A 56,969-nucleotide genomic window follows, 5' to 3' on the forward strand; every position below is an offset into this window, starting at 1 on the left:
TTCTCCTGCGTGAGCCAGCGCAGACACCAGAAATATTCCATGCGCCGCTGATGATCGGCGTACGCGGTATAGGTGTCGTCGAAACCTTGCACGACGGCGAACAGATCGGCGTCCTTCGGCTTGAACGGCGACGCGAGCTTGGCCGTCACGCCGTGCTGCACGCACGCGATCAGCTGCCACTGGTTCACGAGGTCGACATAGCGGCGCAGCGGCGACGTGCTCCACGCGTACTGCGCGACGCCGAGTCCTTCGTGCGGCGCAGCCGTCGTCTGCATGCGCGTGCGCTTCGGGCCCGTCGGCGCGCCGAACGCGCGCTGCGAGCGGTAGATGCCCGGCACGCCGTGATCGTGCAGGAACGCGCCCCACGTCGAGTTCGCGAGAATCGCCAGCTCGGCGACGATCGTATCGAGCGGCGAACCGCGGCGGCGCGGCGTGATCGTCACGTGCTCGCCTTCGACGTAGAAGTTGAAATCGGTATTGCGCTGCACTTCGCGCTTCAGACCGTAGCCCGCGCGCGCGACCTGGCGCTTCTCGAACAGCGACTGCGCGAACGGCCACAGCACCGCGATGTCTTCCTTGTGCGGATAGTCACCCGTGCCGTTGGCGAGCGCATCTTCAGTCACGAGTTCATCGAGCGTGTTGTGGCGCAGATTGTTCTTCACGTACACGAGTTCCGCGCGCGTTTCGCTCGCGACGATTTCCTGCGTCTCGCGCTTCACGATGCTGTACAGCGACAGCGCCGGCCGCAGACCGCCTTCGGCCAGCGTGAATTTTTCGACGACGGAATCGGGCAACATCGTGATCTTGTCGCCCGGCATGTACACCGTCGACAGACGGCCGCGCGCGATCGCATCGACGGTATCGCCGCGCGCGATGCCGAGCGCGGGCGCCGCGATGTGAATGCCGATCCGCACGCGCCCATCGGCCAGATGCTCGACAGAGAACGCGTCGTCGATTTCCGTCGTGGTCACGTCGTCGATGGAGAAGGCTTCGACTTCGGCTTGCGGCAAATCCTCCGGCAACTCGCCGACCGTCACGGGCGGGAAACCGGTGCCGTGCGGGAAATATTCGGACAGGAAACGGGCTTCGTGCAGCGCGCGCGCCGACGGAATGCCGCCGCATTCGAGCATCAGACGCGCCGCCGAAATGCCGCGCGCCGCTGCGGCCGCTTCGAGCGCCTTGTATTCGATCGCGTTCTTGTCCGGCTTTGTCAGCAGTCCGAGCGCCTTGCTCTGGAAGCCGTCGGGCAGACGGCCCGCCTTCAGTTCCTCTTCGTAGCTCTGCTGGACGAGCGCCTGCTGGCGCTTGCGCTCGAGCGACGCGAGCGCCATCTTCAGCTGCTCTTCCGGCGCGCGCTGATACTGCCCGCGCCCCTTGCGGCGGAAATAGACGGGCGAGCCGTGCATGCGCAGGATCAGCGCCGCGCGCTCGACGGGTCCGAACGACTCGCCGAAATACTCGGCGCCGAGCGTCGCAAACGGAAACTCTTCTTCCGGCGCGCATTCCCACAGAAAGTCGAGATCGATGTCCTGCGCGACGGCATCGGCCTGCTCCATCAGCTCGCCCGCCGTCGGCTTCTCGAACTCGATCAGCACGTCTTTCGCGCGCACTTTCGCGCGACGTCCGCCAGGCAGCTCGACCTGGAACGCGTCGCCCTGACGCGACAGCACGCTGCCCGCCTTGAAACTGCCCGATTCCTCAAAGAAAACGTTCACTCGATACTCTCGTTCTGGCTTGCGTCGGCCGGCGCGCGGTGCTGCGTGATTGCGCGTCGGCGTCGTGTTCGGTGTGGTGCTCCGCAACGCGCGTGCCGGTCGGCGCGCGCGGTTTGCGGATCATCGGATCATGCCGCCTTGCTTGGTGCGGGCGGCTCGGCGTCGGCAGCGTCGCAAAACGCGAGCACGTCGTCGACATAATCGGGAAACTCGCTGATCGCGTGGTCGCTGCCTTCGATCAGTTTCGTCCGCACGCCGGGATAGTGCGCGAGCATTTCGCGGTAATCGAGCACTTCGTCGCCGGTGGCGGCAATCAGATAATAGCGTTCGGGGCGCGTGATCGACGCAACGCCGAGCGCGCGCAATTCGTCCAGATGGTGCGGCTCGACAACGATGCTGCCGCCGCCGTGCCACAACGGCTGTTCGCCGAGATAGTGGCTCAGGTCGCGCTGCGGAACGACGGCGGGGTTCAGCAGCACCGCGCGCCAACCGTGCTTTTCGGCGAGGTGCGTCGCGAAGTAGCCGCCGAGCGAGCTGCCGATCACCGTCACGTGCGATGGCTTCGCCGCGGCGACCAGTCCTTCGACGAGCGCCACGGTTTCGAGCGGCGACACGGGCAGCATCGGACAGCACCATTCTGCGCCGCGGCCGAGCGCAGCAAGCCGCCCGGCCATCACGCGCGCCTTGAACGAATTGGGCGACGAGCGGAAACCGTGCAGATAGAGAATCACGCGACGCCTCGGGCCTGCTCGGCCGGGCGCACCGACAGCGCATCGAGCAGCTTCTGGTGCACGCCGCCGAAGCCGCCGTTGCTCATCACGAGCACGTGATCGCCGGGTTGCGCCGCCGCGACGATGGCTTTGACCAGCGCGTCGATGTCGTTGAACGCCTGCGCCTTGCCGCCCATCGGCGCGAGCGCTTCGGTGAGATTCCAGCCGAGCGCGTCCTTGCCCGCCGGCGCGCCGTAGCCGAATACGAGGTCGGCGTCGGCGAGGCTCGACGGCAGCTGCGCCTTCATCACGCCGAGCTTCATCGTGTTCGAGCGCGGCTCCAGCACGGCGAGAATGCGCGTGCGTTTTCCGCTTTCGTCGCGGCCCACGCGCGTGCGCAGGCCGGCGATCGTCGTCTCGATCGCCGTCGGATGATGCGCGAAATCGTCGTAGACGGTCACGCCGTCGACGCTGCCGCGCACTTCCATCCGGCGCTTCACGTTGCGGAAGGTCGACAGCGACTTCGCGGCTTGCGCGGGCGGCACGCCGATGTGGCGCGCGGCAGCGATCGCGGCGATCGCGTTCATCCGGTTGTGCTCGCCCTGCACCTGCCAGTCGACCACGCCGACGCGCTCACCGCCGTGATAGACGGCGAAGCGCTCGTCGACGGCGACACCGTCTTCAGCCGGCAGCGCCTGCCAGCCGCCGTCGACGCCGAAGCGTTCCACTTCGCTCCAGCAGCCGCGCGTCAGCACGCGTTCGAGCGCGTCTTCGCGGCCGTTCGACACGATCCGCCCGATGCCCGGCACCGTGCGCACGAGATGGTGGAATTGCGTTTCGATCGCGGCGAGATCCGGGAAGATGTCCGCGTGATCGAATTCCAGATTGTTCAGGATCGCCGTGCGCGGCCGGTAATGGACGAACTTCGAGCGCTTGTCGAAGAACGCCGTGTCGTATTCGTCGGCTTCGATCACGAAGAAGCTCGAATCGGTCAGCCGCGCGGACACGCCGAAATTCAACGGCACGCCGCCGATCAGAAAGCCCGGATTCATGCCCGCGTCTTCGAGCAGCCACGTCAGCATCGACGTCGTGGTCGTCTTGCCGTGCGTGCCGGCTACGGCCAGCACCCATTTGCCGTTCAGCACATGCTCGCCGAGCCACTGCGGACCGGACGTGTACGGCAGACCGCGATTCAGGATTTCTTCCATCAACGGATTGCCGCGCGTCACGACGTTGCCGACCACGAAGAGATCCGGCTTCAGGTCGAGTTGCTCGACGCCCCAGCCCTCGATCAGCGTGATGCCTTGCGCCTCGAGCTGTGTGCTCATCGGCGGGTAGACACCAGCGTCGCAACCCGTCACCGTGTGCCCGGCGTTGCGCGCGAGAACCGCGAGACCGCCCATGAACGTGCCGCAGATGCCGAGGATGTGAATGTGCATAAAAACTGTCGCGCCGCAGCGCGTGTTTTGCGTGGAAGAAGATGCGCGCAAAGGGCCGGAAAGCCCTCGCGGCAAAGGACGCCTATTGTAACCGACAGGCTCGCCCGTTCCTCGTGGCGCGCCTGGCAAAGCGCCGCCGAACACGGCTTCGAACCTTTGCGCAGCGCAGGCGCGCGCAAAAAGGCTACCGGGTTTTCTCTAGTATCATTGACGGATGGTTCGCAAATCACATTTCGATCCGCAGCGCGTGCGTGAGGAAATCGCGATCGCGGCTGCGAGAATGATCGCCGAAGATGGTCTCGATTACTCGACGGCCAAGCGCAAGGCTGCGCGGCAGGTCGTCGGGGAGACGCGCGTCGCGGGCGAATGGCTGCCGGATAACGACCAGATCGAGGAAGAAATCCGCGAATACCAGTCGCTGTTTCAGGGTGACAGCCAGCCGGCCGTGCTGCGCCGCCTGAGAGAAATCGCGCTGGACTGGATGCAGCGGCTCGCGCCATTCAATCCTTATCTGACGGGCGCCGTGCTGGGCGGAACGGCCGGCGAGCATTCCGACATACATCTGCAGGCGTTCTGCGATAACCCGAAGGAAGTCGCCATCTACCTGCTGAATACGAATATGCAGTACGACGTTTCCGAAACGCGGCACTTTGCGGGGCGTGGATACGTCGAAACATTGAGCTTTCTCTGGCGCCCGACCGATGAAGGACGGGATGCCGAACCCGTGGGCATCCACGTCGCGCTGTACAGCACCGACGACCTGCGCGGCGCGGTGCGAGCCGACGCGCGCGGCCGGCTCGCAAGGGCCGACGTTCGCGCAGTGCAGGCACTGATCGACGAGAGCGACGGCTCGCCCTTCTTCTAACTGACACCCTCTCTATATATGAAGCGCATTCTGGCAATCGCGGCGGTGGCCGTCGTCGCAACGGTGGGAGGAGCGGTGGCGAGCCACTGGTTCCTCGGCAGCAACGACCTTGCGGGCGTCGCGAACGCCGCGCCCGCCGACAGCAGCAATGCCGTCAACCAGCTGTGGTCGGCGAACGTCACGAACGCGGACGGCAAGCCGCAGTCGCTCGCCGGGTTCAAGGGCCATCCCGTCGTCGTCAACTTCTGGGCGTCGTGGTGCGGACCGTGCGTCGAGGAAATGCCGTCGCTGTCGCAGCTGCATAAGGAATACGCGAAGAAAGGCATCGAGTTCGTCGGACTCGGCGTCGACTCCGACAAGAACGTGAAGGCGTTCCTTCAGAAAGTGCCCGTCGACTACCCGATTTTCGTCGCCGGCTTCGGAGGCGCCGACCTCGCCCGCGCATTCGGCAACAACGCGGGCGGTTTGCCTTACACCGTCGTAATTGACGCAAAAGGGGTCGTACGGTCGACAAAATTAGGACAGGTCAAGCCCGACGAGCTGAAACGGACGCTCGACGCGCTGTGATGTCGACAACTTATTGACGTTTAATTGAGAACGTTTGGCTCCAGGTTGCCCGACATTCCGACGGAATTGTCAGAAGTTCGGCTAGTTGCGCCTATCGCGGAAAGGTGCCGGATCGTCGCGGGTGCTCGAGAAACTAGACAAATTTCTCTAATCAGCGCTAAAGTGCGGCCAATTCCACGGAAAACGAAGCGACCATGACGCGACTGCTGGTTCTGCACGGCCCCAACCTCAACCTTCTCGGCACCCGGGAACCTGAGGTGTACGGCCGCGTCACGCTCCCGCAGATCGATCAGGCGCTCGCCGACCGCGCAGCGGACGCCGGCGTCGAACTGGCCACCTTCCAGAGCAATCACGAAGGCGCGCTCGTCGATCGCATCCAGGCCGCCCGGACCGAGAAGACCGATTTCATCCTGATCAATCCCGCCGCGTACACGCATACGAGCGTGGCGATCCGGGACGCACTAGCGGGCGTCGGCATCCCGTTCGTCGAGATTCATCTATCGAACGTGCATCGTCGAGAACCGTTCAGGCATCACTCGTATTTCTCCGACCAGGCAGAGGGCGCGATTTGCGGCCTCGGCTGGAAGGGTTATCTGTACGCACTCGAATACGCGCTCGACCGGTTGTCCGTTCAGACAGCCGGGACGTCGCGCGACTGACAACCCAAAACACGAATTCAGCGCCGGCGGCATCCCGCCGGCGCTTCACGCATTGAAAGGGGAAGCCCATGGATCTACGTAAACTGAAGACTCTGATCGACCTCGTCTCCGAGTCCGGCATTTCCGAACTCGAAGTGACCGAGGGCGAAGGCAAGGTGCGCATCGTCAAGAACGCGCCGCCGGTTTACGTCCAGCAACCCGGCAACTTCGCGCCGCAATTCTCGGCGACGGCCTCAGTGCCTGGCGTTCACCCGGAAGCACCCGCCGTCGCCGGGCCGGCCACGCCGGCCGCCGCTGCGCCGCAGGGTCACGTCGTGACTTCGCCGATGGTCGGCACGTTCTATCGCGCGCCGTCGCCGGGCGCAGATCCGTTCGTGCAGGTGGGCGACGCCGTCAAGGAAGGCCAGACGATCTGCATCATCGAAGCGATGAAGCTGCTCAACGAAATTGAGTCGGATCAGGCTGGCGTCATCAAGGAAATCCTCGTCGAGAACGGGCAGGCAGTCGAATACGGCCAGCCGCTCTTCGTGATCGGCTGACGCGGCGCTTTTTAGCCATACGCCATCCGCGCGCCCTCCTTCTTCGGGCGCGCCACCGATCCTCTGTGGCAGCCGCGCTACTGGAAGCAACTGCGCAACCGGCACGCGGCGCCCATTGATGAGTCGAATATCCGCTATGTTTGAAAAAATCCTCATTGCCAATCGCGGCGAAATCGCGCTCCGTATTCAGCGCGCGTGCCGCGAACTCGGCGTCAAGACGGTCGTCGTCTATTCCGAAGCCGACAAGGAAGCCAAATACGTGAAGCTCGCCGACGAGGCGGTCTGCATCGGACCGGCGCCGTCGAACCTGAGCTACCTGAACATGCCCGCACTGATCAGCGCGGCGGAAGTCACGGACGCCGAAGCGATTCACCCCGGCTACGGCTTCCTCTCCGAGAACGCGGACTTCGCCGAGCGCGTCGAGCAATCGGGCTTCGTGTTCATCGGCCCGCGCCCCGACACGATTCGCATGATGGGCGACAAGGTCACCGCGAAGCAGACGATGATCAAGACGGGCGTGCCATGCGTGCCCGGATCGGAAGGCGCATTGCCGGATGATCCGAAGGAAATCGTGAAGATTGCGCGCGCGATCGGCTATCCGGTGATCATCAAGGCGGCGGGCGGCGGCGGCGGCCGCGGCATGCGCGTCGTGCACACGGAAGCAGCGCTCGTCAACGCCGTCAACATGACGCGCGAAGAAGCCGGCCGTGCGTTCGGCAATCCGCAGGTCTACATGGAGAAATACCTGGAGAACCCGCGCCACATCGAAATCCAGGTGCTCGCCGATTCGTTCAAGAACGCACTCTGGCTCGGCGAGCGCGACTGCTCGATGCAGCGCCGTCACCAGAAGGTGATCGAAGAAGCGCCGGCGCCCGGCATCGCGCGACGCCTGATCGAGCGCATCGGCGACCGCTGCGCGGACGCGTGCAAGAAGATGGGCTATCTCGGCGCGGGCACGTTCGAATTCCTGTACGAGAACGGCGAGTTCTACTTCATCGAAATGAACACGCGCGTGCAGGTCGAGCATCCCGTCACCGAACTGATCACGGGCATCGACATCGTTCAGGAACAGATCCGCATCGCTGCCGGCGAGAAGCTCGCGCTCCGCCAGCGCGACATCCAGTTCCGCGGACATGCCATCGAGTGCCGTATCAACGCCGAAGATCCGTTCAAGTTCACTCCGTCGCCGGGACGTCTTACGTCGTGGCATATGCCGGGCGGCCCCGGTATTCGCGTCGATTCGCATGCGTACAACGGCTATTTCGTTCCGCCGAACTATGATTCGATGATCGGCAAGCTGATCGCTTACGGCGCGACGCGCGAGCAGGCGATCAGCCGGATGCGCATCGCGCTGTCGGAAATGGTGGTCGAAGGCATTCAGACCAACATTCCGCTGCATCGCGAGCTGATGCTCGACGCGAAGTTCGTCGAGGGCGGCACGAGCATCCATTACCTCGAAAACCGGCTGGCCGCGAAGCTGCAGGCCGCACCGGAAGAAGCGTAAGCAATGAGCTACCGGGAACTGATCGTCGAACTCGCGCGCGAACACGCGGAAGCGTTGTCGGATGCGCTGCTCGAACTGGGCGCGCTGTCGGTGTCCGTCGAAGACGCGGATGCCGACACGCCCGACGAACAGCCGCTTTTCGGCGAGCCCGGTCTCACGCCGGAGCGCACCGCGTGGACGCATTCGCGCGTGATCGCGCTGCTCGCGCCCGAACACGAGCCGGCGGTGCTGCTCGCGGCCGCCGCGAACGAACTTGGTCTCGCCGATACGCCGTCGTTCAGCGTGCGCGAAGTCGAGGAACAGGACTGGGTGCGTCTCACGCAATCGCAGTTCGATCCGATTCCAATCGGCGAGCGCATCTGGGTCGTGCCGTCGTGGCACGCTGCACCCGATCCCGATGCGCTCGTGCTCGAACTCGATCCGGGCCTCGCATTCGGCACGGGAAGCCACCCGACGACGCGTCTGTGCATGGAATGGCTCGAGCAGTCGGTGAAGAAAGGCGAGTCGGTGCTCGACTATGGCTGCGGCTCGGGCATTCTCGCGATTCTCGCGAAGAAATGCGGCGCGGACCCGGTGATCGGCATCGACATCGATCCTCAGGCGGTGGAGTCGGCGCGCCATAACAGCGAGCGCAATCACGCCGACGTCACGTACGGTCTACCCGACGATTGCCCCGCAGGCGAGTTCGATATCGTCGTGGCGAATATTTTGTCGAACCCGCTGAAACTGATGGCGTCGATGCTGTCGTCGAAAGTGAAGCCGGGCGGACGCATTGCTCTGTCGGGCATTCTCGCGCGCCAGGCTGAAGAGGTCGCGCAGATCTATCGGCAATGGATCGACATCGACGTATGGCGTGAACACGAGGGCTGGGTCTGCCTTGCAGGTACTCGCCGCGAAAGCCATTAGAATAAGGCATATCTGTCTGCTTCCGGCCCCTTAACGGCTAACCGGTCAATCGGCTCAATATGCTTCTAGCGACACGCTGTCCCTTCTGTAAAACTGCCTTCAAACTCCAGCCGGAGCAGCTCACGCTGCGCCGCGGTCTCGTTCGTTGTGGCCATTGCCACGAAGTATTCGACGCATCGAACAACCTCTTTGATGTGACCAACGGCACGAGCGTCGATAGGGCGAAGCGCGTGTCGATCGACGATGTCACCGCGTACACGCTCGATAAACTCGCGAATGGCGGGCAAGCGCCCGCGCGTGAAGCAACCGCTTCTGCTGTCGAACCCGCTTCTGCTGTCGAACCCGCTCCTGCTGTCGAACCCGCTCCTGCTGTCGAACCCGCTCCTGCTGTCGAACCCGCTCCTGCTGTCGAACCCGCTCCTGCTGTCGAACCCGCTTCTGCTGTCGAACCCGCTGCGCCTGTCGATACCGATACGCATCGCATCGAGCAGTCGGCCAAAGATGCCGGTATGCACGCCGTGGAATCCGCTTCGCCGCACGTCGCGGAAGCCACGATAGAACGCGCCACTGCGCATCCCGCAGAAGCCATGGGCGAACATGCTGCACAGCCGCTCGCGAGCAACGAGGCAGTACGACACGAAGAAGCGCCGGCCGGTCACGCCGCGACGCAAGCGCAAGTCGATGAAGCGCCCGTCGAAGCCAAAGGCTCGACGCCGGAGCACGGCACAGCGTCCGCTGGCTCGCCCGATTTTCGCGCCGAAGCATGGAACCCGTGGGCACCGGCGCCCGATGCGTCGATCGACGGACGCATTCGCCACAACGCATCGACGATTCCGCTCAAGCCCGTCACGATTCCGAGTTCAGCTCAGCCGCCGCTGACGCTCGAACTGACCGACTCGAAGCCGCCGAATGCGGAAAAGGCGACCGCGCGCAAACCGGTCGAGCCGCACGTCGAAGCGCCCATCGAGCAGAAGGCCGCGCCGACTGCTGAAGCGCGAGCCGAGCCGAAGGCCGAGCCATCAGCCGCCGCGCAAGCTCAGCCGAGGGTCGAGCCGTCAGGCGCCACGCAAGCTCAGCCGAAGGTCGAACCGTCAGGCGCCACGCAAGCTCAGCCGAGCGTCGCGCAATCTGCCGAATCATCATCTGCTACGCCGAAGACAGAACCGACCTTCGAAGCCTCGCCCGAGCGCGTGCTCGAACAGGAAATCGCAGAGCCACCGCCGCATACGTGGCGCGCAGCGGAGCCCGCGCGCGAATCGGCGCACGCACCCGATGCCGAAACAGCGGCCCAAGCAAAGGCCGAAGCCGACGCATCGTTACACGAACCATTGCACGAGCCGCTGCACGGAACCTTGCACGAAGGGCTGTACGAGCCGCTTCGCGACAAGCGCCACAAACCCTTCTTCGACCCCGATGACAGCGCGGCCGCGCCGTCCGCCGACGATCGCCGGGATCGCGAGCCCCACTTCGGCTCGCCTGCGGAAGAACACGATTACGAACCGCGCTTCGGCGGAGGCGCACACCAGCCGTTCGCCGCCGCGCCCGACGATGACGACGATGCATTCGCTGTCCGACGCGAGCCGCTCGGACAAGACTCACGCCGCGTCGTGTGGCAGGCAGCCGGCGGAGTCGTGATCGGCGTGTTGGCCGTCTTGCTGCTCGCGCAGCTCGCATGGTGGCAACGCGAATCGGTGATGGTCGCGTGGCCCGGTTCACAGTCGCTCTTCATGAAGGCTTGCGCGAATCTCGGCTGCAAGGTCGGACCGCCGCGCGATATCGACGGCCTGCTGGTCGAGCCGTCCGATCTGCGCCAGATCGACGGACCACACAAGCTCGAACTGAGGATGCCGCTGCGCAACCGCTTCGACATCGCGCTCGCCTATCCCGCTGTCGAACTGACGCTGCTCGACGAGAACAACAACGTCGCCGTGCGGCGCGTGCTGTGGCCGCAAGACTATGTGAAGCCCGGCACGCCGATTGCGGCGGGCCTGCCCGCCCGCACGACGCAGACGATGATCGTGCGCCTCGACACCGGCAGTACCGTCGCCTCGAATTTCCGCGTGCAGATCTTCTATCCGTAACGGGTATCTCTGCGGCGCGAGCAGGTTACACCCGCGCGTCCGGCACGAACCGGGCGCGCATCCCGTCAATCCCTGACGAATCTTTGGAGCACTACATGAGTCAAGTCACGCTGGGTGGCAACCCGATCGAAGTCGCTGGCACGTTCCCGTCCGTCGGCCAGAAGGCGCCCGCCTTCACGCTCGTCGGCAAGGATCTGAAGCCGCTCTCGCTCGCCGACTTCGCCGGCAAGCGCAAGGTGCTGAACATCGTCCCGAGTCTCGACACGCCGACCTGCGCAACCTCGACGCGCAAGTTCAACGAAGCAGCCGCCAAGCTGAACAACACGGCCGTGATCGTCGTGTCGGGCGACCTGCCCTTCGCCGCTTCGCGCTTCTGCACGACGGAAGGGATCGAAAACGTCGTGACGGCCTCGACGTTCCGCGGCCACGAGTTCGCGCAAGCGTACGGTGTCGACGTGACGAGCGGCCCGCTGACGGGCCTGACCGCGCGCGCGGTCGTCGTCCTCGATGAAAACGACAAGGTCGTGCACGCCGAGCTCGTCGGCGAAATCAAGAACGAACCGAACTACGACGCAGCGCTCGCCGCGCTGAAGTAAGCTTCACGCTTGCGTCGACACAGCGCCGCTCCCGCATCGTCCGGGCGCGGCGCTGTCACATCGTCGCGCCCATTTTCTTCCGACACCGATACTTCTTATAGGAACGCTCGCCTTGGCTACGCTGATTTGCGGCTCGCTCGCCTACGACAACATCATGACCTTCGAAGGGCGCTTTCGCGAGCACATCCTGCCGGAACAGGTCCATATCCTGAACGTCAGCTTCCTCGTGCCGACGATGCGTCGCGAATTCGGCGGCTGCGCGGGCAATATCGCGTACTCGCTGCATCTGCTCGGTGGCGACGCACGCATCATGGCGACGCTCGGCGCCGTCGACGCGCAGTTGTACATCGATCGCCTCGACACGCTCGGCCTCTCGAAAGAGCACGTGCGCGTGCTGCCCGAAACGTACTCGGCGCAGGCGATGATCACGACCGACCTCGAGAACAATCAGATCACCGCGTTCCACCCGGGCGCGATGATGCAGTCGCATCTGAACCGCGCCGACCAGCCAGGCGTGAAGCTCGGCATCGTCGCGCCGGACGGCTTCGACGGCATGATCCAGCACTCCGAACAGTTCGCGGCGGCGAGTATTCCGTTCATCTTCGATCCGGGCCAGGGGCTGCCGCTGTTCGACGGCGCGTCGCTGCGCCGCATGATTGAACTTGCCACCTACGTGGCAGTCAATGACTACGAAGCCGCGCTCGTGAGCAACAAGACGGGCTGGTCGATCGAAGAGATTGCAAGCCGTGTCGATGCGCTGATCGTGACGCGCGGCGAGCACGGCGCGCAGATTCACCATTCGGGCGGCATCGAAGAGATTCCGGCCGTCAAGGCAAAGCAGGTGCTGGACCCTACGGGTTGCGGCGATGCCTTCCGGGGCGGCCTGCTGCATGGCATCGAGAAGGGTCTCGGCTGGGCAACCACGGGCCGTCTCGCGAGCCTGATGGGCGCGCTCAAGATCGAACATCAAGGGCCGCAAAACTATGCGCCTTCGCGCGCGGAGATCAACGACCGGTTCAAGCAGGCATTCGGGTACGAACTGCCCGAAGGCGCGTGACGCGCATACGCCGCGCCTGACCGGTCGCGTTTGAGGGCTCGAAGAAGCGAGCCCGTTTGGAGTCAAGGGAATGAAAACAACAAATCGTACTGTGGGCCGCCTGGTATTGGGCGCGGTGATCGTCAGTTCGCTCGCCGTGACAGGCTGCGCGTACAACAGCAGTTCCGCCGACGTCTACACATCATCGCAGGCACAACGTGAAGAGACCGTACGCATGGGCACCGTCGACAGCGTGCGTGCCGTGAAGATCAGCACGAACAACGGTCAGCCGAGCGGCATCGGCGCAGTGGGCGGCGGCGCGCTCGGCGCGGTGGCGGGCAGCGCGATCGGCGGCGGCCGTGGCTCGATCCTGACGGGCATCGTCGGCGGGCTGGCGGGCGCCGTGGCAGGCAACACGATCGAGAACAGCACCGCGATGCGCGACGGCGTCGAGATCACGGTGCGCCTCGACAACGGCGATATGCGCGCGATCACGCAAAGCGCGACAGGCGAAATCTTCAGCGCCGGCGAGCGCGTGCGTCTGCTGTCGAGCGGCGGCGTGACCCGCGTGACCCACTGACGCGTTCCCGCAGACGCAATCCATTTCCCTGCCGGCGGCGCGCTCTCGCGCCGTGACGGCAACCTCACACGCATGCGCTCCCCTGTGCATGCGTTTTTTTTCGCATCACGTTTGCGCATCGCCGCATGAGTCGTGAGCAACGCATCCTTCCTCGACAGACGCCCCGCGCGAGCCCATCGCGTCGTCACCGGCGCGAAACGCACGACGAATCCGGACGAACAGCAGACGAAAAAATCCCGCCGCCAGTTGCCCGGCGGCGGGATCGGATTGATTGAGTAGCCCTACTCAATCGCCGGACGCATGCTGGATGCGTCCGTTGCGGCATCAGCTCTTACGGACGGCTGCCCGTCGGAAACGGCCATGCTGCAGCCGGATTCAACGCGGTCTTGACCGTAGCAGCCGGCGCCGTCGAAGCAGCGGGCGCAGCCGGAGCAGGTGCTGCCTTCTTCGCAACGGCCTTCTTCGCAGGGGCAGCCTTCTTCGCAGGCGCAGCGGCCTTTTTCGCGGCAGCCTTCTTGGCGGGCGCAGCCTTTTTGGCGGCAGCCTTTTTAGCAGGCGCCTTCTTTGCAGCGGCCTTCTTCGCCGGTGCTGCCTTCTTCGCAGCAACCTTCTTCACGGCGACTTTCTTCGCTGCAACCTTCTTCGCTGCAACCTTCTTCGTCGCGACCTTCTTTGCAGCGGCCTTCTTCGCCGGTGCTGCCTTCTTCGCAGCAACCTTCTTCACGGCGACTTTCTTCGCTGCGACCTTCTTCGCTGCGACCTTCTTTGCAGCCGCCTTCTTCGCCGGTGCTGCCTTCTTCGCAGCAACCTTCTTCACGGCGACTTTCTTCGCTGCAACCTTCTTCACAGCGGCCTTCTTCGCCGGTGCTGCCTTCTTGGCGGGAGCCGCCTTCTTCGCGACGACCTTCTTTGCTGCAGCCTTCTTGGCTGCCGGCTTCTTCTTGGCGAGTGCCATCATTTTCTCCTTCAGGTTTCAGATGAGAGTCAGTTCAAACTACACCCTTCGTCAAAACCCGCTTCCCGCGGACGCTTCTCACGGCGGCCACTGCGAAGCGGGCTATTCATCGGCGTACGCAGCTCCAGCGCGCTTACGCTAATGAATACGGTAAGGCGCGCCGTGCCATCGGGCACAGCGCGCCAAGTCCAGTCGGCATCGGATGTCGATGCCGGCAATCGTTTGATCGAGCCGCTCGCTTTCGCGCGGACGGCTTTTTCCGGGGGGAAGTTTGCCCATCCCACTGAAGGGTTCGCAAAGTGCCTGTGATCTTTATGGGCCGCGGCATTCCGCGGCGCACCGGGCACGCTCTGCATCAGGCGGTCATGCTCCTCATCAAACTTGCCGCGGCACGGCCGGCGGCAACCCCATCAAATGCATACGCGACGCGTCGGGTTACTCCCAGGACAGCGCGCCGCCGGTCTGATATTCGATAACCCGAGTCTCGAAGAAATTGCGTTCCTTCTTCAGGTCGATCATCTCGCTCATCCACGGGAACGGGTTTTCCTCGTTCGGGAACAGTGGATCGATGCCGATCTGCTGGCAACGGCGGTTGCAGATGAAGCGCAGATAGCTCTTGAACATCGACGCGTTGAGGCCAAGCACCCCACGCGGCATCGTGTCTTCTGCGTAGCGATATTCGAGGTCGACCGCATGCCTGAAGATCTCGCGGATCTCCGCGCGGAACTCCGGCGTCCACAGATGCGGGTTTTCGAGTTTGATCTGGTTGATCAGGTCGATGCCGAAATTGCAGTGCATCGACTCGTCGCGCAGGATGTATTGGTACTGTTCCGCCGCGCCCGTCATCTTGTTCTGGCGGCCAAGCGCCAGGATCTGGGTAAAGCCGACGTAGAAGAACAGCCCTTCCATCACGCACGCGAACACGATCAGCGACTTGAGCAGCTTCTGGTCTGCTTCGAGCGTGCCCGTCTTGAAGGCCGGGTCGGTCAGCGTGTGGATGAACGGAATCAGGAATTCGTCTTTGTCGCGGATTGCGGCAACTTCGTGATACGCGTTGAAGATCTCGCCCTCGTCGAGACCGAGCGACTCGACGATGTACTGATAGGCGTGCGTGTGGATCGCCTCTTCGAACGCCTGGCGCAGCAGGAACTGGCGGCATTCGGGCGCCGTGATGTGACGGTACGTGCCGAGGACGATGTTGTTCGCCGCGAGCGAGTCGGCCGTCACGAAGAAGCCGAGGTTGCGCTTGACGATGCGGCGCTCGTCTTCCGTCAGCCCGTTCGGGTCTTTCCAGAGCGCGATGTCGCGGGACATGTTGATTTCCTGCGGCATCCAGTGGTTCGCGCAGCCGGACAGATACTTCTCCCACGCCCACTTGTACTTGAACGGCACCAGCTGATTGACGTCAGTCTTGCCGTTGATGATGCGCTTGTCGGCGACATTCACGCGAGCTTCGGGAGCGACGGCCGGCGCATTCGTTTGTGCCGGCGGAGCGATTGCGATGTCGTTCGCGAAGACTTGTTGAGCCGAGGGAGCTTGATGAGCGGAACGCGTTTGCACTTGCGAACCGACGGCCGTTCCCTCAGCGTTGCGCGACACGTTCGGTTGCGTAGCACTCGAGGGAGTTACGGCAGTGATCTCGTCATCCCAGTTGAGCATAAATGTCACCATCAATTTAGATCGGTTTGTACCATCTTTTCACGAGCGTTAAAAGGGTCCGCTCATGAAAAATCCTGTTTTCGAATCGCGTTGCGACCTTCATACAACACTTTGTTCACGAGTCAGTGAAGGTCACTCGATGCGAGTCGATCGAAACGTGTGTCGATGTAGCGCGATGCACGATCGAAAGAGCGTTGCCTCAGCGAGGCGTGTGCGTTGCTTCGGCTTCGAAACGATTGCGTCTTCGTACACGTCGCGATGTTCCGTCGAAGCATGTCCGGCATGTGATGCATCGCCTGCTCGTCCACTGCTTCGCGTGCTGCATTCAGCTTGAGGCTTCGTGTTTCCTCGCAGTCATCGACTGACGTGTAGCACGTGATGTTCCTCGCTGCTTCGCCTGACTGACTGCCCCGGTACATCGCCGGACAAACCGCGCGATGAATCGCCCAATCGAAGTGCCGCGCGAGCATCGACTCTCGCACGTCATGCCCGCTCGAAGTGCATCGGCTTCTACTTTCGCGGCGCGTCATTAAGTCTTGCCCGGAGTCTGGCTCGACGTCTTCCGTGCGTGCTGCTTCGACTTCGCTTCGCAATGGGCGGCGCGTTGTGCACGCGCCGCCTATCTCTTTCTCTTTCTGCGCGCCGCCGGCGCGGACCAGCGGCGGGTTACTGCTTGCTGCCGCTCGCTGCTGACAGCTGTACTGCCTGCTGACTGCGCGCGCTTACTGGCAGGCTTCGCACTCTTCGAAGCCAGGGTCGCCCGGACGCATCATGCAGACGGGACCATCGGCTTCGGGTGCTGCCTCGGCTACCGCTGCAGGCACCGGCGTTGCTGCCGCGGCCGATGCCTGGAAGCCGCCCGTCACGCCCGACGAAGCCGCACCGCCACCGACACCGAAGCCACCCGCTGCGCCGCCTTCGCCACCGTCGCCCGACGGCACTGCGTTCAGCGCGCCGTGCGCGACCGTCGACTTCTCGACGTGCGTGGCCGCCATCGTGCGCAGGTAGTACGTCGTCTTCAGGCCGCGCAGCCATGCGAGCTTGTAGACCTCGTCGAGCTTCTTGCCCGACGCGCCCGCCATATAGATGTTCAGCGACTGCGCCTGGTCGATCCACTTCTGACGGCGCGACGCCGCTTCGACCAGCCACGTTGCGTCGACTTCGAACGCGGTCGCGTAGATCGCGCGCAGGTCGCCCGGCACGCGGTCGATGCGCGACAGCGAGCCGTCGAAGTACTTCAGGTCCGCGACCATCACTTCATCCCACAGGCCGCGTGCCTTCAAGTCACGCACGAGGTAGTCGTTCACGACCGTGAATTCGCCCGAGAGGTTCGACTTCACGTACAGGTTCTGGAACGTCGGCTCGATACATGCAGACACGCCGATGATGTTCGAGATCGTCGCCGTCGGCGCGATCGCGACGCAGTTCGAGTTACGCATGCCGTGCGTGGCGATGCGCGAACGCAGCGACGCCCAGTCCATCGATTCGCTCGAATCCACTTCGACGTAGCCGCCGCGTGCGTCGGCGAGCAGCTTCAGCGTGTCCTGCGGGAGGATGCCGCGATCCCACAGCGAGCCGCGATAGGTCGAGTAGCGGCCGCGCTCTTCCGCCAGTTCCGTCGACGCCCAGTACGCGTAGTAGCAGACGGCCTCCATCGAACGGTCGGCGAACTCGACGGCTTCCTGCGATGCATACGGCGTGCGCAGCACGTGCAGGCAGTCCTGGAAGCCCATGATGCCCATGCCGACGGGGCGATGCTTCAGGTTCGAGTTACGCGCCTTCGCGACCGCGTAGTAGTTGATGTCGATGACGTTGTCGAGCATGCGCATCGCGACGCTGATCGTGCGCTTGAGCTTGTCGTGGTCGAGAGCGTGCGTGCCGTCGGCCTGCTCCTTCAGGTGCGCGACCAGGTTCACCGAGCCCAGGTTGCAGACGGCGATTTCGGCGTCGCTCGTGTTCAGCGTGATTTCCGTGCACAGGTTCGACGAGTGGACGACACCGACGTGCTGTTGCGGCGAGCGCACGTTGCATGGGTCCTTGAACGTGATCCACGGATGGCCCGTTTCGAACAGCATGCCGAGCATCTTGCGCCACAGCTGCGCCGCCGGAATCTTCTTGAACAGCTTGATCTCGCCGCGCGCGACCTTGTCTTCGTAAGCCGTGTAAGCCGTTTCGAATTCGGCGCCGAATTTGTCGTGCAGGTCCGGGCAGGTCGACGGCGAGAACAGCGTCCAGTCGCCGCCTTCGAGCACGCGCTTCATGAACAGGTCGGGAATCCAGTTCGCCGTGTTCATGTCGTGCGTGCGGCGACGATCGTCACCCGTGTTCTTGCGCAGTTCGAGGAATTCTTCGATGTCGAGGTGCCACGATTCCAGGTACGCGCACACCGCGCCCTTACGCTTGCCGCCCTGGTTCACCGCGACAGCCGTGTCGTTGACGACCTTCAGGAACGGCACGACGCCTTGCGACTTGCCGTTGGTGCCCTTGATGTGCGAGCCGAGCGCGCGCACGCGCGTCCAGTCGTTGCCGAGACCACCCGCGAACTTCGACAGCAGCGCGTTTTCCTTCAGCGCTTCGTAGATGCCGTCGAGGTCGTCGTCGACCGTCGTCAGATAGCACGACGACAGTTGCGAGCGGCGCGTGCCCGAGTTGAACAGCGTCGGCGTCGACGACATGAAGTCGAAGCTCGACAGCACGTTGTAGAACTCGATCGCGCGCGCTTCGCGGTCGATCTCGTTCAGCGAGAGGCCCATCGCGACACGCATAAAGAATGCCTGGGGCATTTCGATGCGCGTGCCGTCGATGTGCAGGAAGTAGCGGTCATACAGCGTCTGCAGGCCGAGGTAGCCGAACTGCAGGTCGCGGTCTGCGTCGAGCGCGGCGCCGAGACGCTTCAGGTCGAACTGCAACAGCTTGTCGTCGAGCAGTTCGGCTTGCACGCCGCGCTTGATGAAGAGCGGGAAGTACTCGGCATAGCGGCCGGCCATTTCGGCTTGCGTGACTTCCTCTTCGAGGATCTCGCGGCGGATCGTGTGCAGCAGGATGCGAGACGTGACCTGGCTGTACGCCGGATCCTTCTCGATCATCGTGCGCGCAGCGAGGATGGCCGAGTCGTAGACCTGGCTCATCGGCACGCCGTCGTACAGGTTCTTCACCGTCTCGGCGACGATCGGCTCCGCGTTCACCGCATCGCCCAGGTTCGCGCACGCCGATTCGATCAGGCCGCGAAGCGCCGGCAGATCGAGCGGGCGCGTGATGCCGTTGTCGGTCACGTTCAGGCCCGACGTGCCCGCCGGCGCCTCGGCTTCATGGCCGCGCTCCTGGGTGCGCTTCTCGCGATACAGCACGTAGGCGCGCGCAACGTTGTGCTCGCCCGTGCGCATCAGCGCGAGTTCGACCTGATCCTGAATGTCTTCGATATGGAACGTGCCGCCATTCGGACGGCTGCGCACGAGCGCGCGCACGACGTTCTGCGTGAGCTGCTCGACCAGCTCGCGAACCCGCGCCGACGCCGCGCCCTGACCACCGTTGACGGCCAGAAACGCCTTCGTCACTGCGATGGCGATTTTCGACGGCTCGAACGACACCACGCTGCCGTTGCGACGGATCACCTTGTAGTCGGCATAGCCCGTCTGCGGCGCGAGCGCCTGGGCGCCCTGTGCGAGCCCTTCGACGGGGCGGCCAGTGGGTGCGCCCTCGAACCGGGTCGTCACGTTGTCGGTCGTTTGCATGTGCAAAGCTCCTGGTCTTGGAATGGTGCGGAGTGATCCGCGGTTAGTACAAACGCTGCGCCACCCCGGACGCATGCGATAGGGCAAAAGAAAAGAGGTAGCGGGAACCGTAAAACAGAGTGGCCGGATGCGACAGATCCGTTGGGACGTACGTCTTCATCATGTGTGTCGCGATCACTGACTGCGCCCTTTTCTTCGAAGCTGCGAGCGCCGGCTCTCTCAACCGACTGCGCCGCATCAAGTTTTTTCAATGCCGGGAATGCCGACGGCGCCATGCTCATGGAGCGGGGCGCCGCCTGATCAACACAAGATATAGTGCATCGACTGCATTACGGCACGAAGTATAGTGTACTGAGCGGCTATCGCAAATTGTTTTATTTGGTCAGACGGTATTGACTTTTGGGTAGTCCGCGCCGGATGAAGGCGACGGCGGAACACGGTGATCTCGCGCTGTCGGTGCCGCATCGTACAAACACGAAGTGACGTGCTTACGGCGTTATCGGCGCGCGCGACGACGGATGCAGATAGGGGAAATACGGATCGGCGAGCGCCGCGTCGCGTTGCAGACGCGGCCAGTCGAAATGCGGACCGGGATCGGTCTTGCGGCCAGGCGCGATGTCGGCGTGACCGGCGAGCGCGTTGATCGCATAGTGCGCGGCGAGCGCCTGCACGAGCGGCGCGAGCGTTTCGTATTGGGACGCTTCGAACGGCGTCGTATCGCTGCCTTCGAGCTCGATGCCGATCGAGAAGTCGTTGCAGCGCTCGCGGCCAAAGAAGTTCGACGCGCCCGCATGCCACGCGCGCTCGTCGCATGACACGTATTGCTCGAGCGCGCCGTCGCGACGGATCACGAAATGCGCGGACACGCGCACGTCGCGCAGATGCGCGTCGTAGTACGGATGCGCGTCGCAGTCGAGCCGGTTGAGGAAGAGATCGGTGATGCCCGTGCCGCCGAATTCGTTCGGCGGCAGGCTGATGTTGTGAACGACGATCAGCGTGGGACGCGCGCCGTTCGGACGTGCCTCGAAATTCGGCGACGCCAGCTGGTGCGCTTCGTTGACCCAGCCGTTCGCATCGACGGTGAAACGCGCGGCAGTGCCTGCCGTCATCGCGCGTTGCGGCCCGCAGGGCGCGCGGCGTAGCGCTTCGCGTGATCGTGCGAGCAGAAAGTCTGCCCTTCGACCATGACGGAATCGCTCTTCGGCGCATGCACGCCGCATTCGACGCAGCGGATCATCGGCTCGGCGAGCTGGCCCGCAGCCTTGCCGCTCGCGTGACCATGGCTGCGCGCGCCCGCGTGCGCATCGGCACCCGCATGACCGCCCGCGCCCGTGCGCGCCGTGCGCGACGCATCGGCGCGGCGCAGCGCCTTCACGAGCCACTGGCCGACGATGAACAACAGGATCAGCAGAAAAATTTGTCGCATGACACTCAGACCACAGGGCGGTGCAACAGCACCTCAAAGACAAAACGGCTGCCGACATACGCGAGCAGCAGCGCGACGAACGACGCGAGCACCCAGCGCAACGCTGCGCGCCCACGCCAGCCGGACACTTTGCGCGCTGTCAGCAACGCACCGAACATGATCCACGAGAGAATCGCGAACACGGTCTTGTGGTCGAGCTGCAATGCGCGGTCGGCGAGCTGTTCGTTGAACAGGATGCCGGAGAGCAGCGTCAGCGTAAGCAACACAAAACCCGCGCCGATCAGGCGGAACAGCAGCGTCTCCAGCGTGAGCAGCGGCGGCAGCGTATCGAGCCAGCTCGACAGCCAGCCGTTCGCGGCTGCGGCGCCTTGCCGCGCGAGCGTGCCGCCGCGCATCGCGTGCAGCCGGCGCTCGACGAGCAGCATCAGCACCGCGTGCAGCGCCGCGATCACGAAGAGACCATACGCGACGTTCGCGATCAGGAAGTGCAGCTTGAAGAGCGGATCGGCCGCGTACGACAGCACGTGCACGCCGCTGAACAGCAGCGGCAGCAGCGACGCGACGCAAGCCAGTGGCAGGACGAGCAGGCGCAGGCCGTCGAGTGGAAAGAAGAAACTCTCGATCCAGTAAATGCCCGCGCCGAGCCAGAACATCGCGGAAAGCGCGAACGCGAAACCGAACACCATCGCGTCGTGCGGGAAGATCGTCGTGTGCAGCAGCACGCCGTGTGCGAGCAGCGCGGCGAGCAGCACGATGCGCGTGGTCATCGACATGCCCGCGGATGCTTCCGACGACAGCCCTCGCCCGCCGCCCGCCGGCAGCGGCGCTGCGGACGAAACGGGTGACACGCTTTCGAGCATGGGGCGCACGGCCGCCTGGCGGTGCGCGCGCCAGCCCGCGACGGCGAGACCGCCGTACAGGAGCGCAGTGAGGGCATACAGTACAATATCCATATTGGAAGTTTACACTAGGCCCCTTCTCCATGACGTTTGCGACGCTGCGCTAGCGGCGTCGGCCGCTCTGGCGCGGTGACGGAACGGGCCGTACTGCTCATCGCTCCCCATGCTCGACAATCTCACTCAACGGATGGCGCGCGTCGTCAAGACGCTGCGCGGCGAAGCCCGCCTCACCGAGGCGAACACCCAGGAGATGCTGCGCGAAGTGCGCCTCGCGCTCCTCGAAGCGGACGTGGCGCTGCCCGTCGTGCGCGACTTCATCGCGAAGGTGAAGGAGAAGGCGCTCGGCGAGGAAGTGATCGCCAGCCTGTCGCCGGGTCAGGCGCTCGTCGGCGTCGTGCAGCGCGAGCTGACGGCCGTGATCGGCGGCGACTACGAAGGCAAGGCCGCCGAACTGGACCTCGCCGTCACGCCGCCTGCAATCATTCTGATGGCGGGTCTGCAGGGCGCGGGTAAGACGACCACCGTCGGCAAGCTCGCGAAGCTGCTGCGCGAGAAGTACAAGAAGAAAGTGCTGACCGTGTCGTGCGACGTGTATCGCCCCGCCGCTATCGCTCAGTTGAAGACCGTGACCGAGCAGGTCGGCGCCGATTTCTTCCCATCGCAACCGGACCAGAAGCCCGTCGACATCGCGCGTGCCGCCGTCGACTGGGCGAAGCGTCACTATCACGATGTGCTGCTCGTCGACACGGCCGGCCGTCTCGGTATCGACGAAGCGATGATGAACGAGATCACGGCGCTGCATAAGGCGCTCGATCCGGCGGAAACGCTCTTCGTCGTCGATGCGATGCTCGGTCAGGATGCCGTGAACACCGCGAAGGCGTTCAACGACGCACTGCCGCTCACGGGCGTCGTGCTGACGAAGCTCGACGGCGACTCGCGCGGTGGCGCGGCGCTGTCCGTGCGTCATGTGACGGGCAAGCCGATCAAGTTCGTCGGCGTCGCGGAAAAGCTCGATGGCCTCGAGATCTTCTATCCGGACCGGATGGCGAACCGGATTCTCGGCATGGGCGACATTCTCGCGCTCGTCGAGGAAGCGCAGCGCGGCGTCGACGTGCAGGCTGCGCAGAAGCTCGCCGACAAGGTCAAGAAAGGCGGCGACTTCGATCTGAACGATTTCCGCGCGCAGCTTTCACAGATGAAGAAGATGGGCGGCCTGTCGTCGCTGATGGACAAGCTGCCCGCGCAGTTCCAGCAGGCCGCGTCGAACGCCGACATGGGTCAGGCCGAGAAGCAGATGCGCCGCATGGAAGGCATCATCAACTCGATGACGCCCGCCGAGCGCGCAAAGCCCGAGCTGATCAAGGCGACGCGCAAGCGACGCATCGCGGCGGGCGCGGGCGTGCAGGTGCAGGAAGTCAACCGTCTACTGAACCAGTACGACCAGATGCGCACGATGATGAAGAAGCTCAAGGGCGGCAACCTGCAGAAGATGATGCGCGGCATGAAGGGCATGATGCCGGGCATGCGCTGATCCCTCTCGGCCGCATGCGCTCCTTCGCAGATGCGAGCGCGCGGCGGCCATCTCGACCCGATGCGTATGCCGAACGAAGGCGCGGGTATATGCTGTAGCGCACCGGGTCGTTGTCTCTCACACTATGTATACAGTTACCGCCCGCCAGACGTCATGAATCGCGAAGAAGCTCTCCACATTTTCCGCCACTCCGAAGAAATCGTTTCGGCCAGCGACGTCCACGCCTCCATCGGCCGCATGGCGGACGCCATCCGCGCCGAGATGGCCGAAGACTTTCCGCTCGTGCTGTCGGTGATGGGTGGCGCGGCGGTGTTCACGGGCATGTTGCTGCCGCACCTGGATTTCCCGCTCGAGTTCGACTACATCCACCTCACCCGCTATCGCAACGCGATCAAGGGCAGCGCGGAAATGCAATGGCGCGTTGCGCCCGCCGAGTCGGTGAAGGACCGCGTCGTGCTGGTGCTCGACGACATCCTCGACGAAGGCGAGACGATGGCCGCGATCCGTGACCGCATCATGGCGATGGGCGCGAAGCGCTTCATGAGCGCGGTGCTGTGCGAGAAGATCATTCCGAAGGCGAAGCCGCTGCGCCCGGACTTTTGCGGCTTCGAAGTGCCGGACCGTTACGTGTTCGGTTGCGGGATGGACGCGAGGGGATACTGGCGCAATCTGCCCACTATTCGCGCGTTGACGGAAGGCGCGTGACGCTTTTCTGCTGATGCCCAAACGAAAAAGCGACCTCATGGGTCGCTTTTTTATTGCTTCATTGATTCAGTTTCAAAGCTGATGCACGAAGGAGCGAATGCCGCCCAGCATCATTTCGACTGAAATCGCGACGAGCACGAGACCCATCAACCGCTCGAAGGCCATCACGGTACGTTCACCGAGCCATTGCTGGATACGCTCGGCCAGCACCAGCACGATCGCGCAGACGATCATCGTCACCGTCAGCGCCGCCACCCATTCGGCCATTTTGCTCGGTGCCTGAGACGTCAGCAGCATCACCGTCGCGAGCGCCGACGGACCGGCGAGCGCCGGAATCGCGAGCGGCACGATCAGCGGCTCGGCGGCGCGCGAATCGGCGCCGAACGGGCCATCGGGATGCGGGAAGATCATCCGCAGCGCGATCAGAAACAGCACGATCCCGCCGCCGATGCGCAACGACAGATCGGTCAGGCTCATCATCCGCAGAAAGCGGTCGCCGACGAGCATGAAGACCAGCAGGATCACGAACGCGGTGGCGACTTCGCGCAGAATCACGCGGATGCGCCGGTGAGGCGCAACACCCCGCAAGCAGTTGATGAAGAGCGGGATGTTGCCGAGTGGATCAGTGATGAGAATGAGCAGGACGGTCGCAGACAGGAAGTTGTACTCCACTGTCCGCTCCCGTCAGTGCGCGAGTGCCGCTTTGATCTTGTCGGTCACGAACCGCGCCGCGCCATCGACAGGCAGCAGCGTGGCTTCCACATCGCGGCGCCCCTGGTACTCGATCTTGCCGTCCTTCAGGCCACGGTCGCCGATCACCAGACGATGCGGCACGCCGATCAGTTCCCAGTCCGCGAACATCACGCCCGGACGCTCGCCGCGATCGTCGAGGATCACGTCGATGCCCGCTGCGACGAGTTCCGCGTACAGCTTGTCGGCGTGTTCGCGCACGGCGTCGCTGCGGTCATAGCCCATCGGGCACAGCACGACTTCGAACGGCGCGATCGATTCCGGCCAGATGATGCCCTTCTCGTCGAAGTTCTGTTCGATCGCGGCGCCGAGGATACGCGTGATGCCGATGCCGTAGCAGCCCATCTGCATCGATTGCGGCTTGCCCGACTCGTCCAGATACTTCGCGTTCATCGCATCCGAATACTTGGTGCCAAGTTGAAACACGTGGCCGACTTCGATGCCGCGGCAGATCTCGATGACGCCCTTGCCGTCCGGCGACGGGTCGCCCCTCTTCACGTTGCGGATATCCGCGACGACGGGCTCAGGCAGATCACGCCCCCAGTTGACGCCCGTCGTGTGGAAATCCACTTCGTTCGTGCCGACGACGAAATCGCTCATGTTCGCGACCGTGCGGTCCGCGATCACCTTGACCGGCTTTTTCGTGTTGAGCGGCCCCAGGTAGCCCGGCGGCGTGCCGAACCACTCGACGATTTCTTCTTCCGTCGCGAAGCGGTACTCGGCGAGGCCCGGCAGCTTGTTCGTCTTGATCTCGTTCAGATCGTGATCGCCGCGCAGCATCAGCAGCCAGATGGTCGGCTCGGCGCCTGCGTTTTCCGCTTTGTTGTCGGTAGCGAGAACGATCGACTTGATCGTGCGCTCGAGCGGGATGTCCAGGTACTCGGCCACGGCTTCGCACTTTGCCTTGCCCGGCGTCGGCGTCTTCTTCAGCTCTTCCTTCGGCGCTGCGCGTTCGGCGATCAGCGGCAGCGCTTCAGCCGCTTCGACGTTCGCCGCGAAGTCGGAGGTCGGGCAATACGCGATGTCGTCCTCGCCCGTCTCCGCGATCACGTGGAACTCGTGCGAACCACTGCCGCCGATCGAGCCGTTGTCCGCCGCGACCGCGCGAAAATCGAGACCGAGGCGCGTGAAGATGCGCACGTAAGCTTCGTACATCTTGCGATACGTCTCTTTCAGGCCGTCGAGGTCCTTATCGAATGAGTACGCGTCCTTCATGATGAACTCGCGGCCGCGCATCACGCCGAAGCGCGGGCGGATCTCGTCGCGGAACTTCGTCTGGATCTGATAGAAGTTCACGGGCATCTGCCGGTAGCTCTTGATCTGGTTGCGCGCGATGTCGGTGACCACCTCTTCGTGCGTCGGTCCCATCACGAAGTCGCTCTCCTTGCGGTCCTTGAAGCGCAGCAGCTCGGGGCCGTACTTTTCCCAGCGGCCCGATTCCTGCCACAGCTCCGCCGGCTGTACGGCCGGCATCAGCAGTTCGAGCGCGCCTGCCCGGTTCATTTCTTCGCGCACGATCGCTTCCACCTTGCGGATCGAGCGCAGGCCGATTGGCAGGTAGTTATAAATGCCGCCAGCGACGCGACGGATCATCCCGGCGCGAACCATGAGCTTGTGACTGACGATTTCCGCGTCAGAAGGCGCTTCCTTCAGGGTGCCGATAAAGAAACGGGAGGCTTTCATTCAGAATTTTCCAAAAGCGGCGGACCAAAAGGGCCGCCCGAAGAGGTAAGACGATGGGTTCGCGCGCCTGAGCGCCGGCCACACCAACACACGCCGAATAGCGATTGTCGCATGCGCCGGCATTTGTCCAGCGGCGTTGGGAAGCGGCTCTCGCGGCGGCGGGCGCAGCCTGTTACGTCCAATCGCGCCAATCTGGTGCGAAGCGGTGCGTCGGACCCGTTATCTGTTTATAATCAAAGCAATTTTAAAGGATTCGAAGGTGGTTGTATGCTGGATCGTGAAGGCTTTCGCCCGAACGTCGGCATCATCCTCTTGAACGCTCGCAACGAGGTGTTTTGGGGCAAACGGCTCCGTGAACATTCCTGGCAGTTTCCGCAAGGGGGCATCAAATACGGTGAAACCCCCGTGCAAGCGATGTATCGGGAGTTACACGAAGAAACCGGCCTGCTTCCGGAGCATGTCAAGGTTATCGGTCGCACGCGCGACTGGTTGCGTTACGAGGTGCCGGACAAGTTCATCAAGCGCGAGGTTCGCGGTCACTACCGCGGCCAGAAGCAGATCTGGTTCCTGCTCCGGATGATTGGACGCGATTGCGACATCTGTTTGCGCGCGACCGATCACCCGGAGTTCGATGCCTGGCGCTGGAATGAGTACTGGGTGCCGCTCGACTGCGTGATCGAGTTCAAGCGGGATGTGTATCAGCTGGCGTTAACAGAGTTGTCCCGCTTCCTGCGGCGGCCTCAGCCGCGCACGGAACGGCCCGGCGGACATCATCACGGGCAACGCTATCCGCGGATGGCGTCGTCGGTGAATACGCCGCCCGGAGCGTCGATGGCGTCCGCGTCATCCGTGGCCGCGGTCACGACGACGATCGTCGTCGAAACGACGCTGCGTGCGACAATCGGGTCGGACTGTTCGTCGACGGAAGACCCGGTCGTTCAGGCGCCGGGACTGCGCGACTGACTCTGTGCGGCAATCCATGCCGCATCTGCCGATGCAGCGTGCCGCTGTGGGGTACGACACGCTGCGCCGGCGTTTCGAGGAAACCATATTGAAAGTATCTGCTTTCGCCGTGGCGTGCGTCGCCACTGGCGTTCTGCTGTCTGCCTGTTCGAGCACCAAAAGCTCCAACTCCAACGCGTCCGACGGACCGAAGAGCGACTTTCAGTACCTGCTCGACCGGCCTTCGACCTGGACCGAAAAAAAGGTCGATACGCTCCCGCCAATGCCGCAACCAGGCAATCTGCTCCCGTTCACCGTTTCGCAGAACACGACGCTTCAGTTCGCGCTCGATGCGAAATCGCTGACCGTCGATGACGACGGCGTCGTTCGCTACACGGTGGTGATCACGAGCCCGAGCGGTGCGCGCAACGTCAACTACGAGGGCATCCGCTGCCAGGACTACTCGTGGAAGCTGTATGCGGGCCTTAACGCAGACCACGACGACTGGGACCGCACGGTCGAAAACGACTGGACGCGTATCGAAAACGGCGATCTGAACGCGTACCACGCGTCGCTCTATCAGGATTACTTCTGCTCGAGCAAAATGCCGACCGGCAAGGCGGATGCGATCCTGACCAACATCAGATACAAGCGCGCGAACAGCACATTGATTCGCGGCAATTGATTCGGGCTCGATCCGCCTGCGGAAAGCGCGGAACCTCGATGACGCCGCAACAAAAAAAGCCGTCCCATCTTGCGATGGGACGGCTTTTTGTTTTCGGAGCGACGTTGCGTGACTGACTTCTAGACGAGCACCAGATTGTCCCGGTGGATCAATTCCGGCTCGAGCATATAGCCGAGCACCGTTTCGATCTCGCCGCTCGGACGACGCTGGATCAGCTTCGCCTCCGCGCTGCTGTAGTTCGTCAGTCCGCGCGCGACCTCACGCCCGGACGCGTTCAGACACGCAATCACCTCGCCGCGCGCAAACGCGCCCTGCACGCCGACGACGCCGATCGGCAGCAGGCTCTTGCCGCCCTCGGTGAGCTTTTCGACCGCGCCGTCGTCGATCACGACATGTCCGCGCACCTGCAGGTGATCCGCCATCCACTGCTTGCGCGCCGCCATCCGAGCGGTACGCGCGATGAGTTGTGTGCCGATCGCCTCGCCCGCTGCGAGCCGCGCGAGCACATCCGCCTCGCGGCCGCTTGCGATCACCGTGTTCGCACCGCTATGCGCCGCACGTTTCGCCGCGAGAATCTTCGTCAGCATGCCGCCGCGGCCGATGCTCGACCCGGCGCCGCCTGCCATCGCTTCCAGTTCCGGTGTACCGGCGTCGGCCTGCTGGACGAGAGTCGCGCTCGGATCCTTGCGCGGATCGGCGGTGAACAAGCCTTGCTGGTCGGTGAGGATGATCAACGCGTCGCCTTCGATCAGGTTCGCGACCAGCGCACCGAGCGTATCGTTGTCGCCGAACTTGATCTCGTCGGTGACGACCGTGTCGTTCTCGTTGATGATCGGCACGACGCCAAGACGCAGCAGCGTCAGCAGTGTCGATCGCGCGTTCAGATAGCGTTCGCGATCGGCCATATCGGCGTGCGTCAAAAGGATCTGCGCAGTGCGGATCGAATGCTCAGCGAAGCGGCTTTCGTAGACCTGCGCGAGCCCCATCTGCCCGACGGCGGCGGCCGCCTGCAGCTCGTCGATTTCGCGCGGGCGCTTCGTCCAGCCAAGGCGTTGCATGCCCTCGGCGATCGCGCCGGAGCTGACGAGCACAACTTCCTTGCCCTGTTCGCGCAGCGCGGCAATCTGAGCGGCCCAGAGACCGATTGCTGCATGATCGAGCCCGCGCCCGTCGTTCGTGACGAGGCTCGACCCGACTTTCACCACCAATCGCCTGGAATCTGCGATAACGGAACGCATTGTGCGCGGTCTCCAAGATGATTCGTAAGGCCGGCGCGTGCTGGGAGTACGCCGGCATCCGGGTTACGGCTGCTTACTCCTGCGGCTCCGCCGATGCTCCCGCGCTGCCCGCCTGCTGCTCGCGAAAACGCACGTCGGCGGCCAGATCTTCCGCTTCGGCGGCACGATGCGCATCGGAGTGCGCGGCGAGGTAGTCGTAGACCGCGTAGCAGAGATTCTCACAGCCTTGGCCCGTCAGCGCCGAAATTTCGAAAACGGGACCGTCCCATTCGAAGTCTTTGATAAAGCGGGCGACGCGCGCTTCCCGCTCTTCTTCCGAGATCATGTCGAGCTTGTTCAGCACGAGCCAGCGCGGCTTGCCGTACAACTCCTCGTCGTACTTGCGCAGTTCGTTGACGATCGCCTTCGCTTCGGCGACGGGATCGACGCTTTCGTCGAACGGCGCGAGATCGATGATGTGCAGCAGCAGGCCCGTGCGCTGCAAGTGCCGCAGAAACTGGTGGCCCAGGCCCGCGCCTTCCGCCGCGCCTTCTATCAGACCGGGAATGTCGGCGATCACGAAGCTGCGGCTCGGCCCGACTCGAACGACGCCGAGATTCGGCGCGAGCGTCGTGAACGGATAATCGGCGATTTTCGGCTTCGCGTTCGACACCGACGAAATGAACGTCGACTTGCCCGCGTTCGGCATGCCCAGCAAGCCAACGTCCGCGAGCACCTTCAATTCGAGACGCAGCATGCGGCGCTCGCCCGGCTTGCCGTCCGTCTTCTGCCGCGGCGCGCGGTTTGTGCTGGACTTGAAGTGCAAATTGCCAAGACCGCCCGCGCCGCCTTGCGCGACCAGCACGGTCTGGTTGTGCTCGGTGAGGTCGGCGATCATCTCGCCCGTGTCCATGTCCGCGATGATCGTGCCGACGGGCATGCGCAGCGTGATGTCGTCGCCGCCCTTGCCGTAGCAGTCCGATCCGCGGCCGTTCTCGCCGTTGCGCGCCTGATGCTTTTTCGCGTAGCGGTAGTCGATCAACGTGTTGATGTTGCGATCTGCGACTGCATAGACGCTGCCGCCGCGGCCGCCGTCGCCGCCGTCCGGACCGCCGAACGGGACGAATTTCTCGCGGCGCATCGACGCGCTGCCATCTCCTCCGTCGCCGGCGATGACTTCGATCCTCGCTTCGTCAATGAACTTCATGCGTTACTCCGTCCCGTGTGTATTGCTATTTTGCCGCGCGTTGCGCGCGTGCACCATTGGCCGTTTGGCCAGATCGACCTTGATTCTTGTCGGTTCGCGACAATGGAATGCGGCGACGATACGGGTCCGCGAACGAAAACTCTCACAGCAGACCCGCAAACAAGACCCGCAAACAAAAAGGCCCCGCAAACTTCGCGGGGCCTTTTTTCCGGTCCTGAAGCCCGTGGTGCCTGATTTAATCTCAGACAGCCGGGACGACGTTGACCATGTGCTTCTTGTCGGCGCCCTTCGTCGTGAACTTGACGTGGCCGTCGACCAGTGCAAACAGCGTGTGATCCTTGCCGATGCCGACGTTCTCGCCAGCGTGCATGCGCGTACCGCGCTGACGCACGATGATGCCGCCAGCCAGGATCGCCTGACCGCCGTAAACCTTAACGCCGAGGCGCTTCGACTCGGAGTCGCGGCCGTTCCGGGAAGAGCCGCCTGCCTTTTTGTGTGCCATGTGATTACTCCTTGCCCGATGCGCTTACGCGTTGATCGCGTCGATGCGCAGTTCGGTGTAGTTCTGGCGGTGGCCGCCATGCTTTTGGTAGTGCTTCCGGCGACGCATCTTGAAGATGGTCACTTTGGCGTGACGACCGTGCGACACAACGGTGGCCTTGACGGAAGCCCCACTGACCAGCGGCGTACCGAACTTAATCGATTCGCCTTCGCCCACTGCGAGAACCTGGTCGAGCGTGATTTCAGCGTCAATGTCTGCCGGTATCTGTTCTACTTTAAGTTTTTCGCCGACAGCAACCTTATACTGCTTGCCGCCGGTTTTTATGACCGCGTACATTGAAAACCTCACTCTGGATTCATTTTTCCCGACGCACCACGCGCGGAAACTCTCAATTATACATAGAGTTAGCTCCGCGGTCAAAAGCAGTTGACAACGGCCACATCAGGCCGTCCGACGCGCGATAAACGCGACATGCCGATGCCAAAACGGCCACGTTCGTAGGGTGTACGGCGCTGAATTACCGCAGTTCGCCTTATAATTCGCGGCACTACCCGAATTCGTCACCATGTCGTCAACCGCCACTCCTACCCCTAACGCAGCCAATCTGCTTGCGCCGATCGTCGAAGACATGCAGCAGGTGAATCGCGTCATCCGGCACCGCCTGGCGTCCGAGGTGATGCTGATCAACCAGATCTCCGAGTACATCATCAGTGCCGGAGGCAAGCGCCTGCGCCCCGCGCTGCTCCTGCTCGTGGCGCGCGCGCTCGGTGACAGAACGGGGCATCGGCACGAACTGGCGGCCGTCGTCGAATTCATCCACACGGCAACGCTGCTGCACGACGATGTCGTCGACGAATCCGATCTGCGCCGCGGGCGTCAGACGGCAAATGCATTGTTCGGCAACGCGGCGAGCGTGCTGGTCGGCGACTTTCTGTATTCGCGCTCGTTCCAGATGATGGTCGGCGTGGGCAAGATGCGCGTCATGGAGATTCTTTCGGAAGCGACCAACATCATTTCCGAAGGCGAAGTGCTGCAACTTCTGAACATGCACGACGCCGACGTAGACGAAGCGCGCTACATGCAGGTGATCCGCTACAAGACGGCCAAGCTGTTCGAAGCCGCCGCCCAGTTGGGCGCCGTGCTGTCGGGCGTGGATGCGACCACGGAAGCCGCCGCCGCTGAGTTCGGCCGACGCATCGGCACAGCGTTCCAGATCATGGACGACTGGCTCGACTACACTGGCACGCCCGAGTCGATGGGCAAGAACGCCGGCGACGATCTGCGCGAAGGCAAGCCGACGCTGCCGCTCATCTACTTGATCGAGCGCGGCACGCCGGAGCAGGCGGCGTTGGCGCGCGAGGCAATTGAACAGGGTGGGACCGATCGCTTCGACGAGATCTTCGACGCGATCACGCGCTCGGGCGCGCTTGATCACACGCTCGAATGCGCAAAGCAGGAAGCGCAAGCGGCAGCAGCAGCAATTTCTTCGTTTCCCAGTTCCATTTACAAGGAAAGCCTGCTAGAATTATGTTCTTACTCGACGACGAGACAGTCTTAAACGAGACTGAAGCGCCGCATTAGTCTGAATCGAGTTACCAAATCGGGGTGTAGCTTAGCCTGGTAGAGCGCTACGTTCGGGACGTAGAGGCCGGAGGTTCGAATCCTCTCACCCCGACCAGATTTTGAAAAAACCGCGCATTGCGCGGTTTTTTTTCGCCCGTCGCTTTGCCAATCAACTGAGTGGGCAGCAAGCCGACCTGGCCATCCGGCCGATGAGAGCCGTCCGGCCCCTCTGCTATATTCTCCTCATCCCTCCCCTTCTCTTATTCACGACGCGTGGAACAACTTCCCTTATGGGCGCAAATAGGCGCCGTCGTCCTGCTTCTCATCTGCTCCAGCTTCTTCTCCATTAGCGAGACAGCGATGATGGCGATCAACCGTCATCGTCTGAAGCACCTGGCCGGCAAAGGCGCGCTCGGTGCGAAAACCACGCAAGGCCTGCTCGCGCGCACCGATGAGCTGCTGAGCGCCGTGCTGATCGGCAACAACCTGTTCAACACGATCATCCCCGTGCTCACCACGTCGATCGCGTTGCACACGTTCGGCAGCAACAGCGTCGTGCTGTCGATTGCGACGGGTATCGTCGCGTTTCTCATCATCGTGTTCGCCGAAATCACGCCGAAAATCGTCGGCGCAACGTTCCCGGAAAAGATCGCGTTGCCGGCCAGCTTGCTGATCGCACCGCTGATGCGCGTGTCCAAGCCGCTGATCTGGTTCGTCAACCTCTTCGCGAACAGCATCCTGCGCGTGCTGCACATCAACACGAAGAGCGCGCACGAACAGCGGCTGTCGACGGAGGAGCTGCGCACCATCGTGCTCGAGTCCGGCAGCTTCATGCCGACCAAGCACCGCAGCATTCTGCTGAACCTGTTCGATCTCGAAAACATCACCGTCGACGACGTGATGATTCCCCGCCGCCGCATCGAGGCGCTCGATTTCGACGCGCCATTCGAGCAGATCCTGCATCAGCTCGAAACTTGCTATCACAACAAGCTAATCGTCTATCAGGGTGACTTCGACCGCGTGCTCGGCGTGCTCCATGTGCGCAAGACGCTCTCCGCGTTGCACAACCAGGAGCTGGAGCGCGACACGCTGCGCGACCTGCTCGCCGAGCCGTACTTCGTGCCGACGGGCACGCCCGTCTTTCAGCAACTCCAGTATTTCCAGGAAAGCCGCCATCGGACTGCGCTCGTCGTCGACGAATACGGCGAGCTGCAGGGACTGGTGACGCCCGAGGACATCATCGAAGAACTGATCGGCGAATTCACGACGTCGGTGCCGCGCAGCGCGAGTTCGCGCGGCGGCTGGAACGAAGACGGCGAGTGCATCGTCGCGGGCAGCATGCCGCTGCGCGAACTGAACCGCTGGCTCCAATTGCGTCTGCCGACGGATGGTCCAAAGACGCTCAACGGACTGATCCTAGAAATTCTCGAAGAGATTCCGGAAGGCGACGTCTGCGTGAAGATCGGAGACATCAAACTCGAAGTGATGCGCAGCGACGACCAGGCGATCAGAACAGTCAAGATCTTTCGCCCCGGTCCCCCGCCGGGGTCGAAAATCAAGCGGCTCGTGAGCCGCGGATAGCGCACCTGGCCATTCGGCCGAATAGCGGCCAGGCGCACGATCCCCGATGATGAAGCCGTCATGTTCTACAGGCGGCTCCCAGCCGGTCTTCGATGCGCACTTCTTCCCATCCGGCTTCGCCTCCGCTCAAGGTGGCCGCGAGCCGGCAGCCACCCGCTATGGCCGACACGGACAGCCCGCCAGCCGTCCGCCTGCTCGCCGATACGCTTCTCGAAGCCGCGCGCCTCAACGCATCCGATCTGCATATCGAACCGATGGAGCACGGCTGGCGGATGCGTCTGCGCGTCGATGGCGTGCTGCACGAAATCGCCCGCCCGCCTGCGCATTTGCGCGACGCGTTCATCACGCGCGTGAAAGTGCTGGCTCGCATGGATATCGCCGAGCGGCGCGTGCCGCAGGATGGCCGCCTGCGGCTGCCCGTCGCTGCGGGCCGGATCGAGGACTATCGCGTCAATTCGCTGCCCACGCTGTTCGGCGAAAAGCTCGTGCTGCGCAGGCTCGATGCGCTGCCAGCCAATCTTTCGCTCGACTCGCTTGGCCTTGCGCCCGCTCAGCGCGATATCGTCGACCGTTCGATCAACGCGCCGCATGGGCTCGTGCTCGTCACGGGACCGACGGGCAGCGGCAAGACGATGTCGCTGTACTGCTTCCTGCAACTGTTGAACGCCGAGTCCCGCAATCTCTGCTCGGTCGAAGATCCGGCGGAAATCCAGCTTGCGGGCATCAATCAGGTCAGCGTTCGCGAGAAAGCGGGCCTCACGTTCGCAGTCGCGTTACGTGCTTTCCTGCGCCAGGACCCGGACGTGATCATGGTCGGCGAAATACGCGACGAAGAGACGGCCGATGTGGCTGTCAAGGCAGCTCAGACGGGCCACCTGGTTTTGTCGACGCTGCACACGAACGACGCTCCCGCGGCCATCGCACGCCTGATCGACATCGGCGTCGAGCCATACAACCTCGCGGCCGCGTTGCGTCTCGTGACGGCGCAGCGGCTCGTGCGGCGCCTGTGTATCGCATGCAGGCAGCCGTCGATGGAAACGCCAGCGTCGTTGCGCGCAGCCGGCGTGCCCGACGCTGACACCACGCAGTGGCATCCCTACGTTCCGCGAGGATGCGAAGCCTGCCACGGCATCGGCTTTCGCGGACGCGTCGGCATCCATCAGGTGATGCCCGTTTCGGACGCGATGCGAGAGCTGATCGTCGCGCGCGCAGGCACGCACGAGATCGCTAGACAGGCGCACGCCGAACAGGTCCGGACGCTGCGCGAAGCGGCATTGGCCCGCGCATTCGACGGCACGACGAGCCTCGCCGAAGCGCTGAGCGCAACGGAGGTCGCATGACGGCAACGACAATCCAGGAGCAGCGCTTCGCATGGCGCGCACTCGACGCGCAAGGCGTGCGTCGGCGCGGCACCGTGATCGCGCCGGACCTTGTGACTGCTCGCACGATGCTGAAGCAGGACGCGCTCTATGGCGTCGAATGGAGCGTGCGCGGCGCAGCGCCGCAACCCAACGCGCGCGCCGCCGACGTCACGCTGTTCACGCGCCAGTTGTCGAGCCTGCTGCGTGCAGGCCTGCCGCTCGCGTCGTCGCTCGAACTGCTGGCGAATGCATCGAAAGACAGCGAACGGGCCAAAGGCATGCCGCGCATCGTCAATGCGCTCGCTCGCGATATCACGACAGGGCTCGGCTTCTCGGCAGCGCTCGCCCGTCATCCGGTGCAGTTCGGCGCACTGTATCGTCAGTTGGTCGAAGTAGGCGAAGCGTCGGGCGCCCTGCCTGCCGTGCTCGCTCGGCTCGCCGACGACCGCGAGCGCGCCGCCGCGCAGCGGGCCAAAGTGCGCGCCGCGCTCACCTATCCCGCCGCGATCCTGCTGCTTGCAATCGCGATTACGGCTGCGCTGCTCGTGTGGGTTGTTCCGACGTTCAAGCAGATCTTCGATGGCTTCGGCGCGAAGCTGCCCGCGCCGACGCAACTGGTGCTCGCGATGTCGGCAGCCGCTGGCCGCTGGAGCGTGCCGCTCGCGTCGATCGTATGCGTGCTCGTGCTCGCCATGCGTCACCTGCTGAGCCGCTCAGAGGCTGCACGGCTGCAGTTCTCCCGAGCGATGCTGCGTTTGCCCATCGCCGGCTCGCTGCTCGCGACGCTCTGTGCCGCGCGCTGGAGCCGCGCGCTCGGCACGCTCCTGTCGGCGGGAACGCCCCTCGCCGACGCATTCGATTCGCTCACGCACGCGACGGGCAACGCCTGGTTCGATCGCGCGACCATCGCGATCTCGGCTCAGCTCCGACGCGGCGTGCGGCTCGCGCCTGCAATGCGCGAAGCGCAATGCTTTCCGGAGGAGATCGTGCAACCCGTCGCCATCGCAGAGGAATCAGGCACCCTCGACACAATGCTGCTCGACGTCGCTTCGTTGAGCGATCGACAGGTCGACGAGAAAATCGCGGACCTCGCGAGCCTTTGTGAACCGCTCGTAATCGTCGTGTTGGGCGGGCTCGTCGGCGGTCTCGTGATCGCGATGTATCTTCCCATCATCCAACTTGGCAACGTGGTGTAGTAGCATCGCAGCCGAACCCACCCAATCGACCATGCCGACCACGTTCACGCCCGTGTCAGACCCATCCTTCAGCGGCCCGCTCACCCGTTTCGCGGGGAGCATCGGCGTTGCATTCGGCACGCTGCCCGCTTTCGCACAGATTGCGTTCGTCATCGTGTTCGGCCTGGTGATCGGCAGTTTTCTGAATGTCGTCGTGCATCGCTTGCCGATCATGCTCGAACGCGCGTGGCGCGCCGAGGTGAGCGAAGCAACAGGCCATTCATTCGACGACGACGGCCTGCCCGCACGCTATAACCTCTGGCTGCCGCGCAGCGCCTGTCCTCATTGCGGCCACGTGCTGCGCGCGTGGGAGAACATTCCTGTATTCAGCTATCTGATGCTGCGCGGCCGTTGCTCGCAATGCAAAAGCCGCGTGAGCTTTCGCTATCCGCTGCTCGAACTGTCGAGCGCGGCGCTGGCGCTCGGCGCGTTCGCCTCGTTCGGCCCGACGGGTACGGCGCTCGCGGCATACGGACTTTGCGCCGCGCTGCTCGCGATGAGCGCGATCGACATCGACACACATCTGCTGCCCGACTCGATGACCTTGCCGTTGCTGTGGGCGGGCTTTATCGTCAACTTCAATTCGGTGTTCGCGAGCCTGCACGACGCCGTGATCGGCGCAATCGCCGGCTACCTGGTGCTGTGGTGCGTGCACTGGGTGTTCAGGCTTGTGCGCGGAATCGAAGGCATGGGTTATGGCGATTTCAAGCTGCTCGCCGCGCTCGGCGCCTGGCTTGGATGGGCTGCGCTGCCGCAGATCATTCTGATCGCAGCCGTGGCGGGCGCAATCATCGGACTGGTCGCGACATGGATTGGCCGCATGCGCTTCGAAGAGCCGCTGCCGTTCGGCCCGTTCCTCGCGGCAGCCGGCGCCATTACGCTCTTTCTCGGCACGCCGCTTTATATGGCTTTCGGAGGCTAACGCATGTTCGCTGTTGGATTGACGGGCGGCATCGGCAGCGGCAAGTCCACTGTCGCCGATCTGTTTGCGAAGCGCGGCGTGACGCTCGTCGATACCGACTTGATCGCGCATCGCGTCACCGCGCCCGGTGGGCCCGCGATGCCCGCCATTGCCGCCGAGTTCGGCGCATCGTTCGTCGCGTCCGATGGCTCGCTCGATCGCGGCCGCATGCGCGCGCTCGTCTTCAGCGACGAGAATGCGCGCAAACGGCTCGAAGCCATCACGCATCCGTTGATTCGCGCTGAAACGGAACGCGAGCGTCAACAGGCGCAAGGACCCTATGTAATCATGGTCGTGCCGCTGCTCGTCGAATCGGGCAATTGGAAGACACGCGTGGACCGCGTGCTGACCGTCGACTGCAGCATCGGGACGCAGATCGCTCGCGTCATGCGCCGCAATGCGTTCACGCGCGAACAGGTGCTGGCGATCATCGCGCGCCAGGCCACGCGCGAAGCACGCCTCGCCGCAGCCGACGACGTGATCGTCAATGACGGGGCATCGCTCGAAGCGCTCGACCTTGACGTCGATCGCCTTCATCGCATGTATCTTTCACTCGCGGCCGCATGAGCCGTAAGCGATTCTGTTCACCGTCTGTAAAGCGGGCGCATGTTGTCGGGAACGGCGCGAGCACGCAACGAATGCGCACGATACAGCGCAAAAATTGACAGAAGCTCGCGGAAATAGTGTGTGATTGCTAGGGTAGTCTCACGGCATTAGAATGTCCTGCAATTCCGTCACCGACCACGCCCGAGGCGAGCCCGCTTGATTCTTTACGAGTATCCCTTCAACGAGCGAATCCGGACGCTGCTGCGCCTCGAAGATCTGTTCGAGCGCTTCACGTTCTTTCTGACTCAGGAAGACGCCAGGGAACATCATGTCGCGCTGACTACGCTGTTCGAAATCTCCGAAGTCGCGGGCCGCGCGGATCTGAAGTCCGATCTGATGAAGGAACTGGAGCGGCAACGTCAAACGCTCGCGCCGTTTCGCGGCAATCCGGGCATCGAGCAGAATGCACTCGAAGCCGTCCTCGGCGAAATCGAGCAGACTCTCGCCGGGCTTACGCAAATGCAAGGCAAGACTGGCCAGCATCTTGCGGACAACGAGTGGCTCGCGAGCATCCGCAGCCGCGCCATCATCCCCGGCGGCACCTGCAAGTTCGATCTTCCGTCGTATTACGCATGGCAGCAGACGCACCCCGATCAACGCCGCCAGGACATCGCCAAGTGGGTGATGCCGCTTCTGCCGCTGCGCGACGCCGCCGCCATCGTGCTGCGTCTTGCGCGCGAATCGGGGCAGGCGTCGAAGGTGATGGCGATGCAGGGCAGCTACCAGCAGATGCTGTCGGGCCGCACGTATCAGTTGATGCAAGTACGCGTGGCACCGGAATTGCGGGTGATCCCGGAAGCGAGCGCCAACAAGTACATGCTGTGGGTACGCTTCACGGTGCAGGATGGCGACTTGCGTCCGCGTGCCGTCGATGTCGACGTGCCGTTCCAGTTGACGCTGTGCAGTCTTTAATCTGAGGCAAAACGCCTCATTTATTGACCTTCACCGTTTAGATTGAACGCCTGACCGAATGACCACTGTAGTCAAATGCCCGACCTGCGGAAAGGATGTCCGCTGGACTCCTGAGAACCGCTTCCGTCCGTTCTGTTCCGAGCGCTGCAAGCAGATCGATCTCGGCGCGTGGGCTGCCGAAAAGTACAAGATCGGCGGCACCGACGACGAACCGACAACCGACGACACGCCCGGCGAAAACCGATCGCACTGAACAGCAACGAGCGTCGCCTGTCATCATCGAGGCGCACGCCGCGTGCTGCGGCTGCGGCCGCCTCTTACTCCTCGGCCAGCCATTCCAGCACGGGAATCGTCGCGGGCAATAGCGGCGACACCTGGGCCGGCAACGCCTGCCACGCAAACGCCTGGCCTTCGCGCCCATGCGGCTCGCCGTGCCAGGCCGTCACCTTGCAGAAATAGAGACGCACGTACGCATGCGGATAGTCGTGTTCGAGCACGTGCCAGCGGTGGCTCGACTGCACGTCGATGCCGAGTTCTTCGTGCAGCTCGCGCGCAAGCGCGGCTTCGACCGATTCGCCCGGCTCCAGCTTGCCGCCGGGAAATTCCCAGTAGCCCTCGTAGGGCTTGCCGGCCGGCCGTCGCGCGAGCAGATACCGGCCATCGGGCTGAACCAGCACGCCGACGGCCACTTCCGTGACCGGCCGGCCGGCAGCGTTCAGTTCACTCGCGTTATGCGCGCCGTTTTGCATTCCGTTTTGCACCGGGTCGCTCATGCTTGCGCCCGCCGGCCCGACCAGTCGCGCGCGAACTGCCACGCGACGCGCCCTGAACGCGACCCGCGTTCCAATGCCCAGATCAGCGCGTCACCGCGCGCCGCTTCGACATCGGCATCGTTGCAGCCGAAGTGATGCAGCCAGTGCGCGACGATCGACAGATAGTCGTCCTGCTTGAACGGATAAAAGCTGACCCACAGGCCGAAACGCTCCGACAGCGAGATCTTTTCTTCGACCACTTCGCCCGGATGGATCTCGCCGTCGGGCATGTGCTTGTACGTCTCGTTGTCGCTCATGTACTCGGGCAGCAGATGGCGGCGGTTCGACGTCGCGTAGATCAGCACGTTGTCCGACTGCGCAGCCACCGATCCGTCGAGCGCCACCTTCAGCGCCTTGTAGCCAGACTCGCCTTCCTCGAACGACAGATCGTCGCAGAACACAATGAAGCGCTCGGGACGCGTCGAAATCAGATCGACGATATCGCCCAAGTCGTGCAGGTCGTCTTTGTCGACTTCGATCAGACGCAGACCATCCTTCGAGTGCGCATTCAGACACGCCTTGATCAGCGACGACTTGCCCGTGCCTCGTGCGCCCGTGAGCAACACGTTGTTCGCGGGCTGCCGGCTCACGAACTGCTTCGTGTTCTGCTCGATCACGTTCTTTTGACGATCGATGTTCTGCAGGTCGTCCAGCGAGATCGACGAAATGGCGGGTACCGCCTGCAGATAGCCGCGCCCGTGGCGCTTGCGCCAGCGGAACGCAACGGCCGCGGACCAGTCGACATCGGGCGCGGCCGGCGGAAGCATCGCTTCGAGCCGCACCAGCACGGCTTCGGCGCGGGTCAGAAATTGTTCGAGTTTATCCATGTGGTGAGATCGGAACGAATCTGGAATCAGGAGCCAATCACGCGCATATCGCGCGCAAATCACGAACGGTAGTCGGCGTTGATGCTCACGTAGTCGTGCGACAGGTCGCACGTCCAGATCGTCGCCTGCGCATCGCCACGGCCCAGCACGACACGAATCAGAATTTCGGCCTTCTTCATCACGCGCTGCCCGTCTTCCTCTTTGTACTCCGGATTGCGGCCACCCGCTTTCGCGACGAGCACGTCGTCCAGATACAGGTCGATCTTGCCGACGTCGAGGTCCGTCACGCCTGCATAGCCGATGGCGGCCAGGATGCGGCCGAGGTTCGGGTCCGACGCGTAGAACGCCGTCTTCACGAGCGGCGAATGGCCGATCGCATAGGCAATCTGGCGGCACTCGGCGACGCTCGAACCGCCTTCCACCTGCACCGTCATGAACTTCGTCGCGCCCTCGCCGTCGCGCACGATCAGCTGCGCGAGCGTCTGCGCCGTTTCCGTGACGGCATCGCGCAGCGCGGCGTACGCGGGCGAATCCGTCGACGTGATTGCGGGCAGGCTCGACTTGCCCGATGCAATCAGGATGAACGAATCGTTCGTCGACGTATCGCCGTCGATTGTGATGCAGTTGAACGAGCGGTCGGCGACATGCTTCACCAGTTCGTCGAGCACCGGCTGCGCAACGTTCGCGTCGAACGCGAGGAAGCCGAGCATCGTCGCCATGTTCGGCTTGATCATGCCGGCGCCCTTGCTGATGCCCGTCAATGTGACCGTGTGGCTGTCGATTGTGACCCGGCGCGACACCGCTTTCGGCAGCGTGTCGGTGGTCATGATGGCCTGCGCGGCGTCGTACCAGTGCGCAGCCTGGCGGTTCGCGAGCGCGGCGGGCAGCCCGGCCTTCAGACGGTCGATGGGCAGCGGCTCCAGGATCACGCCCGTCGAGAACGGCAGCACCTGTTCCGGCGCGATGTCCGCGAGGCGCGCCAGCTCATCGCACGTCTCGCGCGCGTGCGCCATGCCCGGCTCGCCCGTGCCCGCGTTCGCATTGCCCGTGTTGACGACCAGCGCGCGAATGCCCTTGCCGCCCGCGCGCACGCGCTCGAGGTGCTCGCGGCATACGGTGACGGGCGCCGCGCAGAAACGGTTCGACGTGAACACGCCCGCGACCGTCGCGCCTTCGTCGACGGAAATGACGAGCACGTCCTTGCGGTTCGGCTTGCGGATGTTCGCCTCGGCCCAGCCTAGCGTGACGCCGGCGACGGGGTGGAGTTGAGCGGGATCGATCGAGGGGAAATTGACAGCCATGGTCGCGACCTGTCGAGACTGAAATGCCGGCGGGCGCCGGCATCGGGGATCAAGGGTGATGGCGCCGGATGGATCTGCGCCACCGCGAAATCACCAGCAATGCACGCTTCAAACGACGCGGCGCGCATGATGCGCGCCGCTCCGTGTGTCACGCAATCTTGCCGTGGCACTGCTTGTACTTCTTGCCGCTGCCGCACGGGCATGGGTCGTTGCGGCCGACTTTCGGCACGGCGCCGGAAAGCGGCGCCGCCGCTGCGCTGTGGCTGTGCGCCATTGCGTCGCCGATCATCGATGCTGCCGCGTTTGCCGCGACAGGCGCCGCCGCGACGGCCGCACCGCCTTCCGCGTAATCGGCATGGCGAAACTCGACGTTCTCCAGATGGCTGCCTTGCTCTTCGTACTGCTCGGCGGCCTCTTCCAGCTGTTCCGGCGACTGGATCTGCACGTTCATCACAATGCGCGTGACTTCGAGCTTCACCGAGTCGAGCATCGCGGCGAACAGTTCGAACGCTTCGCGCTTGTATTCCTGCTTCGGGTTCTTCTGCGCATAGCCGCGCAGGTGAATGCCCTGACGCAGATGATCGAGCGCGGCGAGATGTTCGCGCCAGCTGCGGTCGAGCGTCTGCAGCATGACCGAGCGCTCGAACGCGCTGAACGATTCGCGGCCCACCTGCTCGACCTTCGACTCGTAGGCCTCGTCGGCGGCGGCCGTCACCGCTTCGAGAATCTCGCCGGCGTCGATCGACTGCGACTCGTTGATCATCTCCTGAATCGCGAGATCGAGCTGCCAGTCATTGCGCAGCACTTCTTCCAGTTCTGGCACGTCCCATTGTTCTTCGATGCTGCCCGCCGGCACGAACTGATGGACGATGTCGGCGACCACACCGTGACGCATCGCGCCGATCGTCTCGGTGATGTCGTGCGCTTCGAGCAGCTCGTTGCGCTGCTGATAGATCACCTTGCGCTGATCGTTCGACACGTCGTCGTATTCGAGCAGCTGCTTGCGGATATCGAAGTTGCGCGCCTCGACCTTGCGTTGCGCCGATTCGATCGAACGCGTGACGATGCCCGCTTCGATCGCTTCGCCTTCCGGCATCTTCAGCCGGTCCATGATCGCGCGCACGCGGTCGCCGGCAAAAATACGCAGCAGCGGATCTTCGAGCGACAGATAGAAACGCGACGAGCCAGGGTCGCCCTGACGGCCGGCACGGCCGCGCAGCTGGTTGTCGATACGGCGCGATTCGTGACGCTCGGTGCCGATGATATGCAGGCCGCCCGCGGCCTTCACCTGATCGTGCAGCGTCTGCCACTCGTCGTGCAGCTTCTGGATGCGCGCCGCCTTTTCGTCCTCGGGGATCGACAGGTCGGCTTCAATGAACGCGGCCTGTTTCTCGGCATTGCCGCCGAGCACGATGTCCGTACCGCGACCGGCCATGTTCGTCGCGATCGTGATGCGCTGCGGACGGCCCGCTTCCGCGACGATGGCCGCTTCGCGCGCGTGCTGCTTCGCGTTCAGCACTTCGTGCGGCAGGCCAGCCTTGTTCAGCAGTTGCGAAAGCAGTTCCGAGTTCTCGATCGACGTCGTGCCGACCAGCACGGGCTGACTGCGGTCATAGCATTCGCGGATATCGCGAATCACCGCGTTGTAGCGCTCCATCGCCGTCTTGTAGATCTGATCCTGCTTGTCCAGCCGCTTCGGCGGGCGGTTAGTCGGAATCACGACCGTTTCGAGGCCGTAAATCTCGTTGAATTCGTACGCTTCGGTGTCGGCCGTACCCGTCATGCCGGACAGCTTCGCGTACATGCGGAAATAGTTCTGGAACGTGATCGAGGCGAGCGTCTGGTTCTCGCTCTGAATCTTCACGTGCTCCTTCGCTTCGACGGCCTGGTGCAGACCGTCCGACCAGCGGCGGCCAGCCATCAGACGACCTGTAAACTCGTCGACGATCACCACTTCGCCGTTCTGCACGACGTAGTGCTGGTCCTTGTAGAACAGCGTGTGCGCGCGCAGAGCCGCGTAAACGTGGTGCATCAGCGTGATGTTCTGCGGCGCGTAGAGGCTCTCGCCTTCGCCGATCAGGCCCCACTCGGCGAGCAGCCGCTCGGCCTTTTCGTGGCCCGATTCCGTCAGGAACACCTGGCGCGCCTTTTCGTCCAGCGTGTAGTCGCCCGGCTTCTCGACGCCGGTGCCGTCCGCCTTCTCTTCGCCGATCTGGCGCTCGAGCAGCGGCGGCAGCGCGTTCATGCGCACGTAGAGCTCAGTGTGATCTTCGGCCTGGCCGGAGATGATGAGCGGCGTACGCGCTTCGTCGATGAGGATCGAGTCCACTTCGTCGACGATCGCGAAGTTCAGCGCCCGCTGTACGCGCGCATCGGTCTCGTAGACCATGTTGTCGCGCAGGTAGTCGAAGCCGAATTCGTTGTTCGTGCCGTACGTGATGTCCGCGGCGTACGCTTCCTGCTTGAGGCCATGGTCCATCTGCGACAGGTTGATACCCACCGACAGGCCGAGGAAGTTATACAGACGCCCCATCCACTCGGCGTCGCGCTGCGCGAGGTAGTCGTTCACCGTCACGACGTGCACGCCGCGTCCGGAGAGTGCGTTCAGGTAGGCAGCGAGCGTCGCGACAAGCGTCTTGCCTTCGCCCGTGCGCATTTCCGCGATCTTGCCGTAGTGGAGGACCATGCCGCCGATCAGCTGCACGTCGAAGTGCCGCATCTTCAAGACGCGCTTGCTCGCCTCGCGGCAGACCGCGAACGCCTCGGGCAGCAGCTTGTCGAGCGACTCGCCACTGCCGACGCGTTGCCGGAATTCCGTCGTTTTCGCGCGCAGTTGATCGTCCGTCAATTGCTCGATCTGCGGTTCGAGCGCATTGATCGCCGCGACGGTCTTTTGATATTGCTTGACGAGCCGTTGATTGCGGCTGCCAAAAATCTTTTGTAGAAAACCGGTGGTCATCGGATCGTGGTTGCGTCGCGGCTTCGGCTGGGTTGCAAGGCCGGTTTTTACACCCTTTCACCTTGTTGCAACCCTCGGTCGTTTGGGCCTCGGCGGCTTAGGTCCAAGAGTGAATTCGAATCATGGATTTTAGCACGCGCCCCCGCGTCCGCCTGTGTCAGCAGTAAGACCATTGGCCGTCCGGCCAGGGCGAAAGCACTGCGGATACGGGTGTCCGCGGCATGTGCGAACGTCGCTGCGCGCCGCTGCCGCATGTTACAACCGGTACAATCGCAGCATGGGCGCGCACGCGGCGCGGCTACTATTCAAAGTCCCAGATGAGCCGTTTCTCACCGTTTTCAAGGCAGCCACTGAAGCCCGGGCCGAAGCTGGGCTCGCGGTCGTTCGACGTGCGCAGGCCGCAAGCCGTCGCCGAAGTGCTGAACCGCACCGACGCATTCGCGGCACTGCGCGCCGGCGTCGAGCAGGTCGCCGCGCTGGAGCACGATCTGACCGAATTGCTGCCCGACTACCTGGCGACGAGCGTCGAGCCCGGCTTCATCAAGGACGGCGTGCTCGCGCTGTTCGCCGCGCACAACGCGCTCGCGGCACGACTGCGGCATCTGGAGCCGCGTCTGCTGTCGGATCTGCAGCAGCGCGGCTGGCCGGTGAATTCGCTGAAAATCCGCGTCCGCCCGCAGCCCGCGAAAGAGCCTCCGCGCGAGAAACAGGCGCGCATGTCGCGCGCAGGCGCGGATGCGCTGCACGAGCTCAGCGAATCACTGGAACCATCGCCTTTGCAGGCCGCGCTCGCGCGCATGGCCGCCCGACATCGGAAATGAATTCGCCAAAGAATGGCGGTGGAATGAAAAAAGCGGCCTTTTCAGGCCGCTTTTTCGTTGCTGCTCAGTGATTCTCAGTGATTGCCGAGCGCTTGAAGTCAGGCAAACGCCGTCTGTGTGTCATACGCGAAACCGCGCGGCGCCTTCTGCGGATCGTCGAACGTGACGATCTCATATGAATCTTCGTGCGCCAGCAACTCGCGCAGCAGCGCGTTGTTCAGCCCGTGGCCGGACTTGTATGCGTCGTACGACGCGAGCAGCGGATGGCCGACCACGTACAGGTCGCCGATTGCATCCAGCATCTTGTGCTTCACGAACTCGTCGTCGTAACGCAGGCCGTCGTTGTTCAGGATGCGGTACTCGTCGAGCACGATCGCGTTATCCATGCTGCCGCCGCGCGCCAGGCCGAGCTCGCGCATCATTTCGACTTCGTGTGCAAAGCCGAACGTACGGGCACGCGCGATCTCGCGCACATACGACGTGTTCGCGAAGTCCACTTCGAGCGCCTGGCCCGTCTTGTCGACAGCGGGATGGCGGAAGTCGATCGTGAACTTCAGCTTGAAGCCGAAGTACGGATCGAGACGCGCGAACTTGTCGCCGTCGCGGATTTCGACCGGCTTCGTGACCTTGATGAACTTCTTCGCCGCGTTCTGTTCTTCGATGCCCGCCGACTGGATCAGGAACACGAAGGATGCCGCGCTGCCGTCCATGATGGGGATTTCTTCAGCGGTGACGTCGACGTAGAGGTTGTCGATACCCAAGCCCGCGCACGCGGACATCAGGTGCTCGATCGTCGACACGCGCGCGCCGTCTTTCTGCAACACCGATGCAAGCCGCGTATCGCCGATCGCCATCGCCGACGCGGGGATGTCCACCGGCGTGGGCAAATCCACGCGGGAAAACACGATGCCCGTGTCCGGCGCCGCCGGGCGGAGCGTCAGGTTGACCTTGCGGCCCGAGTGCAAGCCGATGCCAACCGTTTTGACGATCTGTTTGATAGTGCGCTGCTTCAACATGGTGGTCTTCAATTCGATTGAAAATCCTAATCAGGACTTTTTATTTCATAGCGCGAAGTATACTCCAATCGTTTCCGGAGCGCCGTTGCGCTGGCGTTTCAATCTGTTTCGCTGCGTTACCTAATCGGGAAGCGTGATGGGCCGATGCCCGGAACGGAGGCGTTTCCGGTCATCGGCCCGCGTTACGGCCTGTCACAACAGGGTCATAAAAGCGTTGCCGCAGCGCAACAATCACAGTCTGCGCGGTCGCGGCGAAGCTTCAGAGCCGCGTCATGCCTGGCTCAACGTCGCGAGAATACTCGCCGCATCGCTCACTTCAAACTTGCCGGGTGCTTCGACGTACAGCGTCTTGACCACGCCGTCGTCGACCACCATCGCGTAGCGCTGGGAACGGATTCCCATGCCGCGCGCCGACAGGTCCTGCTCCAGACCGAGGGCCTGGGTGAAAGCCGCGTTGCCGTCCGCCATCATGCGCACCTTGCCCGAGGTGCGCTGATCGCGTGCCCACGCGCCCATGACGAACGCGTCGTTGACGGACACGCACCAGATCTCGTCGATACCGGCAGCACGGAACTTCTCCGCCTGCTCGACGTAACCCGGCACGTGTTTGGCCGAACAGGTCGGCGTGAACGCGCCCGGCAATCCGAAGATCACCACGCGCTTGCCCGCTGTCTGTTCGCGCACGTCGAAGCTGTTCGGCCCGATCGTGCAGCCCTCACGCCCGTCCTCGATCAACTCGCAAACGGTCGTCTGGGGAAGCTTTTCACCAACCTGAATCATGCTCGTTCCTTCGCATCGATGCGGAGCACGCTCGCACGTACTCGTGCCGCAGTGGAATTTCCATCCGGCGACAGTGCCCCGAACCGCTTCGCCGATGCGAAGAGGACACCTGTCCGTGCCGCGCGCGCGTTCCAACGCGGCCTCATTGCCGTTCCACCCGCCACGCTCGTGCATTCCTGCTGCGCGCAATCAAGCCACACATCGGATGATTACGCCGCAGAAAGCCCGCTCCTGCGTGAACCTCAGTCCGCCTGCTTGCGCAGGAAGGCCGGGATGTCGTACGTATCGACGCCCTTCTCCTGCAGCGCCTGCACGTGCGAAGCCGCCGTATCACGCGAGGTGCGCCACACTGCCGGCGTGTCCAGCGAACCATAATCCGCCGCCGCTGCGTGATGCTGCGGATAATGCTGCGCTGCGCCGACCGGCTGGTTGTCCGTGCCCGTGCGCAGCAGCGTCATCGGCGCCGATTGCTGCTTCTTCGCCGCGCGGCCCAGACCCGTTGCCACCACCGTCACGCGCAGCGCATCGCCCATCGCGTCGTCGTACACCGCGCCGAAAATCACGGTCGCGTCGTCAGCAGCATAACTCTTGATCGTGTTCATCACTTCGCGCGTTTCCGACAGACGCAGCGAACGGCTCGACGTGATGTTCACCAGCACGCCGCGCGCGCCCGACAGATCGACGCCTTCCAGCAGCGGGCTTGCGACAGCCTGTTCCGCTGCGAGACGCGCGCGATCGACGCCGGCCACCGTCGCCGTGCCCATCATCGCCTTGCCTTGCTCGCCCATCACCGTCTTCACGTCTTCGAAGTCGACGTTCACGAGGCCATCGACGTTGATGATTTCAGCGATGCCCGCGACTGCGTTGTTGAGGACGTCGTCAGCGCACTGGAAGCACTTGTCCATTTCGGCGTCATCGCCCATCACCTCGAACAGCTTGTCGTTCAGGACGACGATCAGCGAGTCGACGTGATCCTCCAGTTGCTGCGAACCAGCTTCAGCGACGCGCATACGCTTGCCGCCTTCGAACTCGAACGGCTTGCTGACGACGCCAACCGTCAGAATGCCCATTTCCTTCGCGATCTGCGCGACCACGGGAGCCGCGCCCGTGCCCGTGCCGCCGCCCATGCCTGCCGTGATGAACACCATGTGCGCGCCACGCAGTGCGTCCGCGATGCGCTCACGTGCTTCTTCGGCTGCCGCGCGGCCCATTTCCGGCTTCGCGCCTGCGCCCAGACCCGTATTGCCCAACTGGATGACGTTCGGCGAGCGCGAGCGCGACAGCGCCTGCGCATCCGTGTTCATCACGATGAAGTCGACGCCTTGCACGCCGCGATTGATCATGTGTGCAACTGCATTGCCGCCTGCACCACCCACGCCCACCACCTTGATGATGGTGCCGTTGGTTTCCGTTTCCAGCATCTGGAATTCCATGTTGCCTCCGTCAAGAAAATAAGTACCGCTTACTCGGCCGTTATTCGGCAGAAGATCGGGCAACCTTCTGTCGCGCGCCGGCCGCCGGCACCAGCGCGTATTTCCCTTTGCTGCAGATTCTTTAGAAGTTGCCGAGGAACCAGTCCTTCATCCTCGTGAACACCTGTCCCATCGATCCCGACTGCACCGCCACCTTGCGGCCGCGCATCCGCTGCGAGCGTCCTTCGACCAGCAGACCCATCGCCGTCGAATAGCGCGGATTGCGCACGACGTCCGCGAGACCGCCCGCATACTCCGGCACGCCGATGCGCACCGGCTTCAGGAAGATGTCCTCGCCCAGTTCGACCATGCCCGGCATCATCGATGCGCCGCCCGTCAGCACGACACCCGAGCTGAGCAGCTCTTCGTAACCCGACTCGCGCACCACCTGTTGCACAAGCGAAAACAGTTCTTCGACGCGCGGCTCGATCACGGCCGCGAGCGCCTGGCGCGACAGCGTGCGCGGACCGCGCTCGCCGAGCCCAGGCACTTCGATCATTTCGTCCGGATCGGCGAGCGCCTGCTTCGCGATGCCGTAGCTGACCTTGATGTCCTCGGCGTCCGGCGTCGGCGTGCGCAGCGCCATCGCGATGTCGCTCGTGATCTGATCGCCGGCGATGGGGATCACGGCCGTATGGCGGATCGCGCCTTCGCTGAAGATCGCAATGTCCGTCGTGCCGCCGCCGATATCGACGAGCACCACGCCCAGTTCCTTTTCGTCTTCTGTCAGCACCGCGAGCGAAGAAGCGAGCGGCTGCAGGATCAGATCGTTCACTTCGAGGCCGCAGCGGCGCACGCACTTCACGATGTTCTGCGCCGCGCTCACCGCGCCCGTCACGATGTGCACCTTCACTTCGAGACGGATGCCGCTCATGCCGATCGGCTCGCGCACGTCTTCCTGGCCGTCGATGATGAATTCCTGCGTCAGGATGTGCAGCACCTGCTGATCGGTCGGAATGTTGATCGCCTTGGCCGTCTCGATCACGCGCGCGACGTCCGTCTGCGTCACTTCCTTTTCCTTGATCGCCACCATGCCGCTCGAGTTGAAGCTGCGGATATGGCTGCCGGCGATCCCCGTGAATACGTTCGTGATCTTGCAGTCGGCCATCAGCTCGGCTTCTTCGAGCGCTCGTTGAATGGACTGCACCGTGGCCTCGATGTTCACCACGACGCCTTTCTTGAGCCCTTTCGATTCGCTCTGGCCGAGTCCGATCACCTCGTAATGACCTTCGCCCTTCAACTCGGCGACGATGGCGACCACTTTCGCCGTGCCGATGTCGAGGGCTACCAGCAGATCTTTATAGTCTTTACTCATAGCGTGCTCATTGCGTGTGATGTTCTGTTACTTCTTGCCCTTGTCGGGTTCCGTAATGAAGCGCATGCCTGCTGCACGAATGGCGAAACCGTTCGGATAGCGCAAGTCCGCATATTCGATATCCTTCCCCCAACGTTGCGTCACTGCGCCCCATGCCGCGGTGAGTCGCTTGCAGCGGTCGTACAGCGTGTCCTGATTGCGCTCGCGTCCCAGTTCGACCTGCATGCCGTTCGACAGCTTCACCGTCCACGCGAAACGCGACGACAGCGTCACTTCATCCGGCGTCGCCCCGACAGGCGCAAACCACTTCCTGAAGTCTTGATAACGCGCGACGACTTCTTTCGCGGACCCATCCGGGCCCTCGAACGCGGGCAGCTCTTCGTCGAGCTCGCCCTGGTTCGCGGTGAACACCTCTCCATCGGTGCTCACGAGTTGATCGGTGCCCCACGTGCCGAGCGGCTGGTACTCTTCGAGCGTGACGGCGAGCGCATTCGGCCACACGCGGCGCACGCTCGCGTGACGCACCCACGGCATCTGCTCGAACGCCTGGCGCGCCGTATCCAGATCGACGGTGAAGAAGTTGCCCTTCAAGCGGCCGACGACGCTCGCGCGCACGGTCGGCGAATTGATGTGCTCGGTATCGCCGTCGATGCGGATCTCGCGCAGCGCGAAGTTCGGGCGCTGGATCAGCCAGTAGCCGCCCGCCGCCAGCAGCACGAGCAGCATCAGCGCGTGCAACGCGCTGGCGGCGAGATTGAGCTGGCGAACGTTGTTCCACATGATCTGCGTGCGATTCCTTCAGTTCTCTGTTCAGTCCTTAAGCGTCAGTGCGAGCACCTTCACGACCAGCTCCCGATAGCTGATGCCGACGGCGCGCGCGGCCTTCGGCGGCAGCGAGTGATCCGTCATGCCGGGCGCCGTGTTCACTTCGAGGAAGTACGGATTGCCGTCGCCGTCCAGCATAAAGTCGGCGCGGCCCCAGTCCGTGCAGCCGAGCACATCGAACGCGCGGCGAGCGAGCCTTTTCAGGCGCGCCTCTTCTTCCGCGCCGATGCCACACGGGATCAGATATTGTGTGTCGTTGGCGATGTACTTCGCGTGATAGTCGTAGAACTCGCCGGCGGGCACGATGCGAATGACGGGCAGATCGAGATCGCCCGCGATGCACGCCGTGTACTCACCGCCGCCTTCGATGCTCTTCTCGACGACAACGATCTTGTCGAACTTCGCCGCCTCTTCGAGCGCGGGCGCGAGCGCGTCGGCCGTCTTCACCTTGATCACGGCGACGCTCGAGCCTTCGCTCGCGGGCTTCACGAAGAGCGGCAAGCCGAGCTTCGCGACGATGTCCTGCGCACGCGCGGCGTAGTCGTCGCCGCGCAGCACTGCTTCGAACGGCGGCGTCGGCACGCCGAGCTGCTGCCACACGAGCTTCGTGCGGAACTTGTCGAGGCCGAGTGCCGAGCCCAGCACGCCGCTGCCCGTGTAACGGATGCCGTAAAAGTCGAGCGCGCCCTGAATCTGGCCGTTCTCGCCGTAGCCGCCATGCAGCGCGTTGAACGCGCGCACAAAGCCTTCGTCCTTCAACGCGGCCAGCGGCCGCTCGGACGGATCGAACGGATGCGCGTCGATGCCCGCGTCGCGCAGCCCTTGGAGCACGAGACGTCCGGAGTTCAGCGACACTTCGCGCTCGGCGGACACGCCGCCCATCAGCACGGCGACCTTGCCGAAAGATTTAGGATCGATACTGCTCATTTCACACCTTCGTTTTCTGCGAGCCGGCCCGGCACTGCGCCGATCGAACCCGCACCCATCGTGATCACCACATCGCCGTCGCGCACGATCGCAGCCAGCGCATCCGGCACTTCATCCACCGTTTCGACGAACACCGGCTCGACTTTCCCTGCGACGCGGATCGCGCGCGCGAGCGAACGGCCGTCCGCTGCGACGATGGGCGACTCGCCCGCTGCGTACACTTCCGTCAGCACGAGTGCATCGACCGTCGACAGCACTTTCACGAAATCTTCGAAGCAGTCGCGCGTGCGCGTGAAGCGGTGCGGCTGGAACGCCAGCACGAGACGCTTCTCGGGAAATGCGCCGCGCGCCGCCGCGATCGTCGCGGCCATTTCGACGGGGTGATGACCGTAGTCGTCGACGAGCGTGTACGCGCCGCCACTTGCCACAGGCACTTCGCCGTAACGCTGGAAACGCCGGCCGACGCCGTTGAAATCCGCGAGCGCTCGCTGGATATCGGCATCTTTCACCTCGAGTTCAGTCGCAATCGCGATTGCAGCCAAAGCGTTTTGCACGTTGTGCATGCCGGGCAGGTTCAAGACGATGTCGATGGGCGGCGCGTCTTCGCGCATCGCCGTGAAATGCATCCGGCCTCCGCGCGCTTCGACGTTGACGGCGCGCACCTGCGCATCGGGTGCGAAGCCGTAGCGGATGATCGGCTTCGACACGAACGGCAAAATTTCCTTCACGTTCGGATCGTCGACGCACAGCACGGCGATGCCGTAGAACGGCAGCCGATGCGTGAACTCGATGAACGCCTGCTTGAGCCGCGCGAAATCGTGGCCGTAGGTGTCCATGTGATCGGCGTCGATGTTCGTGATGACCTCGATCACCGGGAAGAGGTTCAGGAACGACGCATCCGATTCGTCCGCTTCCGCGACGATGAAATCGCCCGTGCCGAGACGCGCGTTCGCGCCCGCGCTGATCAGCCTTCCGCCGATCACGAAGGTCGGATCGAGTCCGCCTGCTGCGAGCACGCTCGCGACGAGCGAGGTCGTGGTGGTCTTGCCGTGCGTCCCTGCGATCGCGATGCCCTGCTTCAGGCGCATCAGTTCCGCGAGCATCACCGCGCGCGGCACGATGGGAATGCGGCGATGACGCGCGGCGAGCACTTCGGGGTTGTCGCTGCGCACGGCCGTCGACACGACGACGGCATTCGCGCCTTCAATGTTCTCCGCGTCGTGGCCGATTGCGATGCGCGCGCCGAGCGCGGCGAGGCGCTCCGTCACCGCGTTGCGCGACAGGTCCGAACCGCTCACCTGATAGCCGAGATTGACGAGCACTTCGGCGATGCCGCTCATGCCCGCGCCGCCGATCCCGACGAAGTGAATGTGTTTGACGATATGTTTCATTGCTTTCCTTCCGGGCTCAGGCTCGGTGTCGTGCCGGCAACCGTCGCGCAGACCTGCGCGACCTGTTCGGTGGCATCGGGTTTCGCGAGCGAGCGCGAACGCTCCGCCATGTCCGCGAGCGAGTCCCGCGTCTGGCTGCGCAACCAGTCGGCGAGCTTCTCCGCCGTCAGGTCGCGTTGTTGTACGAGCAGCGCCGCGCCGTGATCGGCGAGAAACGCTGCGTTGGTTGTCTGGTGATCGTCGACGGCATACGGGAACGGCACGAAGAACGCCGCCACCCCGACAGCCGCAATCTCCGCGACGGTCATCGCGCCCGAACGGCAGATCACGAGATCGGCGTTCGCATAGGCGCTCGTCATGTCGTCGATGAAGGGCACGAGCTGCACATCGTCGCCCGTTGCGATGCCTGCCGCTGCGTAGTTCGCGCGCAATGCGTCGATATGCTTCGCGCCCGCCTGATGCACGACGCGCGGCCGCTCGTCCGGCGCGAGCCGCGCAAGCGCGCGCGGCACCGTTTCGTTCAGCGCCGTCGCGCCCAGGCTGCCGCCCACGACCAGCACGTTCAGCGGACCGCTGCGCGCCGCGTAGCGTGCTTTGGGTGCCGGCGTGCGCGCAAGTTCCGCGCGAATCGGATTGCCCGTCCACTCGGCATGCGGCAACGCGTTCGGGAACGCGACGAGCACGCGCCTCGCGAGCTTCGCGAGCACCTTGTTCGCGAGACCCGCGATCGAATTCTGTTCGTGCAGCACGAGCGGCGTGCCGCTCAATGCCGTCATCACGCCCGCCGGGAACGTGATGTAGCCGCCCATGCCGAGCACGACGTCCGGCTTCACGCGACGCAGCACCGAAAGACTCTGCATGCACGCGCGCAGCAGATTCACGGGCAGCATCAGCTTGGTCTTCATGCCCTTGCCGCGCAGGCCGCCGAATTGCACGTACTCCATCGGAATACCGTGCTTCGGGACGAGCGTCGCTTCCATGCCCGACGGATTGCCGAGCCACACGACACGCCAGCCCCACGCCTGCATCAGGTGAGCGACGGCGAGGCCCGGGAACACGTGGCCCCCGGTGCCTCCCGCCATCACCATCAGCGTGCGTTGTTGCATCGTCATACCTTGCCCCCGCGCATGAGGACCCGGTTCTCGTAGTCAACCCGCATCAGCACCGCCACCGCGATGCAGTTCAGCAAGATGCCCGAGCCGCCGTAGCTGACGAGCGGCAGCGTGAGGCCCTTCGTCGGCAGCAGGCCGAGGTTCACGCCCATGTTGATGAAGGTCTGCGCGCCGAACCAGATGCCGACGCCCTTCGCGACCAGGCCCGCGAACGTGCGGTCGAGCGCGAGCGCCTGACGGCCGATCTCGAACGAACGGCGCACGATCCAGTAGAACATCAGGATCACGACGAGCACGCCGACGAAGCCCAACTCTTCACCGATCACGGCGAGAATGAAGTCGGTATGCGCTTCCGGCAGATAGTTGAGCTTTTCGACGCTGCCGCCGAGGCCCACGCCGAACCACTCGCCGCGGCCGAACGCGATCAGCGAGTGCGTCAGCTGATAGGCCTTGCCCTGCGCGTAGCGGTCGTCCCACGGATCGAGGTACGCAAAGATCCGCTCGCGGCGCCACGGCGACGCCCACACGAGCAGCGTGAAAGTGCCCACGGCCGTCGCGACCAGCCCGCCGAAAATCTTGCCGTTCACGCCGCCGAGAAACAGAAGGCCCATCGCGATCGCCGCGATCACCATGAACGCGCCCATGTCCGGCTCGAGCAGCAGCAGCATGCCGACCACGCCGACGGCAAAGCCCATCGGCAGAAAGCCCTTCGCGAAGCTGTGCATGTATTCCTGCTTGCGCACCGTGTAGTTCGCCGCGTAGATCGTCACCGCGAGCTTCATGATTTCCGACGGCTGCATGTTCGTGATGCCGAGGGGAATCCAGCGGCGCGCGCCGTTCACACCCTTGCCGATGTGCGGAATCAGCACGATCACGAGCGCGACGAGCGCAATCAGGAAGAGCTTCGGCGCGTACTTGTCCCACGTTGAGATCGGTACACGAAACGCGATCACGCCCGCGATCGCGCCCATGACGACGAAGATGACCTGGCGCATGAGAAACGCGTAGTCGTGATACGACGCGTACTTCGGCGAATCGGGCATGGCGATCGACGCCGAGTACACCATCACGATGCCGAGCCCCAGCAGCGCAACGACGACCCACAGGAGCGAATGATCGTAGTCGAGCATCCGCGAGCGCAACGGACGCACGCCGTTGACGGCGCTCGACAGCCCGCCCGTGCGCGACGTGCGTTCCGACACAGCCGCGCCGCCTGGCTGGCCCGCTATCGAACCGCGTTGCCTGCCGAGTTGCGAACCGAAACGTTCCGACCAGCTCATATCATCGTCCCCCGTTCGGCAGCGATGTCTTCGACCGCGCTGCGGAATACCGCGGCGCGATGCGCGTAGCCCTTGAACATGTCGAAGCTGGCGCAGGCAGGCGACAGCAGCACGGCGTCGCCCGGTTCCGCGAGGGTACTGGCTGCGCGCGTCGCTTCTTCGAGCGTCGCGTGGTCGGCCATCGCGATGCCGGTGTGCGCGAGCGCGGCGCGAATCTGCGGAGCGTCGCGGCCGATCAGCATCACGGCGCGACACCAGCGCGTCACGGGCTCGGCGAGCGGCTCGAATGCCTGGCCCTTGCCGTCGCCGCCCGCGATCAGCACGACGCGTTGCGCGAGACCGTCGAGCGCCGCAACCGTCGCGCCGACATTCGTGCCCTTGCTGTCGTCGACATAGTCGATGCCGTCGATCGACGCGATCAACTCGACGCGATGCGGCTCGCCGCGATACTCGCGCAAGCCGTGCAGGAGCGGCGCGCCGGGCAGGCCGATCGCGCGCCCGAGCGCGAACGCGGCGAGCGCATTCGTCGCGTTGTGCAGGCCACGGATGCGCAGCGCGTCAGCGGGCATCAGACGCTTCAGCGCGATATCGGGCGGCGTCGCGGATTCGCTCTTGCGACGGCGCGTCGGCGTGGGTTCGTCGGCCGCGTCGCGATCCTGCGCCTCGACGAGCCAGATCATGCCGCTGTCGCGCAGCAGACCGAGATCGCTGTCGCGCAAAGGCTCCGTGACGCCGAACGTCACCACCTGCGCGCCGCTCTGCTCCAACGGCGCGAGCGCCATCACGCGCGCGTCGTCGCGATTGAGCACGCGCACCGTGTTCT

Annotated in this window: 53 protein-coding genes, 1 tRNA gene and 1 pseudogene (2 of these 55 running past the window's edge); 25 read left to right on the forward strand and 30 right to left on the reverse strand. The window is 63.7% G+C overall.

Annotated elements, in window-relative coordinates:
- The 3 genes from GCT13_RS03105 to mpl all read right to left on the reverse strand — a co-directional run.
- Positions 1-1,715, reverse strand: partial view of a ribonuclease catalytic domain-containing protein gene (locus GCT13_RS03105; protein WP_321574158.1) — the 5' portion only. The gene continues 406 nt to the left of window position 1, outside the view; 1,715 of the gene's 2,121 nt are visible here — the first part of the coding sequence; it begins with the start codon at positions 1,713-1,715; its stop codon lies beyond the left edge, outside the window.
- Positions 1,716-1,843: 128 nt separating this feature from the next.
- On the reverse strand, positions 1,844-2,446 hold the full coding sequence (locus GCT13_RS03110) for a YqiA/YcfP family alpha/beta fold hydrolase (protein ID WP_321574159.1): 603 nt from the start codon (positions 2,444-2,446) through the stop codon (positions 1,844-1,846).
- Entirely contained in the window at positions 2,443-3,864 is a 1,422-nt protein-coding gene (mpl, locus tag GCT13_RS03115) for a UDP-N-acetylmuramate:L-alanyl-gamma-D-glutamyl-meso-diaminopimelate ligase (protein WP_152755301.1), read from the reverse strand. Before mpl ends, GCT13_RS03110 begins: the two co-directional genes overlap by 4 nt.
- 214 nt (positions 3,865-4,078) lie before the next feature.
- Here mpl and GCT13_RS03120 point away from each other — a divergent pair, with 214 nt between their 5' ends.
- From GCT13_RS03120 to GCT13_RS03165, 11 genes and pseudogenes are all read left to right on the forward strand, one after another.
- Positions 4,079-4,729, forward strand: coding sequence for a UDP-N-acetylmuramate--alanine ligase (locus GCT13_RS03120; RefSeq protein WP_152755302.1), 651 nt, complete (start codon positions 4,079-4,081; stop codon positions 4,727-4,729).
- An 18-nt stretch (positions 4,730-4,747) separates the two neighbouring features.
- Positions 4,748-5,296 carry a TlpA family protein disulfide reductase gene (locus GCT13_RS03125; protein ID WP_152755303.1) on the forward strand — a complete coding sequence of 183 codons (549 nt, stop codon included), beginning with the start codon at positions 4,748-4,750 and terminating at the stop codon, positions 5,294-5,296.
- 194 nt (positions 5,297-5,490) lie between these two features.
- Positions 5,491-5,955 (forward strand): type II 3-dehydroquinate dehydratase, encoded by a 465-nt coding sequence (aroQ, locus tag GCT13_RS03130; protein WP_152755304.1) that lies wholly within the window; start codon positions 5,491-5,493, stop codon positions 5,953-5,955.
- A gap of 68 nt (positions 5,956-6,023) precedes the next feature.
- On the forward strand, positions 6,024-6,494 hold the full coding sequence (accB, locus tag GCT13_RS03135) for an acetyl-CoA carboxylase biotin carboxyl carrier protein (RefSeq protein WP_152755305.1): 471 nt from the start codon (positions 6,024-6,026) through the stop codon (positions 6,492-6,494).
- A 136-nt stretch (positions 6,495-6,630) separates the two neighbouring features.
- Complete coding sequence (gene accC / locus GCT13_RS03140; protein WP_152755306.1) at positions 6,631-7,998, forward strand: acetyl-CoA carboxylase biotin carboxylase subunit; 1,368 nt, start codon at positions 6,631-6,633, stop codon at positions 7,996-7,998.
- A 3-nt stretch (positions 7,999-8,001) separates the two neighbouring features.
- Entirely contained in the window at positions 8,002-8,904 is a 903-nt protein-coding gene (prmA, locus tag GCT13_RS03145) for a 50S ribosomal protein L11 methyltransferase (protein ID WP_152755307.1), read from the forward strand.
- A gap of 59 nt (positions 8,905-8,963) precedes the next feature.
- Positions 8,964-9,029 (forward strand): annotated as a pseudogene (locus GCT13_RS51130) (hypothetical protein); the annotation flags it as partial.
- Between the two features lie 105 nt (positions 9,030-9,134).
- Positions 9,135-10,985, forward strand: a complete 1,851-nt coding sequence (locus tag GCT13_RS03150; protein ID WP_321574166.1) for a DUF3426 domain-containing protein — start codon at positions 9,135-9,137, stop codon at positions 10,983-10,985.
- 95 nt (positions 10,986-11,080) lie between these two features.
- A complete protein-coding gene (gene tpx / locus GCT13_RS03155) occupies positions 11,081-11,581 on the forward strand; it encodes a thiol peroxidase (protein ID WP_152755309.1) in 501 nt (166 codons plus the stop codon).
- A gap of 112 nt (positions 11,582-11,693) precedes the next feature.
- A complete protein-coding gene (locus GCT13_RS03160) occupies positions 11,694-12,638 on the forward strand; it encodes a carbohydrate kinase family protein (protein ID WP_152755310.1) in 945 nt (314 codons plus the stop codon).
- 70 nt (positions 12,639-12,708) lie between these two features.
- The gene (locus GCT13_RS03165) at positions 12,709-13,197 is read left to right on the forward strand and encodes an outer membrane lipoprotein (protein ID WP_152755311.1); all 489 of its coding nucleotides are present in this window, start codon (positions 12,709-12,711) and stop codon (positions 13,195-13,197) included.
- A gap of 331 nt (positions 13,198-13,528) precedes the next feature.
- On the opposite strand, the gene GCT13_RS03170 is transcribed toward GCT13_RS03165, so the two are convergent.
- The 7 genes from GCT13_RS03170 to GCT13_RS03200 form a co-directional block, all read right to left on the reverse strand.
- Complete coding sequence (locus GCT13_RS03170; RefSeq protein WP_152755312.1) at positions 13,529-14,152, reverse strand: histone H1-like repetitive region-containing protein; 624 nt, start codon at positions 14,150-14,152, stop codon at positions 13,529-13,531.
- A gap of 29 nt (positions 14,153-14,181) precedes the next feature.
- The gene (locus GCT13_RS03175) at positions 14,182-14,508 is read right to left on the reverse strand and encodes a hypothetical protein (RefSeq protein WP_152755313.1); all 327 of its coding nucleotides are present in this window, start codon (positions 14,506-14,508) and stop codon (positions 14,182-14,184) included.
- 79 nt (positions 14,509-14,587) lie between these two features.
- Positions 14,588-15,811 (reverse strand): ribonucleotide-diphosphate reductase subunit beta, encoded by a 1,224-nt coding sequence (locus GCT13_RS03180; RefSeq protein ID WP_152755314.1) that lies wholly within the window; start codon positions 15,809-15,811, stop codon positions 14,588-14,590.
- Between the two features lie 722 nt (positions 15,812-16,533).
- Positions 16,534-19,542, reverse strand: coding sequence for a ribonucleoside-diphosphate reductase subunit alpha (locus GCT13_RS03185; RefSeq protein ID WP_152755315.1), 3,009 nt, complete (start codon positions 19,540-19,542; stop codon positions 16,534-16,536).
- A gap of 488 nt (positions 19,543-20,030) precedes the next feature.
- Entirely contained in the window at positions 20,031-20,651 is a 621-nt protein-coding gene (gene ampD / locus GCT13_RS03190) for a 1,6-anhydro-N-acetylmuramyl-L-alanine amidase AmpD (RefSeq protein WP_152755316.1), read from the reverse strand.
- Positions 20,648-20,968, reverse strand: coding sequence for a PP0621 family protein (locus GCT13_RS03195; RefSeq protein WP_152755317.1), 321 nt, complete (start codon positions 20,966-20,968; stop codon positions 20,648-20,650). Before GCT13_RS03195 ends, ampD begins: the two co-directional genes overlap by 4 nt.
- A 5-nt stretch (positions 20,969-20,973) precedes the next feature.
- Positions 20,974-21,921, reverse strand: coding sequence for a cytochrome C assembly family protein (locus GCT13_RS03200; RefSeq protein WP_152755318.1), 948 nt, complete (start codon positions 21,919-21,921; stop codon positions 20,974-20,976).
- A 109-nt stretch (positions 21,922-22,030) separates the two neighbouring features.
- Between GCT13_RS03200 and ffh the strand changes: the two genes are divergently transcribed.
- Positions 22,031-23,398, forward strand: coding sequence for a signal recognition particle protein (gene ffh / locus GCT13_RS03205; RefSeq protein WP_152755319.1), 1,368 nt, complete (start codon positions 22,031-22,033; stop codon positions 23,396-23,398).
- 153 nt (positions 23,399-23,551) lie between these two features.
- The gene (locus tag GCT13_RS03210) at positions 23,552-24,103 is read left to right on the forward strand and encodes a hypoxanthine-guanine phosphoribosyltransferase (RefSeq protein WP_152755320.1); all 552 of its coding nucleotides are present in this window, start codon (positions 23,552-23,554) and stop codon (positions 24,101-24,103) included.
- Positions 24,104-24,175: 72 nt separating this feature from the next.
- Here the strand turns inward: GCT13_RS03210 and GCT13_RS03215 are convergent, their stop codons facing one another.
- Positions 24,176-24,775: a MarC family protein gene (locus GCT13_RS03215; protein WP_321574160.1), complete on the reverse strand. Its 600-nt coding sequence runs from the start codon at positions 24,773-24,775 to the stop codon at positions 24,176-24,178.
- 12 nt (positions 24,776-24,787) lie between these two features.
- Positions 24,788-26,536, reverse strand: coding sequence for a proline--tRNA ligase (locus GCT13_RS03220; RefSeq protein ID WP_152755321.1), 1,749 nt, complete (start codon positions 26,534-26,536; stop codon positions 24,788-24,790).
- A gap of 267 nt (positions 26,537-26,803) precedes the next feature.
- On the opposite strand from GCT13_RS03220, the gene GCT13_RS03230 reads away from it, so the two are divergent.
- Positions 26,804-27,499: an RNA pyrophosphohydrolase gene (locus GCT13_RS03230; RefSeq protein ID WP_152755323.1), complete on the forward strand. Its 696-nt coding sequence runs from the start codon at positions 26,804-26,806 to the stop codon at positions 27,497-27,499.
- Between the two features lie 88 nt (positions 27,500-27,587).
- Complete coding sequence (locus GCT13_RS03235) at positions 27,588-28,163, forward strand: CNP1-like family protein (RefSeq protein ID WP_152755324.1); 576 nt, start codon at positions 27,588-27,590, stop codon at positions 28,161-28,163.
- A 119-nt stretch (positions 28,164-28,282) separates the two neighbouring features.
- Here GCT13_RS03235 and proB read toward each other — a convergent pair whose 3' ends face one another.
- From proB to rplU, 4 genes are all read right to left on the reverse strand, one after another.
- Positions 28,283-29,401, reverse strand: a complete 1,119-nt coding sequence (proB, locus tag GCT13_RS03240) for a glutamate 5-kinase (RefSeq protein WP_152755325.1) — start codon at positions 29,399-29,401, stop codon at positions 28,283-28,285.
- Between the two features lie 73 nt (positions 29,402-29,474).
- Positions 29,475-30,587, reverse strand: coding sequence for an Obg family GTPase CgtA (gene cgtA, locus GCT13_RS03245; RefSeq protein ID WP_152755326.1), 1,113 nt, complete (start codon positions 30,585-30,587; stop codon positions 29,475-29,477).
- Between the two features lie 241 nt (positions 30,588-30,828).
- Positions 30,829-31,089: a 50S ribosomal protein L27 gene (gene rpmA, locus GCT13_RS03250; protein WP_087735215.1), complete on the reverse strand. Its 261-nt coding sequence runs from the start codon at positions 31,087-31,089 to the stop codon at positions 30,829-30,831.
- A gap of 24 nt (positions 31,090-31,113) precedes the next feature.
- Positions 31,114-31,425 carry a 50S ribosomal protein L21 gene (gene rplU / locus GCT13_RS03255; RefSeq protein WP_006025184.1) on the reverse strand — a complete coding sequence of 104 codons (312 nt, stop codon included), beginning with the start codon at positions 31,423-31,425 and terminating at the stop codon, positions 31,114-31,116.
- A gap of 229 nt (positions 31,426-31,654) precedes the next feature.
- Here rplU and GCT13_RS03260 point away from each other — a divergent pair, with 229 nt between their 5' ends.
- From GCT13_RS03260 to yacG, 9 genes are all read left to right on the forward strand, one after another.
- Positions 31,655-32,647: a polyprenyl synthetase family protein gene (locus GCT13_RS03260; protein ID WP_090868412.1), complete on the forward strand. Its 993-nt coding sequence runs from the start codon at positions 31,655-31,657 to the stop codon at positions 32,645-32,647.
- A 43-nt stretch (positions 32,648-32,690) separates the two neighbouring features.
- A tRNA-Pro gene (locus GCT13_RS03265) sits at positions 32,691-32,767 on the forward strand.
- Positions 32,768-32,925: 158 nt separating this feature from the next.
- Complete coding sequence (locus GCT13_RS03270) at positions 32,926-34,233, forward strand: HlyC/CorC family transporter (RefSeq protein WP_321574161.1); 1,308 nt, start codon at positions 32,926-32,928, stop codon at positions 34,231-34,233.
- Positions 34,234-34,325: 92 nt separating this feature from the next.
- On the forward strand, positions 34,326-35,573 hold the full coding sequence (locus tag GCT13_RS03275) for a GspE/PulE family protein (protein ID WP_152755327.1): 1,248 nt from the start codon (positions 34,326-34,328) through the stop codon (positions 35,571-35,573).
- Entirely contained in the window at positions 35,570-36,790 is a 1,221-nt protein-coding gene (locus tag GCT13_RS03280; protein WP_152755328.1) for a type II secretion system F family protein, read from the forward strand. Before GCT13_RS03275 ends, GCT13_RS03280 begins: the two co-directional genes overlap by 4 nt.
- Positions 36,791-36,821: 31 nt before the next feature.
- Complete coding sequence (locus tag GCT13_RS03285; RefSeq protein WP_152755329.1) at positions 36,822-37,751, forward strand: prepilin peptidase; 930 nt, start codon at positions 36,822-36,824, stop codon at positions 37,749-37,751.
- 3 nt (positions 37,752-37,754) lie between these two features.
- Positions 37,755-38,357, forward strand: coding sequence for a dephospho-CoA kinase (coaE, locus tag GCT13_RS03290; protein WP_152755330.1), 603 nt, complete (start codon positions 37,755-37,757; stop codon positions 38,355-38,357).
- 195 nt (positions 38,358-38,552) lie between these two features.
- Positions 38,553-39,308 (forward strand): cell division protein ZapD, encoded by a 756-nt coding sequence (gene zapD, locus GCT13_RS03295; protein WP_007747120.1) that lies wholly within the window; start codon positions 38,553-38,555, stop codon positions 39,306-39,308.
- Positions 39,309-39,366: 58 nt separating this feature from the next.
- Positions 39,367-39,561 (forward strand): DNA gyrase inhibitor YacG, encoded by a 195-nt coding sequence (gene yacG, locus GCT13_RS03300; protein ID WP_090868399.1) that lies wholly within the window; start codon positions 39,367-39,369, stop codon positions 39,559-39,561.
- Positions 39,562-39,625: 64 nt separating this feature from the next.
- Here yacG and GCT13_RS03305 read toward each other — a convergent pair whose 3' ends face one another.
- The 4 genes from GCT13_RS03305 to secA form a co-directional block, all read right to left on the reverse strand.
- Positions 39,626-40,081: an NUDIX domain-containing protein gene (locus tag GCT13_RS03305; RefSeq protein ID WP_407670737.1), complete on the reverse strand. Its 456-nt coding sequence runs from the start codon at positions 40,079-40,081 to the stop codon at positions 39,626-39,628.
- Positions 40,078-40,947, reverse strand: coding sequence for an ATP-binding protein (locus tag GCT13_RS03310; RefSeq protein WP_152755331.1), 870 nt, complete (start codon positions 40,945-40,947; stop codon positions 40,078-40,080). Before GCT13_RS03310 ends, GCT13_RS03305 begins: the two co-directional genes overlap by 4 nt.
- A 59-nt stretch (positions 40,948-41,006) precedes the next feature.
- On the reverse strand, positions 41,007-42,248 hold the full coding sequence (gene argJ, locus GCT13_RS03315; RefSeq protein WP_152755332.1) for a bifunctional glutamate N-acetyltransferase/amino-acid acetyltransferase ArgJ: 1,242 nt from the start codon (positions 42,246-42,248) through the stop codon (positions 41,007-41,009).
- 148 nt (positions 42,249-42,396) lie between these two features.
- A complete protein-coding gene (gene secA / locus GCT13_RS03320; protein WP_152755333.1) occupies positions 42,397-45,207 on the reverse strand; it encodes a preprotein translocase subunit SecA in 2,811 nt (936 codons plus the stop codon).
- Between the two features lie 317 nt (positions 45,208-45,524).
- On the opposite strand from secA, the gene GCT13_RS03325 reads away from it, so the two are divergent.
- Positions 45,525-46,028, forward strand: a complete 504-nt coding sequence (locus tag GCT13_RS03325) for a DUF721 domain-containing protein (RefSeq protein WP_152755334.1) — start codon at positions 45,525-45,527, stop codon at positions 46,026-46,028.
- Between the two features lie 98 nt (positions 46,029-46,126).
- On the opposite strand, the gene lpxC is transcribed toward GCT13_RS03325, so the two are convergent.
- The 10 genes from lpxC to murD form a co-directional block, all read right to left on the reverse strand.
- Positions 46,127-47,044, reverse strand: a complete 918-nt coding sequence (lpxC, locus tag GCT13_RS03330; RefSeq protein ID WP_087735228.1) for a UDP-3-O-acyl-N-acetylglucosamine deacetylase — start codon at positions 47,042-47,044, stop codon at positions 46,127-46,129.
- Positions 47,045-47,314: 270 nt separating this feature from the next.
- Positions 47,315-47,824, reverse strand: coding sequence for a peroxiredoxin (locus GCT13_RS03335; RefSeq protein ID WP_152755335.1), 510 nt, complete (start codon positions 47,822-47,824; stop codon positions 47,315-47,317).
- 242 nt (positions 47,825-48,066) lie between these two features.
- Complete coding sequence (ftsZ, locus tag GCT13_RS03340; RefSeq protein WP_090868382.1) at positions 48,067-49,257, reverse strand: cell division protein FtsZ; 1,191 nt, start codon at positions 49,255-49,257, stop codon at positions 48,067-48,069.
- 121 nt (positions 49,258-49,378) lie between these two features.
- Positions 49,379-50,611, reverse strand: a complete 1,233-nt coding sequence (gene ftsA / locus GCT13_RS03345; protein WP_007747080.1) for a cell division protein FtsA — start codon at positions 50,609-50,611, stop codon at positions 49,379-49,381.
- A 27-nt stretch (positions 50,612-50,638) separates the two neighbouring features.
- Positions 50,639-51,391 (reverse strand): cell division protein FtsQ/DivIB, encoded by a 753-nt coding sequence (locus tag GCT13_RS03350; RefSeq protein WP_152755336.1) that lies wholly within the window; start codon positions 51,389-51,391, stop codon positions 50,639-50,641.
- Positions 51,392-51,421: 30 nt separating this feature from the next.
- Positions 51,422-52,363 (reverse strand): D-alanine--D-alanine ligase, encoded by a 942-nt coding sequence (locus GCT13_RS03355; RefSeq protein ID WP_152755337.1) that lies wholly within the window; start codon positions 52,361-52,363, stop codon positions 51,422-51,424.
- Positions 52,360-53,754 carry a UDP-N-acetylmuramate--L-alanine ligase gene (gene murC / locus GCT13_RS03360; RefSeq protein ID WP_152755338.1) on the reverse strand — a complete coding sequence of 465 codons (1,395 nt, stop codon included), beginning with the start codon at positions 53,752-53,754 and terminating at the stop codon, positions 52,360-52,362. Before murC ends, GCT13_RS03355 begins: the two co-directional genes overlap by 4 nt.
- Positions 53,751-54,866, reverse strand: coding sequence for an undecaprenyldiphospho-muramoylpentapeptide beta-N-acetylglucosaminyltransferase (gene murG, locus GCT13_RS03365; RefSeq protein WP_152755339.1), 1,116 nt, complete (start codon positions 54,864-54,866; stop codon positions 53,751-53,753). The genes murC and murG overlap by 4 nt, the downstream gene beginning before the upstream one ends.
- Positions 54,863-56,146, reverse strand: a complete 1,284-nt coding sequence (gene ftsW, locus GCT13_RS03370) for a putative lipid II flippase FtsW (RefSeq protein ID WP_152755340.1) — start codon at positions 56,144-56,146, stop codon at positions 54,863-54,865. The genes murG and ftsW overlap by 4 nt, the downstream gene beginning before the upstream one ends.
- Positions 56,143-56,969, reverse strand: the 3' portion of a protein-coding gene (gene murD / locus GCT13_RS03375; RefSeq protein WP_152755341.1) for a UDP-N-acetylmuramoyl-L-alanine--D-glutamate ligase. Its footprint extends 688 nt past the window's final position; 827 of the gene's 1,515 nt are visible here — the last part of the coding sequence; its start codon lies beyond the right edge, outside the window — the gene reads right to left on this strand; the stop codon is at positions 56,143-56,145. Before murD ends, ftsW begins: the two co-directional genes overlap by 4 nt.

The sequence above is a fragment of the Paraburkholderia franconis genome (assembly GCF_009362735.1).
Classification (GTDB): Bacteria; Pseudomonadota; Gammaproteobacteria; order Burkholderiales; family Burkholderiaceae; genus Paraburkholderia; species Paraburkholderia franconis.

Bases quoted from the DNA above. Each gene is read 5' to 3' on its own strand.
- rplU (WP_006025184.1), bottom strand. From the start codon at position 31,425: ATGTACGCGGTCATAAAAACCGGCGGCAAGCAGTATAAGGTTGCTGTC.
- cgtA (WP_152755326.1), bottom strand. From the start codon at position 30,587: ATGAAGTTCATTGACGAAGCGAGGATCGAAGTCATCGCCGGCGACGGA.
- ftsZ (WP_090868382.1), bottom strand. From the start codon at position 49,257: ATGGAATTCCAGATGCTGGAAACGGAAACCAACGGCACCATCATCAAG.
- yacG (WP_090868399.1), top strand. From the start codon at position 39,367: ATGACCACTGTAGTCAAATGCCCGACCTGCGGAAAGGATGTCCGCTGG.
- argJ (WP_152755332.1), bottom strand. From the start codon at position 42,248: ATGGCTGTCAATTTCCCCTCGATCGATCCCGCTCAACTCCACCCCGTC.
- lpxC (WP_087735228.1), bottom strand. From the start codon at position 47,044: ATGTTGAAGCAGCGCACTATCAAACAGATCGTCAAAACGGTTGGCATC.
- accB (WP_152755305.1), top strand. From the start codon at position 6,024: ATGGATCTACGTAAACTGAAGACTCTGATCGACCTCGTCTCCGAGTCC.
- rpmA (WP_087735215.1), bottom strand. From the start codon at position 31,089: ATGGCACACAAAAAGGCAGGCGGCTCTTCCCGGAACGGCCGCGACTCC.
- GCT13_RS03280 (WP_152755328.1), top strand. From the start codon at position 35,570: ATGACGGCAACGACAATCCAGGAGCAGCGCTTCGCATGGCGCGCACTC.
- coaE (WP_152755330.1), top strand. From the start codon at position 37,755: ATGTTCGCTGTTGGATTGACGGGCGGCATCGGCAGCGGCAAGTCCACT.
- GCT13_RS03210 (WP_152755320.1), top strand. From the start codon at position 23,552: ATGAATCGCGAAGAAGCTCTCCACATTTTCCGCCACTCCGAAGAAATC.
- GCT13_RS03200 (WP_152755318.1), bottom strand. From the start codon at position 21,921: ATGGATATTGTACTGTATGCCCTCACTGCGCTCCTGTACGGCGGTCTC.
- GCT13_RS03260 (WP_090868412.1), top strand. From the start codon at position 31,655: ATGTCGTCAACCGCCACTCCTACCCCTAACGCAGCCAATCTGCTTGCG.
- murC (WP_152755338.1), bottom strand. From the start codon at position 53,754: ATGAAACATATCGTCAAACACATTCACTTCGTCGGGATCGGCGGCGCG.
- GCT13_RS03285 (WP_152755329.1), top strand. From the start codon at position 36,822: ATGCCGACCACGTTCACGCCCGTGTCAGACCCATCCTTCAGCGGCCCG.
- GCT13_RS03180 (WP_152755314.1), bottom strand. From the start codon at position 15,811: ATGCTCAACTGGGATGACGAGATCACTGCCGTAACTCCCTCGAGTGCT.
- GCT13_RS03350 (WP_152755336.1), bottom strand. From the start codon at position 51,391: ATGTGGAACAACGTTCGCCAGCTCAATCTCGCCGCCAGCGCGTTGCAC.
- GCT13_RS03310 (WP_152755331.1), bottom strand. From the start codon at position 40,947: ATGGATAAACTCGAACAATTTCTGACCCGCGCCGAAGCCGTGCTGGTG.
- GCT13_RS03125 (WP_152755303.1), top strand. From the start codon at position 4,748: ATGAAGCGCATTCTGGCAATCGCGGCGGTGGCCGTCGTCGCAACGGTG.
- GCT13_RS03275 (WP_152755327.1), top strand. From the start codon at position 34,326: ATGCGCACTTCTTCCCATCCGGCTTCGCCTCCGCTCAAGGTGGCCGCG.
- secA (WP_152755333.1), bottom strand. From the start codon at position 45,207: ATGACCACCGGTTTTCTACAAAAGATTTTTGGCAGCCGCAATCAACGG.
- GCT13_RS03305 (WP_407670737.1), bottom strand. From the start codon at position 40,081: ATGAGCGACCCGGTGCAAAACGGAATGCAAAACGGCGCGCATAACGCG.
- prmA (WP_152755307.1), top strand. From the start codon at position 8,002: ATGAGCTACCGGGAACTGATCGTCGAACTCGCGCGCGAACACGCGGAA.
- GCT13_RS03355 (WP_152755337.1), bottom strand. From the start codon at position 52,363: ATGAGCAGTATCGATCCTAAATCTTTCGGCAAGGTCGCCGTGCTGATG.
- GCT13_RS03335 (WP_152755335.1), bottom strand. From the start codon at position 47,824: ATGATTCAGGTTGGTGAAAAGCTTCCCCAGACGACCGTTTGCGAGTTG.
- ffh (WP_152755319.1), top strand. From the start codon at position 22,031: ATGCTCGACAATCTCACTCAACGGATGGCGCGCGTCGTCAAGACGCTG.
- murG (WP_152755339.1), bottom strand. From the start codon at position 54,866: ATGACGATGCAACAACGCACGCTGATGGTGATGGCGGGAGGCACCGGG.
- ftsW (WP_152755340.1), bottom strand. From the start codon at position 56,146: ATGAGCTGGTCGGAACGTTTCGGTTCGCAACTCGGCAGGCAACGCGGT.
- ampD (WP_152755316.1), bottom strand. From the start codon at position 20,651: ATGACGGCAGGCACTGCCGCGCGTTTCACCGTCGATGCGAACGGCTGG.
- GCT13_RS03175 (WP_152755313.1), bottom strand. From the start codon at position 14,508: ATGCAGAGCGTGCCCGGTGCGCCGCGGAATGCCGCGGCCCATAAAGAT.
- accC (WP_152755306.1), top strand. From the start codon at position 6,631: ATGTTTGAAAAAATCCTCATTGCCAATCGCGGCGAAATCGCGCTCCGT.
- GCT13_RS03165 (WP_152755311.1), top strand. From the start codon at position 12,709: ATGAAAACAACAAATCGTACTGTGGGCCGCCTGGTATTGGGCGCGGTG.
- ftsA (WP_007747080.1), bottom strand. From the start codon at position 50,611: ATGAGTAAAGACTATAAAGATCTGCTGGTAGCCCTCGACATCGGCACG.
- GCT13_RS03325 (WP_152755334.1), top strand. From the start codon at position 45,525: ATGAGCCGTTTCTCACCGTTTTCAAGGCAGCCACTGAAGCCCGGGCCG.
- proB (WP_152755325.1), bottom strand. From the start codon at position 29,401: ATGCGTTCCGTTATCGCAGATTCCAGGCGATTGGTGGTGAAAGTCGGG.
- GCT13_RS03120 (WP_152755302.1), top strand. From the start codon at position 4,079: ATGGTTCGCAAATCACATTTCGATCCGCAGCGCGTGCGTGAGGAAATC.
- GCT13_RS03185 (WP_152755315.1), bottom strand. From the start codon at position 19,542: ATGCAAACGACCGACAACGTGACGACCCGGTTCGAGGGCGCACCCACT.
- GCT13_RS03230 (WP_152755323.1), top strand. From the start codon at position 26,804: ATGCTGGATCGTGAAGGCTTTCGCCCGAACGTCGGCATCATCCTCTTG.
- GCT13_RS03220 (WP_152755321.1), bottom strand. From the start codon at position 26,536: ATGAAAGCCTCCCGTTTCTTTATCGGCACCCTGAAGGAAGCGCCTTCT.
- tpx (WP_152755309.1), top strand. From the start codon at position 11,081: ATGAGTCAAGTCACGCTGGGTGGCAACCCGATCGAAGTCGCTGGCACG.
- GCT13_RS03170 (WP_152755312.1), bottom strand. From the start codon at position 14,152: ATGGCACTCGCCAAGAAGAAGCCGGCAGCCAAGAAGGCTGCAGCAAAG.
- GCT13_RS03195 (WP_152755317.1), bottom strand. From the start codon at position 20,968: ATGCGACAAATTTTTCTGCTGATCCTGTTGTTCATCGTCGGCCAGTGG.
- aroQ (WP_152755304.1), top strand. From the start codon at position 5,491: ATGACGCGACTGCTGGTTCTGCACGGCCCCAACCTCAACCTTCTCGGC.
- mpl (WP_152755301.1), bottom strand. From the start codon at position 3,864: ATGCACATTCACATCCTCGGCATCTGCGGCACGTTCATGGGCGGTCTC.